Annotated in this window: 52 protein-coding genes (1 of these 52 running past the window's edge); 13 read left to right on the top strand and 39 right to left on the bottom strand. The window is 48.4% G+C overall.

Annotated features, from left to right (window positions below):
* Together T491_RS0107530 and T491_RS0107525 are read left to right on the top strand one after the other, a co-directional pair.
* Positions 1-1,289: the 3' portion of a TrkH family potassium uptake protein gene (locus tag T491_RS0107530; RefSeq protein ID WP_028903353.1), read on the top strand. It extends 169 nt beyond the left edge of the window; the window shows 1,289 of its 1,458 coding nt (coding positions 170-1,458); its start codon lies beyond the left edge, outside the window; its stop codon occupies positions 1,287-1,289.
* A 28-nt stretch (positions 1,290-1,317) separates the two neighbouring features.
* Positions 1,318-2,271 carry a type I phosphomannose isomerase catalytic subunit gene (locus tag T491_RS0107525; RefSeq protein WP_028903352.1) on the top strand — a complete coding sequence of 318 codons (954 nt, stop codon included), beginning with the start codon at positions 1,318-1,320 and terminating at the stop codon, positions 2,269-2,271.
* On the opposite strand, the gene T491_RS0107520 is transcribed toward T491_RS0107525, so the two are convergent.
* The 11 genes from T491_RS0107520 to hpt form a co-directional block, all read right to left on the bottom strand.
* Positions 2,254-3,255 carry a DUF4435 domain-containing protein gene (locus tag T491_RS0107520; RefSeq protein WP_028903351.1) on the bottom strand — a complete coding sequence of 334 codons (1,002 nt, stop codon included), beginning with the start codon at positions 3,253-3,255 and terminating at the stop codon, positions 2,254-2,256. The two genes, T491_RS0107525 and T491_RS0107520, sit on opposite strands and share 18 nt — an antisense overlap.
* A 30-nt stretch (positions 3,256-3,285) precedes the next feature.
* Positions 3,286-4,122: an AAA family ATPase gene (locus T491_RS0107515; protein WP_028903350.1), complete on the bottom strand. Its 837-nt coding sequence runs from the start codon at positions 4,120-4,122 to the stop codon at positions 3,286-3,288.
* A gap of 28 nt (positions 4,123-4,150) precedes the next feature.
* Entirely contained in the window at positions 4,151-4,765 is a 615-nt protein-coding gene (locus tag T491_RS15970; protein WP_051523029.1) for an FKBP-type peptidyl-prolyl cis-trans isomerase, read from the bottom strand.
* A gap of 3 nt (positions 4,766-4,768) precedes the next feature.
* Complete coding sequence (locus T491_RS0107505) at positions 4,769-6,310, bottom strand: glycine--tRNA ligase (protein WP_028903349.1); 1,542 nt, start codon at positions 6,308-6,310, stop codon at positions 4,769-4,771.
* A gap of 126 nt (positions 6,311-6,436) precedes the next feature.
* Positions 6,437-9,775, bottom strand: a complete 3,339-nt coding sequence (locus T491_RS0107500; protein WP_028903348.1) for a carboxypeptidase regulatory-like domain-containing protein — start codon at positions 9,773-9,775, stop codon at positions 6,437-6,439.
* 416 nt (positions 9,776-10,191) lie between these two features.
* Complete coding sequence (locus T491_RS0107495; protein ID WP_028903347.1) at positions 10,192-11,124, bottom strand: DNA/RNA non-specific endonuclease; 933 nt, start codon at positions 11,122-11,124, stop codon at positions 10,192-10,194.
* Between the two features lie 84 nt (positions 11,125-11,208).
* A complete protein-coding gene (locus tag T491_RS16995; RefSeq protein ID WP_081773294.1) occupies positions 11,209-13,047 on the bottom strand; it encodes a BACON domain-containing protein in 1,839 nt (612 codons plus the stop codon).
* 20 nt (positions 13,048-13,067) lie between these two features.
* Complete coding sequence (locus T491_RS0107485) at positions 13,068-16,388, bottom strand: carboxypeptidase regulatory-like domain-containing protein (RefSeq protein WP_028903346.1); 3,321 nt, start codon at positions 16,386-16,388, stop codon at positions 13,068-13,070.
* A 141-nt stretch (positions 16,389-16,529) separates the two neighbouring features.
* On the bottom strand, positions 16,530-17,699 hold the full coding sequence (obgE, locus tag T491_RS0107480; RefSeq protein WP_028903345.1) for a GTPase ObgE: 1,170 nt from the start codon (positions 17,697-17,699) through the stop codon (positions 16,530-16,532).
* Complete coding sequence (locus T491_RS0107475; RefSeq protein WP_028903344.1) at positions 17,700-18,272, bottom strand: adenylate kinase; 573 nt, start codon at positions 18,270-18,272, stop codon at positions 17,700-17,702.
* A 35-nt stretch (positions 18,273-18,307) separates the two neighbouring features.
* Positions 18,308-18,844: a hypoxanthine phosphoribosyltransferase gene (hpt, locus tag T491_RS0107470; protein WP_028903343.1), complete on the bottom strand. Its 537-nt coding sequence runs from the start codon at positions 18,842-18,844 to the stop codon at positions 18,308-18,310.
* 91 nt (positions 18,845-18,935) lie between these two features.
* On the opposite strand from hpt, the gene T491_RS0107465 reads away from it, so the two are divergent.
* Entirely contained in the window at positions 18,936-20,447 is a 1,512-nt protein-coding gene (locus tag T491_RS0107465; RefSeq protein ID WP_028903342.1) for a bifunctional ADP-dependent NAD(P)H-hydrate dehydratase/NAD(P)H-hydrate epimerase, read from the top strand.
* A complete protein-coding gene (locus T491_RS0107460; RefSeq protein ID WP_028903341.1) occupies positions 20,444-21,523 on the top strand; it encodes a DUF4831 family protein in 1,080 nt (359 codons plus the stop codon). The genes T491_RS0107465 and T491_RS0107460 overlap by 4 nt, the downstream gene beginning before the upstream one ends.
* Positions 21,524-21,550: 27 nt before the next feature.
* Here T491_RS0107460 and T491_RS0107455 read toward each other — a convergent pair whose 3' ends face one another.
* From T491_RS0107455 to T491_RS0107430, 6 genes are all read right to left on the bottom strand, one after another.
* The gene (locus T491_RS0107455) at positions 21,551-22,546 is read right to left on the bottom strand and encodes a M28 family peptidase (protein ID WP_155950075.1); all 996 of its coding nucleotides are present in this window, start codon (positions 22,544-22,546) and stop codon (positions 21,551-21,553) included.
* Between the two features lie 51 nt (positions 22,547-22,597).
* The gene (locus tag T491_RS0107450) at positions 22,598-24,316 is read right to left on the bottom strand and encodes a membrane dipeptidase (RefSeq protein ID WP_028903339.1); all 1,719 of its coding nucleotides are present in this window, start codon (positions 24,314-24,316) and stop codon (positions 22,598-22,600) included.
* A complete protein-coding gene (locus tag T491_RS0107445; RefSeq protein ID WP_028903338.1) occupies positions 24,313-24,792 on the bottom strand; it encodes an Lrp/AsnC family transcriptional regulator in 480 nt (159 codons plus the stop codon). Before T491_RS0107445 ends, T491_RS0107450 begins: the two co-directional genes overlap by 4 nt.
* A 113-nt stretch (positions 24,793-24,905) precedes the next feature.
* Positions 24,906-25,856, bottom strand: a complete 951-nt coding sequence (locus T491_RS15960; RefSeq protein ID WP_036915642.1) for an FKBP-type peptidyl-prolyl cis-trans isomerase — start codon at positions 25,854-25,856, stop codon at positions 24,906-24,908.
* A complete protein-coding gene (locus tag T491_RS0107435; protein WP_028903337.1) occupies positions 25,857-26,735 on the bottom strand; it encodes an FKBP-type peptidyl-prolyl cis-trans isomerase in 879 nt (292 codons plus the stop codon).
* Between the two features lie 17 nt (positions 26,736-26,752).
* Positions 26,753-27,358 carry an FKBP-type peptidyl-prolyl cis-trans isomerase gene (locus T491_RS0107430; RefSeq protein ID WP_028903336.1) on the bottom strand — a complete coding sequence of 202 codons (606 nt, stop codon included), beginning with the start codon at positions 27,356-27,358 and terminating at the stop codon, positions 26,753-26,755.
* A gap of 148 nt (positions 27,359-27,506) precedes the next feature.
* Between T491_RS0107430 and T491_RS0107425 the strand changes: the two genes are divergently transcribed.
* The gene (locus T491_RS0107425) at positions 27,507-28,193 is read left to right on the top strand and encodes a Sir2 family NAD-dependent protein deacetylase (RefSeq protein WP_028903335.1); all 687 of its coding nucleotides are present in this window, start codon (positions 27,507-27,509) and stop codon (positions 28,191-28,193) included.
* 81 nt (positions 28,194-28,274) lie between these two features.
* Here T491_RS0107425 and ispG read toward each other — a convergent pair whose 3' ends face one another.
* Genes ispG through T491_RS0107400 form a run of 5 tightly spaced genes read right to left on the bottom strand, consistent with a single transcriptional unit; the run spans position 28,275 to position 33,030 of the window.
* Positions 28,275-29,654 carry a (E)-4-hydroxy-3-methylbut-2-enyl-diphosphate synthase gene (gene ispG, locus T491_RS0107420; protein ID WP_028903334.1) on the bottom strand — a complete coding sequence of 460 codons (1,380 nt, stop codon included), beginning with the start codon at positions 29,652-29,654 and terminating at the stop codon, positions 28,275-28,277.
* 27 nt (positions 29,655-29,681) lie between these two features.
* Complete coding sequence (gene purE, locus T491_RS0107415; RefSeq protein WP_028903333.1) at positions 29,682-30,188, bottom strand: 5-(carboxyamino)imidazole ribonucleotide mutase; 507 nt, start codon at positions 30,186-30,188, stop codon at positions 29,682-29,684.
* A gap of 34 nt (positions 30,189-30,222) precedes the next feature.
* A complete protein-coding gene (locus tag T491_RS0107410; RefSeq protein ID WP_033149153.1) occupies positions 30,223-30,843 on the bottom strand; it encodes a phosphatase PAP2 family protein in 621 nt (206 codons plus the stop codon).
* Positions 30,840-32,342 carry an RNA polymerase factor sigma-54 gene (rpoN, locus tag T491_RS0107405; protein WP_155950074.1) on the bottom strand — a complete coding sequence of 501 codons (1,503 nt, stop codon included), beginning with the start codon at positions 32,340-32,342 and terminating at the stop codon, positions 30,840-30,842. The genes T491_RS0107410 and rpoN overlap by 4 nt, the downstream gene beginning before the upstream one ends.
* A gap of 37 nt (positions 32,343-32,379) precedes the next feature.
* A complete protein-coding gene (locus T491_RS0107400; RefSeq protein WP_028903330.1) occupies positions 32,380-33,030 on the bottom strand; it encodes a hypothetical protein in 651 nt (216 codons plus the stop codon).
* A gap of 68 nt (positions 33,031-33,098) precedes the next feature.
* On the opposite strand from T491_RS0107400, the gene T491_RS0107395 reads away from it, so the two are divergent.
* Positions 33,099-34,403, top strand: coding sequence for a histidine-type phosphatase (locus T491_RS0107395; RefSeq protein ID WP_028903329.1), 1,305 nt, complete (start codon positions 33,099-33,101; stop codon positions 34,401-34,403).
* On the opposite strand, the gene nrdG is transcribed toward T491_RS0107395, so the two are convergent.
* From nrdG to T491_RS0107365, 6 genes are all read right to left on the bottom strand, one after another.
* Positions 34,393-34,890 (bottom strand): anaerobic ribonucleoside-triphosphate reductase activating protein, encoded by a 498-nt coding sequence (gene nrdG, locus T491_RS0107390; RefSeq protein ID WP_028903328.1) that lies wholly within the window; start codon positions 34,888-34,890, stop codon positions 34,393-34,395. The two genes, T491_RS0107395 and nrdG, sit on opposite strands and share 11 nt — an antisense overlap.
* Positions 34,890-37,127, bottom strand: a complete 2,238-nt coding sequence (locus T491_RS0107385) for an anaerobic ribonucleoside triphosphate reductase (protein WP_028903327.1) — start codon at positions 37,125-37,127, stop codon at positions 34,890-34,892. Before T491_RS0107385 ends, nrdG begins: the two co-directional genes overlap by 1 nt.
* A gap of 18 nt (positions 37,128-37,145) precedes the next feature.
* Positions 37,146-37,568: a SufE family protein gene (locus T491_RS0107380; protein ID WP_028903326.1), complete on the bottom strand. Its 423-nt coding sequence runs from the start codon at positions 37,566-37,568 to the stop codon at positions 37,146-37,148.
* A 313-nt stretch (positions 37,569-37,881) separates the two neighbouring features.
* Entirely contained in the window at positions 37,882-39,129 is a 1,248-nt protein-coding gene (locus T491_RS0107375) for a peptidase U32 family protein (protein WP_036915639.1), read from the bottom strand.
* Positions 39,130-39,171: 42 nt separating this feature from the next.
* Entirely contained in the window at positions 39,172-39,792 is a 621-nt protein-coding gene (locus T491_RS0107370) for a deoxynucleoside kinase (protein WP_028903324.1), read from the bottom strand.
* 33 nt (positions 39,793-39,825) lie between these two features.
* Positions 39,826-40,440, bottom strand: coding sequence for a deoxynucleoside kinase (locus T491_RS0107365; RefSeq protein ID WP_028903323.1), 615 nt, complete (start codon positions 40,438-40,440; stop codon positions 39,826-39,828).
* Between the two features lie 136 nt (positions 40,441-40,576).
* On the opposite strand from T491_RS0107365, the gene T491_RS0107360 reads away from it, so the two are divergent.
* From T491_RS0107360 to T491_RS0107345, 4 genes are read left to right on the top strand one after another with little or no spacing between them, the layout of a single operon-like run.
* On the top strand, positions 40,577-41,368 hold the full coding sequence (locus T491_RS0107360) for a C1 family peptidase (RefSeq protein WP_028903322.1): 792 nt from the start codon (positions 40,577-40,579) through the stop codon (positions 41,366-41,368).
* A gap of 7 nt (positions 41,369-41,375) precedes the next feature.
* Positions 41,376-42,287, top strand: a complete 912-nt coding sequence (locus T491_RS0107355; protein ID WP_028903321.1) for an amidohydrolase — start codon at positions 41,376-41,378, stop codon at positions 42,285-42,287.
* A gap of 1 nt (position 42,288) precedes the next feature.
* A complete protein-coding gene (locus tag T491_RS0107350; RefSeq protein WP_231480206.1) occupies positions 42,289-44,154 on the top strand; it encodes a glycoside hydrolase family 97 protein in 1,866 nt (621 codons plus the stop codon).
* Between the two features lie 6 nt (positions 44,155-44,160).
* Entirely contained in the window at positions 44,161-45,984 is a 1,824-nt protein-coding gene (locus T491_RS0107345) for a CotH kinase family protein (RefSeq protein ID WP_028903319.1), read from the top strand.
* Here T491_RS0107345 and T491_RS0107340 read toward each other — a convergent pair.
* On the bottom strand, positions 45,965-46,909 hold the full coding sequence (locus tag T491_RS0107340) for a DMT family transporter (RefSeq protein WP_036915636.1): 945 nt from the start codon (positions 46,907-46,909) through the stop codon (positions 45,965-45,967). The two genes, T491_RS0107345 and T491_RS0107340, sit on opposite strands and share 20 nt — an antisense overlap.
* Positions 46,910-46,987: 78 nt before the next feature.
* Here T491_RS0107340 and T491_RS0107335 point away from each other — a divergent pair, with 78 nt between their 5' ends.
* Positions 46,988-47,779, top strand: a complete 792-nt coding sequence (locus tag T491_RS0107335) for an inositol monophosphatase family protein (protein WP_028903317.1) — start codon at positions 46,988-46,990, stop codon at positions 47,777-47,779.
* Between the two features lie 67 nt (positions 47,780-47,846).
* A complete protein-coding gene (gene cysS, locus T491_RS0107330; protein WP_028903316.1) occupies positions 47,847-49,340 on the top strand; it encodes a cysteine--tRNA ligase in 1,494 nt (497 codons plus the stop codon).
* Between the two features lie 55 nt (positions 49,341-49,395).
* Here the strand turns inward: cysS and T491_RS15955 are convergent, their stop codons facing one another.
* The 9 genes from T491_RS15955 to T491_RS0107280 form a co-directional block, all read right to left on the bottom strand.
* On the bottom strand, positions 49,396-51,291 hold the full coding sequence (locus T491_RS15955; protein WP_155950071.1) for a hypothetical protein: 1,896 nt from the start codon (positions 51,289-51,291) through the stop codon (positions 49,396-49,398).
* A 543-nt stretch (positions 51,292-51,834) separates the two neighbouring features.
* A complete protein-coding gene (locus T491_RS0107315; protein ID WP_155950070.1) occupies positions 51,835-52,389 on the bottom strand; it encodes a hypothetical protein in 555 nt (184 codons plus the stop codon).
* A gap of 241 nt (positions 52,390-52,630) precedes the next feature.
* Positions 52,631-53,347: a hypothetical protein gene (locus T491_RS0107310; protein WP_028903313.1), complete on the bottom strand. Its 717-nt coding sequence runs from the start codon at positions 53,345-53,347 to the stop codon at positions 52,631-52,633.
* 147 nt (positions 53,348-53,494) lie between these two features.
* The gene (locus tag T491_RS0107305; RefSeq protein ID WP_028903312.1) at positions 53,495-54,085 is read right to left on the bottom strand and encodes a hypothetical protein; all 591 of its coding nucleotides are present in this window, start codon (positions 54,083-54,085) and stop codon (positions 53,495-53,497) included.
* A gap of 90 nt (positions 54,086-54,175) precedes the next feature.
* Positions 54,176-54,856, bottom strand: a complete 681-nt coding sequence (locus T491_RS0107300) for a hypothetical protein (RefSeq protein ID WP_028903311.1) — start codon at positions 54,854-54,856, stop codon at positions 54,176-54,178.
* A gap of 146 nt (positions 54,857-55,002) precedes the next feature.
* A complete protein-coding gene (locus T491_RS0107295) occupies positions 55,003-55,593 on the bottom strand; it encodes a hypothetical protein (protein ID WP_028903310.1) in 591 nt (196 codons plus the stop codon).
* A gap of 335 nt (positions 55,594-55,928) precedes the next feature.
* Positions 55,929-56,144 carry a hypothetical protein gene (locus T491_RS0107290; protein ID WP_033147302.1) on the bottom strand — a complete coding sequence of 72 codons (216 nt, stop codon included), beginning with the start codon at positions 56,142-56,144 and terminating at the stop codon, positions 55,929-55,931.
* Positions 56,141-56,629: a DUF3990 domain-containing protein gene (locus tag T491_RS0107285; RefSeq protein ID WP_028903308.1), complete on the bottom strand. Its 489-nt coding sequence runs from the start codon at positions 56,627-56,629 to the stop codon at positions 56,141-56,143. The genes T491_RS0107290 and T491_RS0107285 overlap by 4 nt, the downstream gene beginning before the upstream one ends.
* On the bottom strand, positions 56,626-56,778 hold the full coding sequence (locus T491_RS0107280; RefSeq protein ID WP_231480212.1) for a DUF3791 domain-containing protein: 153 nt from the start codon (positions 56,776-56,778) through the stop codon (positions 56,626-56,628). The genes T491_RS0107285 and T491_RS0107280 overlap by 4 nt, the downstream gene beginning before the upstream one ends.
* Here T491_RS0107280 and T491_RS17890 point away from each other — a divergent pair.
* Positions 56,746-57,108: a hypothetical protein gene (locus T491_RS17890; RefSeq protein ID WP_197018825.1), complete on the top strand. Its 363-nt coding sequence runs from the start codon at positions 56,746-56,748 to the stop codon at positions 57,106-57,108. The two genes, T491_RS0107280 and T491_RS17890, sit on opposite strands and share 33 nt — an antisense overlap.
* A gap of 366 nt (positions 57,109-57,474) precedes the next feature.
* Here the strand turns inward: T491_RS17890 and T491_RS15950 are convergent.
* The coding region (locus tag T491_RS15950; protein WP_036915631.1) for an ATP-binding protein at positions 57,475-57,671 on the bottom strand (197 nt) is incomplete at its 5' end.

Here is a 57,671-nt window from a genome sequence, read left to right as displayed (position 1 = left end):
TGGGACGCGACTCCGACAACAGCCTGAACCGTAGAGATGCCTACCTGCTGGTGACTGCTGCCTGGGCGGTATTCTCGTTCTTCGGCATGCTTCCCTTCCTGACACACGGCTGCATCACGAATATCACAGATGCCTTCTTCGAATCCACTTCAGGCTTCACCACTACAGGCGCCTCGATTATCGACGACGTAGAGATACTGCCCCACGCCATCCTTTTCTGGCGATCGCTGACACAATGGATTGGCGGCTTGGGAATCGTATTCTTCACTATCGCCATCCTCCCGTCGCTGGTAGGTGGTAGCGTCAAAGTGTTTGCTGCCGAAGCTACCGGACCTATCAAGGCAAAGATGCACCCACGACTGACCACCACTGCCAAGTGGATCTGGAGTATCTATGTGATTCTCACCTTGGCATGCGGACTGGCATACTGGGCTGCCGGCATGAACTGGTTTGAGGCGCTGAACTACTCGATGACCACTACAGCCACTGGCGGATTTGCTATACACAACGAGAGCACGGAGTACTTCCACTCACCCACTATCGACTACATCTCGATCACGTTCCAGTTCCTATCGGGTATCAACTTCACCTTATTATATATCAGCATCATCAAGATGCGCGTAAAGGCCCTCTTTACCAACTCAGAGTTCAAACTCTATCTCGGTATGGTGGCAGGCGCAACCCTTTGGATCATGTATCTGCTCCTGACGCGTATGGACTACGACCTGGAGCACGCTTTCCGTAGTGCTCTGTTCCAAGTAGTATCGTTTATCACCACCACAGGTATGTTCAACGAGGATGCCGGCACCTGGCCCCATATCACATGGGTCATCTTAGGCGTGGTGATGTACTTAGGCGCCTGTGCTGGTAGTACCAGTGGCGGATTCAAGTGCATCAGAGGCGTGATGCTGCTGAAGGTGATCCGCAACAACTTCCGCCAGATACTGCACCCCAACGCTGTACTGCCCGTGAAGATCAACGGCATCAGCATTCCACAATCGAAGCTGGTGGCGCTATTCGCCTTCTTCACACTGACCATGCTCATGACACTCGTCACCGCCACCATCATGATTGTGGCAGGTATCGATAATACAAATGCTATCACCATAGCCCTCAGCTGCGTAAGCAATGTCGGCCCCACCCTCGGCACACAGATTGGTCCCGTCATGTCGTGGTCAGTCCTACCCGAGTATATCAAGTGGATTCTCTGTCCGCTGATGCTGATGGGACGTCTGGAAATCATGACGGTACTGGTGCTGTTTACACCTAGTTTCTGGAAAGAAAATTAAACTAACAACTATTATTATAACGAGAACAATGTACAAATTTGAACCACTGCTTAAGCAGACGCTCTGGGGAGGCGACAAGATTATCCCCTTTAAGAACTTAAAAGATCAACTGGAAAACGTAGGCGAAAGCTGGGAGATTTCAGGTGTTAACAACAATGAGACCATCGTAGCCGAAGGACCTGACAAAGGTAAGAGTCTGAACGAACTGGTACGCGAGCAGAAAGGCCAACTGGTGGGCGAAGACAACTACCAGCGCTTTGGCGACGAGTTCCCATTACTCATCAAGTTTATCGACGCACGTCAGGATCTGAGCATACAGGTACACCCCACCGACGAGATAGCCCATCGCCAAGGCAAGAGTCGTGGCAAGACCGAGATGTGGTATGCCTTGGAGTCAACACCGGGCGCACAACTCTACAACGGACTGAAGCAGCAGATCACACCCGATCAGTACAAGCAGATGGTAGCTAACGATACCATCACAGATGCATTAGCTCGCTACGAGGTGAGCGAGGGCGACGTGTTCTTCATCCCTGCAGGACGTATCCATGCCATTGGCGCTGGCTGTTTTGTGGCTGAGATCCAGCAGACCAGCGACGTGACCTACCGTATCTACGACTTCAAGCGCAAGGATAAGAACGGCAACTATCGTGAGTTGCACACCGAACTGGCGGCTGAGAGCATCGACTACACCGTACTGCCCAACTACCGTACCGAATACGAGCGCACCAAGAATGTGGGTGTACAAGTGGCTACATGTCCCTATTTCACCACAGCCGTGTACGACCTGACTGAGCCCATGACGCTTGACTACTCAGAGCTCGACTCGTTTGTCATCCTGATTGCAGTCAAGGGCGAGGGCACCATCAAGGCTGATGGCGAGGAGACCACTTTCCGTATGGGCGACACCATCCTGCTGCCAGCGACTACTGGCGAAGTCAAGATCGAGGGCGAAGTAAAGTTCTTAGAGACGTTCGTCTAAATACTGACGGATGTCGGATTGCAGGCGTTGGAATTGTTCGCAACTCATGTAGCCCGTATTTTTCTTAAGCATCGACTTAATGTCCTGCAGCGAGTTTTCGTAGCAGGACATTTCATTTCGCTTCTGCGTACGATGAGCCACTGCATGATAGATCTCGTTCTGGCGCTCCTGGCGCAGCTGGTTACACACCTTCGACAGCATGGGCGACACCACGGTATCAAACAGATGGTGTCCCTGTATATATAAATAGGTGGTCTGTGGCGTTACCCCCAGAGCACGGATATCGTCCTTGGTCTGCAGATATTCATCCTTGGCATCTGGGAACAGGCGCTGCAGTTCATTGACCTTGGTGCGCACCTTGTGCTTCAACTTGTTGATAGAGGTAGCAGGATTCTGCACACTGAATCCGCCTGGATCGGCTATCCGACAGAAGTCGGTGATGGAGAACCTGGGGTAGTTGCCATTGCGATACACCATGATACTCCACACAAACAGCGGGAAGATGGCCTCGGAGAACTGCAGGAAATAGTCGCGGAAATCGAAGATACGATGGTCGTTGAGCGTCACTGACACACAGACATTATGCAACGAAGGGGCATAGCACTGGTAGTTCTCGATGGCATACACGTAGGTATGGAATACATACGGACTCTCTAACACACGACGCGACTGGTGGGTGCGCCCCTGAATAAGATAATCGTAGTCGGCATCCACACAAGCTATCATATCACGCCCCAGCGGCTCGCCTTCAAGGAAGTTCATCAGGACTGACTTCTTACCACGTGTAAGGTTGATTTTCGAGGGCAGCATCACCTCGAAATAGCGCTTATCGTTCTCGAAATCAGAGAGTACCGTTCGCCAGAAGTAGATATCATCATAGCTCTCGACATAGGCCACTATCCTACGTCGTGCCTTCTTGGAGGTCAGTGCATTGGCCGCCTCGAAATACTTGCTATTCAGATTATCCCTCAGCCTATTTGGCATAATTGTCAATTATCAATCATCAATTGTCAATTAGACCGTGATATCGCTCACTTCAGTTACGGAGTCAACCCAGCCATTCATGACGATAGCAGGCGAATGGGTGGTGAGGATAATCTGTACGTTGGGATTCAACTCGATACAGAGATCCACAAGGCGTTTCTGCCACTCGAAATGCAGCGATACCTCAGGCTCGTCCATAAACAGCACATAAGGCTCGTTATCCTCCACCAACACAGTGAGCAGGATAGCTAACATCTGCTTCTCGCCACTCGACAGCTGGTAGGGCAACAGCACCTCGCCTATCTGCGTGAAGCGGAGCTCGTTCTCTGTACGGATAATTTTCTTGCCAGTATCGCGAAACAACTCGTCGACGATATCCTGGAAGCGTGTCTTTTTCTGTGATAGTTTCTGGGCAGCATCGGCATTACCAGCCTGAAGCTGTTCGATAATGCGATTGCCTATATTCACCTGATAGTCCAGGTATTTGCGCTGGAGGTTGTACAACTGGATGTCGAGCAGCGAACCACCACCCACACCCGCAAGCGCAGAGAGTGCCTGACGGAGGAAGCCCTCGCCCTCAGTAAGCGACTGCTGCAGGTTGGAGTCGAGCGAGCGGATCATGTCGTAACGGATCCACTTGGCATCCTCGGGCACCACATCCAAGCGTACTCCCTTCAACATGTGTGAGGGGAACTCGCCGCCAGCAGCCAATCCCTTCACCACCTTGTTGAGGATAGTACTCTTACCCACACCGTTAATGCCACTCAGGATGTTCACCTGACGGTTCAGCTCCCACACGATATGTTTCTTCCCGCTCCACAGCGAGTCAATCTCTATTCGTTTGATATAATCGGCATATTTAGGCATAGGCAATGGGTATTAAAAGATGATAACCTTATTCGATATCAATAACGCGCGACTTCATAGGCTGGCGTTTCTCACCTGGATGCCAGAAGTCGTAGAGGGCAATTTCGAATACCAGGTTGGTGTAACCTGGAATACTATTGTAGCTACTGGCACCATAGCCCAGCGTATAGGGGATACGAACACGCCAGCGATCGCCAATGTGCATGTGCTGCAGGGCTGTTGAGAAGCCATCCACCCACGACTGGCCATCAGCGGTATAGGCACGATCCCACGAAAAATCCTTCTGTGTATAAGTCTGGTCGAAGACCAATCCTTCCGGATAGGATGTGGTGGGGATGTAATGCCCACGATAAGCCACACGGCAGGTATCAGTATAGAGTGGCGACTCTGTACCCTCGCCTTCCTCAAGCACCTCCACATAAATATAGTCGGAGTTGGTCAAGCCCTGAGCCGTAGCATCCTTGGTATAAGTCAGAATCTTCTGATAGCTGGTGTTCTTGGCCCACTCAGTGATGACAGCCTCGTTCTTCTGCTCCCAGTTACCGAACTCATCTTCCTCAGTAGTATCTTCGCTGCACGATGATACCATCCCCACAAGTGGGAACAGTATCACGCTCAGCAATATGTATTTCCAATTCTTCATTGTTTACTGGAGTTTCTTCAGCAATGATGCGATGCTCACCTTATCCTCGATGATAGAGTTCAGATCGCTGATGTTCACACGCTCCTGCTCCATAGTGTCGCGGAAACGCAGAGTTACCTTACCATCGGTGAGGGTGTCGTGGTCTACTGTTACGCAATAAGGCGTACCGATGGCATCCTGACGACGATAACGCTTTCCGATAGAATCCTTCTCATCGTACTGGCAGTTGAAGTGGAACTTCAGCTGGTCGATAATCTCACGAGCCTTCTCGGGCAGACCGTCCTTCTTAACCAGAGGCATCACAGCACACTTAACAGGAGCCAGAGCTGCGGGCAACTTCAGTACGGTACGTGTCTCACCATTCTCGAGTTTCTCCTCCTCGAAGGCGTGGCACATAATGCTCAGGAACATACGGTCAACACCAATAGATGTCTCGATAACATACGGTGTATAGCTCTCGTTGGTCTGAGGATCGAAGTACTTGATGCTCTTGCCAGAGAACTTCTCGTGCTGCGAGAGGTCGAAGTTGGTACGAGAGTGGATACCCTCAACCTCCTTGAAGCCGAATGGCATCTTAAACTCGATATCGGTAGCAGCGTTGGCATAGTGAGCCAGCTTGTCGTGGTCGTGGAAACGGTAGTTCTCAGCACCGAAGCCCAGGGCCTGATGCCACTTCATACGGGTCTCCTTCCACTTGGGGAACCACTCGAGCTCTGTACCAGGCTGTACGAAGAACTGCATCTCCATCTGTTCGAACTCACGCATACGGAAGATGAACTGACGGGCAACAATCTCGTTACGGAAAGCCTTACCGATCTGTGCGATACCGAAAGGAATCTTCATACGACCGGTCTTCTGCACGTTCAGGTAGTTCACAAAGATACCCTGAGCGGTCTCAGGACGCAGGTAAACCTTCATTGAAGCATCGGCGCTGGCACCCATCTCAGTAGCAAACATCAGGTTGAACTGACGTACATCGGTCCAGTTCTTGGTACCGCTGATAGGATCCACGATCTCCTCGTCGAGGATAATCTGCTTGAGGGCCTCGAGATCCGGTCCCTGCATAGCCTCAGCATAGCGGGCGTGCAGGTTGTCGCGCTTCTCCTTGGTCTCCTTCACGCGCTCGCTGGTCTCCATGTACTTAGCCTCGTCGAAGCTGTCGCCGAAACGCTTGCGAGCCTTCTCCACTTCCTTCTGGATCTTCTCGTCGTACTTGGCAATCTGGTCCTCGATGAGCACGTCAGCGCGATAACGCTTCTTAGAGTCACGGTTGTCGATCAAGGGATCGTTGAAAGCATCTACGTGTCCTGATGCCTTCCATATGGTGGGGTGCATAAAGATGGCGCTATCGATACCAACGATGTTCTCATGAAGCATCGTCATAGCCTTCCACCAGTACTGCTTAATGTTATTCTTCAACTCTACACCGTTCTGTCCATAATCGTAAACGGCTCCTAAACCATCGTAAATCTCACTTGAGGGGAATACAAAGCCATACTCCTTACAGTGGCTTACGATCTTCTTAAATACATCTTCTTGTGCCATAATAAACGTTTATTTTGCTATTTTGGGTGCAAAGATACACAAATAAATCGAGAATTGTTCATGGTGGATTGATAATTAACAAAAAATCAGAGAAAATCCCCGCCATCTGGCGAGGATTAATCTCTGTTAATTAAAGAGATAGCGTATCGTGAACATAATCTGATAAGTAGACTGCAGCCCCAGGAAGTCAGTATAGGTGTGCAGATGGCGCTCGCCATTAACCGTGTTATAGGTGTATTTTCCCTTACTGTACGAGAGTAGCGCTGTTTCGCTTATCTGCTTATAGAGGCCCCACTTCTTGTTGAGGAGATTAGGCAGGTTCAGAATATCGACGCCTAACTGCAGAGTGTGCTTGGTCTTACCGAAGTCGAGACTCATATCGTGCTGGAACTTGAAGTCAATCTGATGGTGCCAAGGCATCTTGGCGCCACCACGCTCAGCATACTGACCTGTGCGATGCTTCAGATAGTCGTCCTGCTGGATATAAGCCCAGAAGTCGTCGCGCTGCATATCGGCAGTATAAACCTGATGGCCATCATATACGCTCTCAGCGAAATCCCAACTGTCGAGTTCCTTACGCGAGGCAGGCACATAGATCAGGTTGGCAGGTGCCAAGGCATCGTTGTTCACATTTGCCGAGAAGATATAGCTGTAACGGCTGAAGGCATACTCGGTCAGGAAGCCATACTGGTAGCCATCATAGATGAGCGAGAAGTGCGAGCTGGCACGCTTCGACTCCTTGAGGGTATAGCTGGCTGAGAGCAGCAAGCGGTTAGGCGCCACATAGGTGGCATAGCCCATCTCGTTGTCGTTGACCGCATTCACCGAATTGCGGTAGTTGTTATAGGCCGAAGCCACCTGGTTGCCGATACCATCGGTATAGGTCTTGGCTTTCGACAGGGTGTAACTTCCCGAGAGATCGAGACCGAAGTCGAACTTCTTGCGCAGCTGAGCTGTCAGCGACAGATAGTAGGCCTTATGACCAGCGTTCTCGAGCACGTAGGCCGAGTAGTTGGGATTATAGTACGACATACTGTGGCGCACATCGCCGTGACCTAAGTCGATGGTAGAATGCCCGTCCCAGTAGATATCGCGATTGGCCACCACCACAGGGTTGATATCACGGTTGTAGATTCCCTCGATGGTGAAGTCGATATCGCCAGGCAGTTTGGCATCGAGTGCCAACGAGGTCTTCCACGTCTTGGGCATACGCAGATTGTCGCTCAGAATCGTAGCGCTGCTGGGGATGGAGATCTTACTTTGGGCTTTAATCTGCTGCAGCATATCCTGCTGACTGGTGGTAAAAGTGGGAATATTGCCTTTGGTTTGCGAGGCGATATACGAGGTCTGTCCCATACCCGAGTTGCCCACTGCCGAGATGAGCCATACGAACGGTAGGCGACCTACGAAGATACCCGAACCGCCACGCAGTATCAGGTTTCGCTCGCCTGTGATATCCCAGTTGAATCCCACACGCGGCGAGAACGATATGCTGGCCTTGGGCACATTATCCGTACGGAAGTGCTGTCCGCCAAAGTAGTTTTTATCTGTAGGCGGCAGATCGCCCAAGTCATAGTATTCCTTATTGAAATTATTCTTCAGACTGGGATAAGATGGCAGCTCGAAGCGCACACCTAACGACATGCGGAAACGATCGGAAATACTCCAATTGTCCTGCAGATAGAGCGACCACTGGTTGGTACTCATCTTTGCCACGAAGTGAGAGTGGTCGTCGCCATTGCCGTAGGTGATACCAAACAGGCGGGTATGCTCGGGGGTAAACACGCTCTTCCAGTCGCCAGCAGCCACTTGTTCGGGAGTAGCTTCAAAGGCATAATAACCGGCACCAGCCTGGGCATAGCCGTTAGCAGCCCAGTCGTTCTCGAACTGCAAGCCACCAAACAGGTTGTGCTTACCCAACTGGATGTTCACCTCGTCGGTAATCACGGTATTTTTAGTCTGCGCCACATTGCCATAGGTAAACAGGTCGCCAGTCAGCGCCCAGTAAGGATAGTGGCCCTGACCATCGCTCATCACGATTTCAACCACAGGCACACCTACGCCATACTCGTTGCTACGCGGCTGGTCCTGATACGAATAGGTGCCACGCAGGGTGTTGTGCAACTTGCCGAACTTGCTGTTCAACTCGGCAGCTACCGAGGTGAAGCGGAACTCGGTCATATACCTGCTGGAGAGCGACGACATGCCGTAGTCGGTATTGCCACCATACGAGTTCTGGTTGCCACCATATATAATAGAGGTGCGATTGCTGCCGATGCTGCGCGAGGCCGAGGCAGGATTCGACTCCTTGCGGTTCGACTTCGTGAAGCGGACGTTCAGCTTATGATTCTCGTTGATGTTCCAGTCGATACGAGCCAGAATACGATAGGCAGGCGTCTTCAGATGATAGTCCTGCCAAGGACCTGTGGTAATGCCGTAGGTGTCCTGCAAGAACTTCGACAGACTCTCCAGCTCGCCAATCCTCGGACGACGGTTGATAGCCGAATAAGATGCAGAAGACGTAGCATCAGTACTTGCCAACACTGCCGGACCAGCCGTCACGTTATCCTCGTACTCACCGTTAATAAAGAAGAAGAGCTTATCCTTGATGATAGGACCACCGAAGCTCAAGCCGAAGGTGCTGTTATGCCCCTCCGACACTGGCAGTTCGGCATTGCGGATTTTCTTACCCTTCAGATCTGAACTGGTCAGGAACGTATAGGCCATACCCTTAAAGGTATTGGTACCGCTCTTGGTGACAGCGTTCACACCACCACCTGTAAATCCACTCTGGCGCACATCGTAAGGCGTCACCGAAACCGTCATCTGGTCGAGTGCCTCGAGCGAGATAGGCGTGCCACCGCCAGGCAGCGGACTGGGCTCCATACCAAACGAGTCGTTGAACGAAGCACCATCGATAGTCACAAACGACTGGCGATAGTTTCCACCACCGATAGCCATTCCGCTGGCCGAGCTCGATTGCGGTGTCATCTTCATGATATCAAGCATAGAGCGGCCGATGTTAGGTACAGCAGCCATCTGCTGGGCGTTCAGATTTGTCACGGCGCCACTGCGGTCAGAGCGCATCGTGTTGTTGGCCTTTGCCGTCACTACGATTTCCTGAATCAGCTCCGTTCCTTCGCTCAGCGTGGCATCTACCACAGCGTTCTGTCCCAGCATCAGCTGGATATCGGTAAACTTAGCTGTCTGGAAGCCGATATACGATATTTCCACCTCGTAAGGGCCACCCGCTTTCATGCCAGTTATCGAGTAGTGGCCCTCGATATTTGTCACAGCACGATAGATGGCTCCCGATGGCACATGCTTGGCCGAAACGGTAGCGCCGATAGCCTCCTCGCCATCAGCCATCACCACGCCAGTAATACCCGACGTAGTAACCTGAGCCACAACAGAAATCGTGAATATCAGAAGGGTCAATAGCAATGTAGATAGTCTTTTCATCATTCGAACCGGTTTTTCGTTTATACTATTGCGGCAAAGATACAAAAATATTTGATAGGATGCAAGTTTTTAGGTCAAAAGTTTAAGATTGTATTCATTTCAGCGCCAATACTTACGTTAAAGTACTGTAGTCCTGCCGTAAGAGGACTGGCGTACTTCCGTAAGAGGACTGGAGTCCTCCCGTAACAAGACTACAACACAAATGAAGTATAAATGATATTTTCGCAGAATTTTGCGAAAACTACTCAACACCTCACTTTATTTCTCGCAACCCTTTTGTAGCAAAGGCTTTCAGGCGAGTGAGGTGTTGAGTGAATAGTTAAGAAACACCTCACCCAACGCCAAGCCTTTGTACATAAGGCATTCAGGCGATTTGGGTGAGGTGTTGAGATGTTTTCAGGGAATTCTGAAAATATCGACTAAAGCCCCCAATCGGAGATAATGTCTGCTTTGCTCTTCGACTCGAGTTTCTCTTCCAGTTCGTCAGCCAGATTGCAGAAGAAGTCGATACCAGTCTTCTGCTCCAACTCGTCGATGCTAACCACATAGCCACTCAGAGGGTCGCCCGACTTATCAACATTCAGATGCTCAGCCCAGAAGCCCAACATCTTCTGACCGCTGGAAGTCTTGGCATAAAGTGCCATGAAGAAGTACTTTGGCACAACGTGGTTACCGATGGTCTTACCAAGAATCTGGTCGGTCTTGTCGATGGTACCTCCTTTACATACGAAAATAGTATCACCATCAGCCAAAGCCTTACCCCAGTTGTTCACCTGGGTCTCCATCTTCTGCCACAACTTACCGTTAAATTTAGCAACCATTGGCAGGATATTGGTCATATAGTAGGTCTGCTCATTGGCATCCTTGCTGTTCAGACGGTCCATTGAGGGGCAAATATGACCCTTTTCATAATAAGCATCAGTTGTACCAGGATAGTAGCTCTTACTCAACTCGTTGGTCAGCTGCTGCTGTTCGCTCTTGGCCACATCTGGGTCAAACGCCCAAGGATCACCACTGGGCCAGAGGCTTTTACGTGTATTACCATTGGTAGCTACATTCTTCTTGTTCAGGTCATAGCATGTCCAACGCTGAGCCTTGATACTACTATCCCACTCTACTGAATAGGTAACGCCGTAATTGGTTGTTGTATGCGTAATGACCTTAGAACCTGATTTGGTCTTTGGCATCTCCAGACGAGCCAGGAAGACATTCGACGACGCATCGTTCTTATTGGTATTTCCAACTGTTACTGAAGTACCTGGATCGGGAGGTGTTGGTGGCGTATCCGGACCATCACTGCCACCACAAGACAGCAATGCTGCTATCAAAAAGAGATAAAGAATCTTATTCATATCTATTGAAATTTTAAAAACGCCGGAATGTCGCTCTCCGCAACATCCCGGCGCCATGAGTTTTGATGAATCTATCTTTGAAGATTATTCAGTCACACCATTTAAGCTGTAAATGTAAGCCTTCTTACCAGCAGTCTCATAGGTTGTATTATTATACTTGGTAAGCTGTCCGTGGATGATTACCTGATCACCTACAGCAATCTGGGTATCGCCCTCAGCCCACTTCTTGTTACCAAGGTAGTAAACCTGATAAGCCTCGAAATCCTTAGTCAGATCGTCATTATAAACGCCATCATCAGAGATCCAGAAGCTAGCATTACCATACTGAGTTGTGAAGTACTGCTCTACGCCCTTGTTTACATGAATCTTAGAAACCTTACCAGCTACATATACATCACCTTTCCAACCGTTATCGATAGCAGCCATAGCACCAGCGATGTTGAATGGAGATGTGAGCGAACCGATACCATTAGCATCGCTCTGTACACCATTGATCTGGTAGATGTATGCTTTGTTACCAGAGGTCTCAGCAATGCCATTATAAAGTGTCAACTTTCCATGGATAATAACCTCATCACCCTCAGAGATCTGAGCATTACCATCAGCCCACTTCTTGTTGCCAAGCCACAGTACGCGATAGCACTCGAAGTCATGGCTCTGATCAGGAACCAGCTTATTCTTCTCGTTTACAGAACCTTGATACTCTCCATCATCAGAGATGCAGAAGGTTGCATTTCCGTAAGAACCGAACTGACCATTATTCTCAATCTTAGATATCTTACCCTTGATATAGAAGTCGTTGGCAGTTTCACCACTCAATGTCTTACAGTACTCGAGAGCCTGTGCTACAGTGAATGGATTTGTCAGAGTACCAATCAGACCGCCCTGACTTACAGTAGTCTTAACAGTAGATGAAGAAGAACCTGACTTAGAAGTGAACTCAATCACACCAGTACGTGCCTGCTCTGCATCGTTGGCAGCAACATGGAAGACAACGTTAGTGGTAGAGTCGGTCTTCAGAACAGACTTAATGCTCAACCAATCCATTGCATCATCAGCAATCTTGATAGATGGACCATCGCCACTAACGTTGAGGCGAACAGTGAAGTTACCCCCCTCGTAAGAGAGAGCCTGAGTATCACCTTCCTCAATCTTAACCAGCGACTTAACAATCTTAATAACAGTAACGTCAACCAGCTCTACAGTACCATTGTAAATAGTCTTAGGACCTTCGATGGTTACAACATCGCCAGGACCGAAGCCCCAACCGTTAGAACCGCTGATAGGATAAGCACCCTTGTTACCCTTCTTATCGAGAGTACCATATACATATACATTACCAGTACCATCGTCGATGTGCCAGTTACCGTACTGGTTATCTGGGTTATCCACACACACACCAGTTACACGATAAGTCTTAGCCTCAGGACCAGCAAGAACCTCTGCACAAGTAGCGGTCTCAACAGAAGCAATACCTTGAATGATATTGATGCGCTGAGTCAAATCGCCACAAGTAAGAAGCAACTGGGCTGTACGACCTTCTGCTGCATCAGCAGAAAAAGTGATTGTAGACTTTCCCTCATGACCTTTAATATGGTAAAATGCGGTTGGTTTATCTTTACTATCCAAGATAGCTTCTTTTTCGACATCACCATCAACGCTAATCCAATCAGGCAGTGGGGCTGAAATACTTTCCTTTTCACCAGCACTATTAGTGATGGAAATTGTCTGACTCTCAGTAAAAGTCCAGTCTCCTTTGGCCGTTATTTCGATAGATGTTGAGCCTCCGTTGGTTGGAAGAGCTACATATGACTGCGATACACGAAGACCATCAAGATAGGTGGCATCCTTATCGTCAGAGCAGCTTGTAAACATAGCAGCAACAACTGCTACGAGAGACGGAATGAAATATTTAAGTTTCATATTGTCTTACCTTTAATTAATTAGTTGAAATAATACTTGATACCTACAGAAGCATACCAGCACTGACCAAGACCATAGTTGGTAGCCCAAGCCGAAGTATTGCCATTAATTGCCTTAGGAGTTGAGAAGGTTGCATAACCATCAGCGTCAACGCCCTCATACTTCAGGCAGCGAGCCTCTGTACCAATCTCAGGATTCAGATACTTAGCAACACCCCATGAAGAGTTGAAGAAGTTCAGAACATTCTTCACATCGAAGGTTAGCTGCAGCATGTGCTTGGTCTGACCTACGTTGAATTTGAAGTCGTGCTTGTAACCGAAGTCGATACGGTGTACCCATGGAGAGTAAGCACTGTAAGGCTCTGCATATTCACCCTGATGCTTGCTCAGATAACCGTCGTTATGAACGAAGTCCATGAAACGCTTAGCGTCGTCGTCTGAAACGAAACGGAACTCCTTATTAGCAACCTGCTCATCGGTAGGAATATAAATAGCATCGTAGTTATAGCCATCACCATTCATATCGTTAGTCAGCATCCAGCCATAGCTGTTTCCACCATGCCAAGCCTCGTAAACGAAGTTATAGTGGTTACCGCTCTTGTCGTGAATAGTAGCAGAAGCAACTACACGATCGGGAGTTACATACTGAGAGTTGTGCAACTTGATATTGTTTGGACCCTCAGAAGTAGGAACGTATGTGAATGCAGATTCAGCATTAGAACCAGGCATACCAGTGATCTCCTTAGATACAGTGTGAGTATAAGCAGCCATCAAGCTGATCCAGTCAGCAGGCTGTGCCTTCAGCTCTACAGTAGTACTCCAACCATAACCCTTGCTGGTATTCTCAAGCATAAAGGCCTTTGTGCCAGTACGGAAGCCAGTAGGATAGATAGGACGGTTGTCAACACCGTTGAAGCGTGCGAAACCACCTACGTTAGGAATAGCCCAGTCAGAAATAGTTACACCATTGATAGTCTTGTTGAAGATACCCTCAACAGATACAGAGAATGGGAAGTCGACAGGAATCTGATAGTCGACAGCCAAAGAAGTCTTCCATACCTGTGGCATCTTAAACTTAGAGTCAACAGCTGAGATTGAAGAAGGAACAGTACCGTCCTCAGGAGAAACTGTTGTAGGATAGCCCATGCTCTGGAGCTTGTTGATCATTTCGCTGACACTGGTCATTGGACCACCCTTGAACTGATCAAGAACATCAGCAACACTTGCATACTTAGCTTTAACCTCAGCAGGCATATTAGCATACTTCACGCTTGGACCGATCTGAGCCTGATACTGTACCAGACCACCGTTGGTAGGCATGTTGGTGAAGAATACCAGAGGCAGACGTCCAGAGAAGAGACCAGTACCACCACGAACCTTCAGGCTCTTGTCACCAAATACATCGTAGGTGAAACCGAGACGTGGAGAGAAGGTGATGCTGTTCTTAGGCCACTTACCTGTATCAATGCTACGACCGCTATAGTCAAGAGCCAGGATAGCAGCATTGGTCATCAGGTCGCTATTGTTGAAGAACAGACCATCAACACGCAGACCGTAAGTGAGCTTGAACTTATCGTTAACGTTCCACTCATCCTGAGCATAGATACCAGGACGATTGAACTGTACACGAGCAGCAGGCTTTGACTCGCCATCGTAACCGTAGGTCAGACAGAACACCTCAGGTGTGCTGTTGAACAGAGCAGCTGCGTCGAGTACACCATTAGTGTACATATCGTCTGTGATGTTGTAACGATAGTAACCAGTTCCGTTACGCATGTACTGGTTGTCGGCCATCTGATGCTCGAAGCTGATACCAGCCATAATCTTGTGAGCACCCATGTAGTAAGTTACATCATCCTTGATGTTCCAGATAGTATTGTGAACAGCGTTATTGTATGTGAACAACTCATAACCCAGAGCCATGTAGTTATCGCCGTCCTTGGTAATATCGATGTGTGGGAACTCAGAAGAGTTGGTACCACGAACGTCGTCGAGCTTAGAGATAGTAGCCAGGAACTGGTTAGACAGATTGTCAGTGAGGCGGCTATTCAAGTCGATTGACCAAGAGTGAACCAAATTCTCCATAGAGTACATGGTGTTAGCGAAAGCCATAGAATACTGAGACATACGGGCACCCGACATACGTGTACCACCGTCCATAGAGGTAGCGTTAGGACCGTTCCAGATGTTGTTCTTAGTATAGTTATAGCGAACTGCCAGATGGTGTCTGTCGGTGATATTCCAGTCCATACGAGCCATCAACTTGTAATTGCTCTCATCGGCAGGGAAGCTGGTCCAAGAACCAGTATCGTAACCATACTTGCTGGCGACATACTTGGAAACGGCCTCCAAATCAGCGTTAGTTGTACGAGAGATGTAGTTGGTAGCATCAGCTACACCATCCTCAGAACCTCTCCAACGGTTAACGATTGAAGGAATCTTTGACATTTCACCGTTTACAAAGAAGAAAAGCTTGTTCTTAATGATTGGGCCACCCAGAGTGAAACCATAAGTAGTGGTCTGAGCCTTCTCACGCGCACCTGTAATCTGCTGACGCTTCACAGCATCACCACGCATATTCTCATTCTGGTGATAAACATAAGCGCTACCCTTGAAGGTGTTAGTACCCGACTTGGTAATAGCGTTCACACCACCACCGATGAAGTTGGTCTGACGAACATCGTAAGGAGAGATAACCACCTGCAACTCCTCGATAGCATCGATAGAGATTGGGGTACCACCACCAGGCAACTTGTCAGAAAGACCGAAGTTGTTGTTGAAGTTAGCACCATCGACGGTGAAGTTAGCAGTACGACCATCAGCACCAGCGAAGCTCATACCATTACCTCCATAAGGAGACAGACGTGTAACGTCGGTAATAGAACGGCTTACGGTTGGCAGATTGGTAATCTGCGAACTGTTGATGTTAGTAGCTGCACCCGTCTTTTCAGCAGCGAACTTAGAGGCCTTACCACTTACGATAACCTCTGCCAGCTCAGTAGCATCCTCAGTCAAGAACACTGAGAGATTGTAAGTTTCAGCCAGCTGGAGGGTAATACCCTTGACGGTTTTTGGCTGGAAACCAATGTAAGAGATGGTCACGTTGTAAGGACCACCAGTACGCATACCATTGATCGAGAAACGACCTGTGGTATTAGTCACTGCCGTGTAACGAGTACCTGAAGGCTCGTGTACAGCCACAACTGTAGCACCGATGACTTCCTCGCCATTCGCATTGTCGAGGGTCACCTTTCCAGCCATACTTGAAGTTGTGATTTGCGCCATCAATGTTAACGAGAATGTCAACATTAATGAAACCAGAAAGAGCAATCTTTTCTGCATAAACTAGAACTGTTTTAATTAAATAATTAGCGGACTACGTCCGATTGGTTTAAAATTTCGGTGCAAAGATAGGAAATTTTTCCGATTTATTGTTCTAAATCGGAAAATATTTTTAAAATTGGTAAAAACTCTTGAGAAATGTTAAGCCTCGTCGTCGAGGTCTTCAAACTCAAAATCCTCGAGATCTTCGATCTCATCCTCGTCAATGTACTCAATATCCTCATCTTCGCCCTCGTCGGCAAGCTCCTGAGCAAAACGGCTCATATCCTTGTCGCGATGTACCAAAGAGTCCTCCGAAGTGATGGCATTGAGCTTATTGCTTTCAGCGTTCAGCTCGTTCCACAACACATCCTTCAGCTCGTCGAGACCATAACCAGTGACGGCAGAAATAAAGACCACGGGGAGATCCTCAGGCAGGCTCTCCTTCAGCATTTCGATGAGTTCCTCATCAAGCAGGTCGCACTTGGTAACAGCCAAGACGCGATGCTTGTCGAGCATCTCAGGATTGAACTGCGAGAGTTCGTTCAGCAGAATTTCGTACTCACGCTTGATGTCGTCGGTATCACCAGGTACCATGAACAGCAGGAGCGAGTTGCGCTCAATATGGCGCAGGAATCTAAGTCCCAAGCCCTTTCCTTCCGAAGCACCCTCGATGATGCCAGGGATATCGGCCATCACAAACGACTTGTTATCGCGATAGCCAACGATACCCAATGAGGGTTCCATCGTGGTAAAAGGATAGTTTGCAATCTTGGGCTTAGCATTCGACAGCGATGAGACCAAGGTAGATTTTCCTGCGTTAGGAAAACCTACCAAGCCTACATCAGCTAAGAGCTTCAATTCGAGAATAATGGTCATCTCCTGCATGGGCTCACCTGGCTGTGCATAGCGGGGAGCCTGGTTGGTAGAGGTACGGAACTGGAAATTACCCAATCCACCACGACCACCTTTCAGGAGCAACACTTCCTGACCATCGTATGTAACATCGCAGACGTACTTACCTGTTTCGGCATTATAGACCACAGTACCACAAGGCACATCGATGTAAACATCTTTACCATCAGTTCCATGACACTTGTCGCGACCACCATTTCCGCCGTGTTCGGCAAAGATATGGCGCTCGTATTTTAAGTGGAGCAGCGTCCAGTAGTTATGGTTGCCACGCAGAATAATGCTGCCACCCTTACCACCGTCGCCACCATCAGGACCACCGTTGGGATTATACTTTACATGACGCAAGTGCATACTGCCTTTACCACCCTTACCGGAGCGGCAGTAGATCTTTACGTAGTCTACGAAATTTGATTCCATTTAGATATTGTCAATAACCTGGCAAATGTCTGCAAAAATGCGGTCGAGCTCGCCCAGACCGTCGATATGAAAGTGAACACCCTCCTGCTTATACCACTCGATGAGAGGCATAGTCTGAGAATGGTAAACTACGAGACGCTTCTTGATGGTCTCCTCATTGTCGTCGGCACGACCGCTCTGCTGTCCGCGCAGGATGAGGCGCTTCATCAGTTCGTCCTCAGGCACATCAAGCTCGATCATAGCAGCCACCTTGTCGCCACGCTCGTCGAGCATTTTCTTCAGAGCCTCGGCCTGTGGAATGGTACGGGGGAAGCCATCGAAGATAACACCCTTGCTGTCGCGTCCGAAACTATCATAAACAGAAGCAAGAATGCTGACCATCAACTCGTCAGGAATCAGCTGTCCCTTCTCGATATAGCCGGCAGCGGTCTTACCCAGCTCGGTACCGTTCTTGATTTCACCACGAAGTACGTCACCAGTTGAGATGTGATTCAGTCCGTACTTCTCAATCATCTTATCACTCTGTGTTCCCTTGCCTGAGCCGGGAGCACCAAAAATAACGATATTCTTCATTATCCTGATATTTAGTTTTGTTTAAGTTGCTACGTTTATTCTACAATGGTATATATATCCTTCAAACCTCTGGCCTGCTGATCGTAGTCGAGACCATAGCCGAGAATGAAATCATCAGGAATGCTGAATGCCACATACTCCGGATGGATATCCTCCTTCAACTTGCTGGGTTTCAAGAACAAAGTGCAGATATGAATGGATTCAGGGTTACGGGTACCCAGCGACTCAATCATCTGCTTCATGGTGAGTCCGCTCTCCACAATATCCTCCACGATAATCACCGTACGATTAGTCAAGTCCTCGTTGATACCAAACACTTCCTTGATCTTACCTGTAGAGGTAGTTCCCTGATAGGAAGCTAATTTTACAAACGATATCTCGCAAGGGATAGTCATCTCACGAATCAAGTCGGCAGCAAAGATAAACGCGCCGTTCAGTACGCCTAACAACAGAGGATTCTTACCTTCCATATCCTTACTGATCTGCTGGGCAAGAGCCTTTACACGCTCCTTGATCTCTGCCTCTGGAATAGAGATTTTAAACGATTTATCCTTAACTTGAATGACACTCATACGCTGAAAGAATTAAAAATTTGTGCAAAATTACAAAAAATCTGCCAAACTCTATCATTCATTAGCAATTTTTTCGTATTTTTGCACCATTATGAAGATATTTACGAGCGCACAAGTCCATGAATTGGACAAATACACCATAGAAAATGAGCCCATTAAGTCTATCGACCTGATGGAGCGCGCTGCAAAAGCCATAACTCAAGCCATCACCGATAGCTGGAGTGTGAACACGCCTGTGATTATCTTTGCAGGACCAGGCAATAACGGTGGCGACGCGCTGGCCGTAGCCAGAATGCTCATCGACAAGGATTACGATGTCCAAGTCTATTTATTCAACATATCCAATCACCTCTCTGAAGACTGTGATATCAATAAGCGTCGTCTGATCGAAAAACGGTCGAAGGCGCTGATAGAGGTGATTCAGGAGTTTGAGCCACCACAGCTGGAAGAAGGCATGCTGGTGGTTGATGGTCTGTTCGGCACAGGCCTCAACAAGCCTTTGGCAGGCGGATTCGGTTCACTTGTAAAATACATCAATGCCTCGCCAGCTCAGGTAGTGAGCATCGACGTGCCTTCAGGACTGATGACGGAGGATAACACCTACAACGTCAGGACCAACATCATCCATGCCAACCTGACGCTGACGCTTCAGATGCCCAAACTCTCGTTCCTGTTCCCAGAGAACCAGATCTTCATTGGTAAACTGAAGGTGCTCGACATCCGACTGAGCAAACAAGGCATGAAAAAGATTGATGCCAACTATACGCTACTCGAAGAGAGCGACATACGCGCGCGACTGCTAAAACGTGATCCATTCGCCCATAAAGGCAAGATGGGAAATGCCTTGATCATAGCTGGCAGCTATGGCATGGCAGGCGCCTCAGTACTGGCCACCAAGGCCTGTCTGCGCGTAGGTGTAGGCAAGGTCACCACCCACACCCCTAAGCGCAACAGTGCCATCCTGCAAGTCAGTGTACCTGAGGCCATTATCCAGTTCGACAGAGAGGAGACGACTTTCTCTGAGGCTGTTGACACAGAGGGATTCAACGCCGTGGGCATTGGTCCAGGCTTAGGCACCAGCGAACAGACAGCTATCGCTATCATCGCACAGCTACGCCGCACCCAGTGCCCTATCGTTGCCGATGCCGACGCCATCAACATCCTGGCCACCCATCGTGCTTGGCTGCAGCAGCTGCCCAAGGGCATCATCTTGACACCCCACCCCAAGGAGTTCGACCGCATGGAAGGTCATTCGAACGACAGTTATGAACGACTGATGAAAGCGCGCGAACTGGCAGAGCGCATACAGGGCTACGTGGTACTGAAGGGGCACCACACCTCACTCTGTCTGCCCGACGGACATATTATCATCAATTCTACAGGCAATGCCGGCATGGCAACAGCAGGCAGCGGCGATGTGCTGACAGGTATCATCACCGGATTGCTGGCCCGTGGATATAATCAGGAAAACGCTTGTATCGTAGGTATGTACCTGCACGGACTGGCTGGCGATATTGCCGCTCGCGAATTAGGCGAGGAGAGCGTCATTGCCAGCGACCTGATACAGAACTTACCCTACGCCTTTAAAAGACTTAATGAATGAATAAATTATCAGTAATGATTATGGCCTTGCTGCTGACTACAGGCAGTATGAAGGCCCAGACAGTTATCAGTTCATACAAACCAGGAGTTACCAGCGAGGGAGCAGTGTATTACCTGCCCAAGACCGCTATCCGCATCACCTTCCAGATAGAGAAGACCACCTACACCCCTGGTGAGTTTTGTAAATATTCCGAGAAATATCTGCGTATCAAGGACGTATCGCCTACGCCATCTACCAAGTACCGACTGATGGCCGTCAGTCAGGAACCGTTTGCCGTGGCCGATACCTCGAAGTGCTTTGCCGTGAAGTTCGACGCCAGGACATCGGCCTGCAACGTCAGGCTGTCCGACGACGGTATCCTGCTGGCTATCAACAGAGACATCAAACAGCAGAAAACGCCTCAGGCCACAGCCCCCATCAAGGCTACGCCCATCACCAAATCGCCCAAGTCATACCTGAGCGAGGAGATCCTTTCAGCAGGTAGCACCGCCAAGATGGCCGAACTGACAGCTCAGGAGATTTATGAAATCAGAGAAAGCAGAGGTATGCTGGCTAAGGGACAGGCCGACTTCATGCCTAAAGATGGTGAGCAGCTGCGATTGATGCTGCAGGAGCTGGATACACAGGACCAAGCCCTGACCAGTCTGTTTACTGGTGTCACCACTTGCGACACCACCAGTCACACCATCACCTACATAGTTGACAAGCCCATCAAGCGTGACGTACTATTCCGCATCTCGCCTGAATTCGGACTGGTTGACAACGACGACCTCTCTGGTACACCTTATTATATTAATATAGAGAATCTGAAGACAGTTGCCGAGCCAGCACCTGCTGACCCCAAGAAGGCCGTCAAGCCTCAGCAGGCAGGCATCTATGTGAACATTCCCGGCAGACTGCGCGCCACTATCTTCGACGCCAAGAACCAGATTCTGGCCAGCGAGTTCCCTGCCGCACAGTTTGGCAATGTAGAGTTGCTGAGCGGCGCCTTGTTCAACAAGAAATATACCACACGCCTCTTACTCCACCCCCTGACAGGAGCGGTAGAGAACTTAGAGGCAGAACAGCCCAAATAAAACAGATGTAAAAAGCTGATTCAGGTACTACTTCTCTGAGAAGAGTACCTGAATCAATGTCTGCCCTACTGCTTGTAGGGTATTTTTATCGATATGCGCCATATCATCATTGATGGTATGCCAGGTAGGTCCAAAGGTGCTCTGCGCACAATTGGGATAGTGTGGGATGATATCGATGGTAGGGATCTTAGCCTTCGTGTTGACAGGCAGATGATCATCAGTAACACCCCCGCCTATCTGACCAGGGAAGAAGCTACCATAGCCAACAACCTGTGCAGCGCGCCAAACCTTATCCACAATATGACTGGCATACTGTACCGACATGGCCTCCTTATAGAACTGTGCACCCTGACCGCCTACCATATCAAGCAGAATGCCGAAACGGGCCTTATAGCCTTTCTGATGCAGGTTGGCTGCCCAGTACTGAGACCCAAGAGCCCATGAGTCGCCCTCGTAATCATTCTCCTCCCACTGAGGCACGCCCCAGTCTTCAGTATCAAAGCAGATAAAGTCTACACCCAGCTTCAAGGTGTCCTGCGACAGCAATCGAGCCACTTCGAGCATCACTGCCACACCCGAAGCACCATCGTTGGCAGCCATCACAGGCGTTTTCCAGTTGGCTTCATCAGGATCATTATCAGCCCAGGGGCGACTGTCCCAGTGGGCACAAAGCAGAATACGGTCTTTCTGTTCCGGACGATAGCTGGCAATGATATTGGTGCTCTTGAGCGGGGTTCCATCATAGCCCTTCAGCACCGTCTTCTGAGGCGTAACAGTCATCCCAAAGCCCTTGAACTTCGAGATAATCCACGCTTCGCAATCATCGTGTGCCTGACTGTTCATGATACGAGGACCAAAATCGCACTGAGCCTGACAGTACTGATACGCACTATCTGCACAGAAAGCAGGACCAATAGGCTGCATTGACACAGACTCATCAGTGGTCTGTTTCTTCAGATTACCACAACTCACTAAAAGTAAAAAGGTAAAAAGGTAAAAAGGTACAATCCTTACCAACCTCATTACTTTTGCTATTTTATTATCTCTCATTTCAAATTTTACTTTTTTTCCCTTTTACCTTTTCACGTTTCTCTGTACCTCCTCCATCACACGCAGGAAGTTTCCACCCCAGATCTTCTGGATGTCCTGTTCGCTGAAACGGCGCGCCAGCAATCTGCGGGTAAAGTTAATCAGCTCCGACGAATCAGCCAGACCACGAACGCCGCCATCGCCATCAAAGTCGGTACCCAGCCCCACATGGTCGATGCCCATCACGTCGATGGCATGCTCTAAGTGAGCCATCACATCGTTGATGGTTGCCTCGCCGTCCTTCTTCAGGAAACCATGATAGATGGTAGTCTGCGCCACACCGCCCTTAGCAGCAAGGGCACGCATCTGGTCGTCAGTCAGGTTACGTGGATGATCACAAAGCGCACGGGCAGAAGAGTGGCTGCACACAATAGGCTTGCTACTGATTTCCAAAGCCTGATAGAAGCTCTCCTCGCCAGCATGACTCATATCGACCATCACGCCCAGACGGTTCATCTCTTTGATGACCTGCTCACCAAAGGCACTCACACCATGGTGGGTATGATTGGTTTTAGAAGCCGAATCGCAGATATCATTATCGCCATTATGACAAAGCGTCATATACACAATGCCTCGATCCACAAAGTGCTGCAGATTCTCCAGTTTTCCATCGATGGCGATACCGTTCTCTATGCCCAGCATGATACTCTTCAAACCTAAGTGTTTGTTCATCCACAGGTCGTGAGGCGTGCTGGCTATACGGATATAATCACTGTTCTGACTGACAATCACCTCAATCTGATCGAAGATATCGTCGGCAAAAGCCGTAGGATTAACCGTTGGCTGTGGCAGATAAGCCACCATGATGGTAGCATCCTGACGACCTTCTGTCATCTTATGCAGATCGACAAGAATCTTGGAATCACGATGATCGAAATGAATTCCTTGAGGGAAAAACATCGGGGTATCGCAATGGGTGTCGAGTGTCAGCACACGATCATGCGTTCTGTGGGCTTCATGAAAGCACTTGGCCTCGCCCACCAGCCACTGGAACAAGGGCAGACCATCAGCCATACACTCCGGATGCCACTGCACACCGAGTATCGACTTGAACTCACTGCTCTCCATCGCCTCAACAATTCCATCAGCCGACTTGGCTACAACCTTGAACTTGTCGCCGGCTTCCGACACTGCCTGGTGATGGAACGAGTTGACCATCAGGTTCTCATGGCCATATATGCTGTAAAGAACCGAATCTTGTTCAATCTTCACACGATGGGTTGCCTCTGAACGGTCGGCATCCTGCGAATGTTTCACTGTAGCCACATCGCTGATATCCTGACGCACCTTTCCGCCTAAAGCCGTAGCTAACGTCTGGATACCACGACAGATGCCTAACATCGGGATCTGACGGTTATAAGCCAAACGGGCTATCAACAGTTCAGGAAGGTCGCGCTCCTGATTGATACCATGAAGCTTAGGTGAGGGGTCCTCACCAGCCCATAAAGGATTAATATCGCCGCCTCCACTCAGAATCAGGGCGTCGATATGCTCCAGGGTGTTCACAATCACATGTTTATCAGCTACAGGTGGTATCACTACAGGCACACCACCCGCCTCGACTACCGACTGGTAATAGCCGCGACCTAACTTACAGGTCAGGTCTTCGTAATTACCAGTGATACCGATTATTGGACGCTTCTCAGCCTCTGGGAAGTGAGCATACACATCACTCAGATGCGACTGAAGGTCAAATCTGTTCATAGTTTCTTATCGTCTTCGTCGAGTACGATAGGTATCTCACGCTTCAGGCTCTGCTCCAGAGAGATCAGGGTTTCTGTGGCTACAACACCAGGAATGCCCTGCAGTTTGCCGTTCAACAGTTCCATCAGCTGCTCGTTGTCCTTGGCATAGAGCTTTACCATCATCGTATACGGACCAGTAGTAAAGTGGCATTCCACTACCTCTGGAATATGTTGCAGGCGCTCTACCACCTCTTTATACATCGATCCCTTTTCAAGGGTGATACCTACATAAGTACAGGTAGAATAGCCCAGACTTTTAGGATTAACATCGAATCCACTACCAGTAATCACATCAGCATCAATCAGGTGCTGAACACGCTGGTGAATGGCGGCTCTTGAAACATTACACTCTGCTGCTACATCCTTGAAAGGAATACGCGCATTCTTGGATAGGATACTCAATATCTTCTTATCCAAAAAATCAATTTTTTCCATGATTTTCCCCTTTTGGTTACATTTTGTCAGCAAAAGTAAGCATTTTAATCGAACAATGCAACTTTTTTGGAGAAAAAATTAAAAAAAGCGTGTCACTTTCGTGACACACTTACTTATTTCTTTGTTTTTTTCTGACTTTTGGTGTTTTTGCCGGTTGTCGATGTCTTACCATCGATTCCAACAAGCTCGATATCAAAAATCAATGCGCTGTAAGGCTTGATCTGACCTGCCTCACGATTGCCGTAAGCCAGCTCGGCAGGGATGTAGAGCTGCCATTTTGAGCCAACAGGCATCATTGTCAGTGCCTCGGTCCAGCCCTTGATGACATCAGTGGGACGGAACTCAGCAGGCTTGTCGCCATGATTCTTTGAGGCATCGAACACAGTGCCATCAATCAGTCGGCCCTCATAGTTCACCATCACCTTATCACTCAAGGTAGGCACAGCGCCCTTACCCTGTTTCAGCACCTTGTACTGCAGACCGCTGGGCAGGGTAATCACCCCATCCTTCTTGGCATTATCAGCCAGGAACTTCTTACCAGCGTCGCGGTTGGCGCCATAGAGTTTCTCTTCCTTCACAGCCTTGGCCACCTTGGTCTTCACCATGTAGTAGCTTTCAGCATCAAGCACCTTGCATACAGAAGTATCCTTCAGCAGTGCATCTGTGAATCCACGATAGAACTTTGCGGTCTCGATAGAATCAGAAGAGCCCTCGAAGTCATGCTTAACACTGGGGAGTACGCGCTCATTTACCTGATTAGCAATCTGAATACCCATTAGATAAGCCTTCTGACGTGCATCGCCCTCGGCCTTGGCAGCCTCCTGGAATCCACGTACGAAGTCGGCCATATAAGCGGTATCCACCTTCTGCTGGAGCAAGAAAGGAATAACACTGCTACCAACACTCATACCAGCTGTATAACTGATAGAGTCAGAAACAGACTTCAAGCTGAAAACCTCGACAGCAGGCTTCTGCTGCTTGACTACCTTCTTTTTCTTGGCAGCATCTATAGATAAAGATGCACCCGCCACAAGGGCGAGTGCAATAATCATAGTCTTTTTCATTTACTTCTTAGGATTAACCTCGAGCAGTTCGATCTTGAAGATCAGAGTTGAGAATGGGTCGATGTTACGCTGAGCACGCTCACCGTAAGCCAGATCCTGAGGAATGTAAACCTCCCATACAGAACCAGCAGGCATGTGAGTCAGAGCCTCAGTCCAACCCTTGATTACCTGGTTAGCACGGAATGTAGTAGGCTCACCACGCTTGTAAGAGCTATCAAAGATTGTATCATTGATCAGACGACCCTCGTAGTGTACCTTTACCAGTGAAGTATCAGCAGGGATAGCACCTGTACCCTCCTTGATAACCTTATACTGTACACCGCCGGGCAGAGTCTTCACACCGTCCTTCTTGGCATTAGCAGCGAGGAACTTCTCACCAGCCTCCTTGTTAGGACCGTAGGTCTTCAACATCTCCTTAGCCTTGATTTCCTGGATCAGGCGCTGAGCAACCTCCTGAGCAACCTCGGGAGTCATCAGACCCTTCTTACCAGTTGTACCACTGATGAATCCAGCCAGGAAGTTCTTCAGAGAGATTGTCTTGGTAGAATCCTCACCGAATACCTCGTGGTTGATACCCTTGATCATACGGTTAGAAATCTGCTGACCAATCTGAATACCTGCATAGTATGCAGCCTTCTTCTTGTTGTCACCGGCATTGGCACCCTCGTTCAGACCTTTGATGAACTCAGCCATGTAAGCAGTATCTACATCGAGACTACCAACGAGATACTCTTTCAGACCCTGAGTCTGAGCCATACCAATAGCGTAGCTCATGGTGTCAACGTCTGTCTTCAGACTAGCTTTAGGAGTTGAATTGCCACATGCGGTGAAACCAGCAGCAGCGATAGCCAGAACGGCTACAATTGATAACTTTTTCATTGTTTTCTGTTATTATTTTAAACTACTTGTATTAACTCTACATCGAAAATCAGAGCTGCGAATGGAGGAATAGAAGCACCAGCACCACCTTCACCATAAGCCAAGCGGTAAGGGATGAAGAAACGGTACTTAGCGCCCTCCTGCATGAGCTGAACACCCTCGGTCCAACCAGCGATTACCTGCTGGAGTGGGAATATAGCGGGCTCGCCACGCTGATATGAGCTATCGAATACGGTACCATCGATCAGTGTGCCCTCGTAGTGGCACTGTACGGTATCCTTTGCAGATGGCTTCTTACCGTTACCCTCCTTCAGCACCTGATACTGCAGGCCGCTGGGCAGGGTGATGACTCCATCCTTCTTACTATTCTCAGCGAGGAACTTCTCGCCAGCCTCCTTATGTGCCTTTCCTTTCTCGGCACGCTCAGCCTGGAGCTTCTGCTCCTGCTTCTGGAAATATTCCTGTACAATAGTCTGAGCCTCACGGTGTGAAACCTTCAACTCATTGCCCTTCAGCACATCGTTGATGGCCTGTGCAAAATCCTCGGCACTGATGTTCTCAGCACCCATCTGAGACAACTGCTGACCAATGCCCAGACCTAAAGCATAACTTAACTTATCCATTTCTATTTATTAATAATGTGTAACCTTCTAAAAAATCGGCTGCAAAGTTACACTTTTTTTCTTATTCCGATGCATTATAATTGCTAAAATTTCTTTTTTATATCAGAAAAGTTGTATTTTTGCAACATCAAACTTAAAAATCATTCTTATGAAAAAGATCGTTGTGCTTACAGGTGCTGGCATGTCGGTAGAAAGCGGACTGAAGACTTTCCGTGATGCCGACGGTTTATGGGAAAATTATCCCGTTCAGAAAGTAGCTACTCACGAGGGGTGGCTGGACGACCCTACACTCGTCACCAATTTTTACAATATGCTCCGTAAAAAGTGCTGGGGCGTCAAGCCCAACGAAGGACATAAACTGGTGGCTGAACTCGAGAAGAACTACAACGTGACAGTGGTGACACAGAATGTTGATAACCTGCATGAAATGGCAGGTTCCACCAAAGTCATCCACCTGCACGGCGAACTGATGAAGGTCTGCTCCAGCCGCGATGTTGACGATCCACGCTACCAGATCCAGCTCACCCCTGAGAACTGCGAGATAGAACCAGGCACTAAGGCTGGCGACGGTTCGCTGCTGCGCCCGTTCATCGTCTTCTTCGGCGAGGCAGTGCCTAACATCACCGTGGCTGCCGAAGAGGTACAGGAAGCCGACATTCTGATTATCATCGGCACTTCGTTAGTGGTCTATCCTGCCGCAGGCCTGCTGCATTATGCCCGTCCTGGCGTACCCATCTACCTGATCGACCCTAACCCCGTGAACGCAGGCGGTCGCGTCACACAAATCCAAAAAGGCGCCTCCGAAGGCATGAAAGAGTTAGTAAAAATTCTCTAACTGGTTTGCAAATGAAAAGTACCTGGAAAACAATTGCTCTCCAGGTACTTTTCAAAATAACCCGTTTTTACGGATTTTTCTTTATCCTCTATCCTTGCGGATAAGCTCTAAGAGCTTCTCTACAGCCTCCTCCTCAGGGATATTCTTCTCAACACATTCCTTGGCCTTGTAGAGCGAGATTTTTCCGCGCCCAGCACCTACGTAACCGTAGTCGGCATCGGCCATCTCACCAGGACCGTTCACGATACAGCCCATGATACCAATCTTCAGACCTACCAGATCCTTGGTAGCAGCCTTGATCTTGGCAATGGTCTCCTGCAGGTTATAGAGCGTACGTCCGCAACCTGGGCACGAGATATACTCGGTCTTGGTAAACTTGATACGGGCAGCCTGCAGGATAGCGTCGGCCAGCTCGACTAACTTTGAACTTTGATCTTTGAACGTTGAACTGTTGATGACCAGCTGGTGGGCTTTTTTATCTATCAGCAGGGCACCTACAGCCATCGCTGCTTTCAGCTGGAGCGTCTCCCAATCGGGGGCATCCACATCGAGTGTGATGGTATCATTCTTGATGCTTGCCTCAGCTTTTTCGCGCAGGGCGGTACACTCTGGTATCATATCCACCAGCTTACGAGCCACAGGAATCTCACACTCAGGCTCCTCACTCAGCGATACACGGATGGTGTCGCCGATACCCTCAGTCAACAGGGCGCCGATACCTACAGCACTCTTGATACGTCCGTCTTCGCCCTCACCGGCCTCAGTCACACCCAGATGCAGAGGGTAGTGCATATCCTCCTGATCCATGGTCTTTACCAGCAGACGCATGGTGGTTACCATCACAACGGTATTCGAAGCCTTGATCGAGATAACCACATCATTGAAGTTCTCACGCTTAAAAATACGCAGGAACTCCATGCAGCTCTCCACGATACCCTCGGGCGTATCGCCGTAACGACTCATGATACGGTCAGAGAGCGAACCGTGGTTCACACCGATACGAACGGCAGTATGATGCTCCTTACAGATATTCAGGAATGGCACCAGCTGCTTCTCTATCTTCTGCAACTCAGCAGCATACTCCTCATCAGTATATTCCAGGTGTTTGAACGTACGTCCCGGATCCACATAGTTACCTGGATTGATACGCACCTTCTCACAATACAGGGCTGCCACATCGGCCGTATGGGCGGTGAAATGCACGTCGGCCACCAGTGGTGTCTGATAGCCATCGGCCTTGAGCTGAGCCGAGATGTTCTTCATGTTCTCTGCCTCGCGGGTTCCCTGAGTGGTGAAACGCACCAGTTCGCCACCAGCGTCGATGATGCGCTTGGCCTGCGCCACACACCCCTCGGTATTATTGGTATCTACCGTACCCATCGACTGGATGCGGATAGGGTTCTGACCACCAATGCCAATACCGCCTACACGAGCTTCGGATGATTGTCTTCTTTTATACATTGAACTTTGAACTTTGAGGTTTGAACTTTAGTTGGTTTTGAACTGATACTTGATCTCTGCGAGTTCCTCGTTGGCTTTCTCAATCTTGATACGCAGATTACCTTTATACACAGCCAGACGCTGAGCCAGATCCTGATCAGCCAACGCCATCATCTCAACAGCCAGGATAGCAGCGTTCTGTGCACCATTCACACCAACCGTAGCCACGGGGATTCCCGGGGGCATCTGGATGATGGACAGCATCGCATCAAGACCATCCAACATACCCTTAATGGGTACGCCAATGACGGGCAGAGTGGTAGAAGCAGCGATGACGCCAGGCAGGGCAGCAGCCATACCGGCACCAGCAATAATCACCTTGATGCCACGATCCTTAGCGGTACGGGCAAATTCCTCCACAGCATCGGGAGTACGGTGAGCCGAAAGGGCATTTACTTCAAAAGGCACCTGCATCTCATCGAGAAACTTACAGGCTTTTTCCATAATGGGCAGATCGCTTGTACTGCCCATGATAATACTAACTAATGGCTTCATATCATTTACAATTTTATTATTTTCAATTTACCATTTACAAATACAGCAGACCGAGTACAGAACATACAAGGCCCACCAGGAATCCTGCTACCACCTGCGACAACGAGTGCTGACGCAGAATCATACGGCTGGTGCCCAACATACCTGCCAGTATCAGCACCAGACATAGCCACCAGATGGGGTTGAACCCAAACAATTCGCCAAACACGAACAGAGCGCCAGCCACACCGCCGATAGCAGAGGTATGGGTAGAAATCTTCCACCACACATTGACAAGGGCACACACAATCTGAATGGCCAGAGCTGCCGACACGATGGTTCCCATGAAATGGGGAATATGCATCATATCCATGATATACACACAGAAGAAATAGCACAGAATAGAGATTACATAGGGCACCATACGACGCTCCTTATGTCCCAGTTCAATCAGGTTCCAACCATTATACTTACGGTAGAGATGAATCAGTACCGTAGGCAACAGGATTGTGAAGAAATACACCAACGCGAGCACCTGCAACTTGTAGGCCAAGGGCATCAGACTGAGATAACTCAGAAAGAAGAGTGCCATCAGTCCCACAATCGGCAGATAGAATGGTGTGAACACCATGCTCACCACGCGTGCCGTCAATATGATATTCTTTTCTCTGCTCATTTCCTAAGTCTTGCTATGGGAATTCCTAACTGTTCACGATACTTGGCCACCGTACGACGGGCAATAGGGAATCCCTTGGCAGCCAACTGGTCCTTCAACTGATCGTCGCTCAGCGGTTTACGCTTATCCTCAGCATCCACCAGATCGCGGAGCGCGGCCTTGATCTGTCGGGTACTCAGCTCCTCACCACTCTCTGTCACGTAGCCGTCACTGAAGAAATGACGCAACGGGAAGGTGCCCCAACGGGTCTGAGCATATTTCGAATTGCTCACACGCGAGATGGTCGAGATATCGAGTCCGGCTTTCTCAGCCACATCCTTCAGGATCATCGGTCTGAGCGAAGCCTCATCACCATCCAGGAAGAACTGACGCTGCAACTGGATGATGGCACGCATGGTAACCGTCAGCGTATGGCGACGCACCTTGACAGCCTCGATAAATCCCTGAGCAGCATCCACCTTCTTCTTGATGTACAACAGCGCCTCCTTGGTCTGCTTGCTCAGATGGTCTTTGTTCTGCTGATACTCCTTCATGGAGTCGACAAACGACTGCGACACCCTCAGTTCGGGCACCTCACCATTATTCAACGTAAAGGTGATGGTACCATCGTCCTGGGTATCTACGATGAAATCGGGGGTTATCTGCTGCATACTCCTGCCAACAGTCTCACCTAACGAGGCACCTGGACGCGGATTCAGCTTACGCAGTTCATGAAACAAAGCCTCGGCCTGCATGTCGGATAGCTTCAGGTCATCTTGTATCTTATCCCAGTGCTTGCGTGTAAAGGCTTCGAAATAATCGTTCACCACACGTTCCATCAGATCGCGCACCCTCGACGGGTCGCGACGCTCTATCTGCAACAGCAGACACTCCTGCAACGACCGTGCGCCAATACCTGCCGGATCAAAAGCCTGCAGCATCAGCAGTACATGCTCTATCTCTTGCTCTGTTACATCAATATTATGGTATATCGCCAGCTCGTCACTCACAATCGAAAGATCTTTGCGCAATAGTCCGTCATCATCGAGCGACCCTATCAGGTATTCCATGATATCACGCTCTTTCGGTGTCAGATCCATCTCGCCCACCTGTTCCTTCAACTGGTCATAGAAGGATACGGTCTCACCATAGACCATCTCCTCACGCTCTTCGCTATACGAGCTGCCGCTCTGATAGACAGGCAGATCCTCGTCGTCACGCCCGATACCACTCAGGGCTTCGTCCAACGCCGACTGACGCTCTTCACGCTCGTTGACGGTCTCGAAATCCTCAGTGCCCTCGGCATCATTATCGAAATCATTTTCTTCAGTGGCTATGGTATCATCGTCATAAGGCGACTCGCTCTCCAGAGCTGGATTGTCGTTCATCTCTGTATTGATACGGTCAACCAACTGCGTCACTGGTAGTTCTATCAGCGACGATTGCAACAACTGCTGCTGAGAAAACGTCTGTCCCAGTTTCTGTTGCTGTAGTTGTTCCTGTATCTGTGCGTTCTTAATACTCAAAGTTCAAAATTCAAAGTTCAAAGTTCAATGTTCAATGCTTAAAGTACTCTTTCAGCTGTTCGGCAAACGAGGCCAGATCCTCCGGATTGGCATTGCCATAGCGGCGCCATATCTGCTGACAAGCCTGCACCAGATCGTCCCTCACCACATCCTTGCGGTTCAGGTAAGGATCACAATGCTGGAAGGTTGCCATCGCCTCGACCACATCTTGAGGCTTCACCTTCATATCTTTGGCCAGTTCCTGCACCTCGGGCGTCTCTACCACCATCGTGATAGGTGTCAGACGGAAATAAAGGTCCAGGATTAACGTCAACATGACAGGTGTCAACGGGGTTGTATCGGCAACAGGTCTGAAATCCTTCTCGAAACTCTCGTTGGTCTCCACACCATTATAGAACTCCAACGCATTGTTGAACCCCCACATCTCGCGCAATAAGTTCACTGCGCGTTTCAGCTTGCGGGGATTCTGCCCGTACACCTCCCAGAAGTGTTCGATACGGGGTGTTTCCAGATTGGCTATCTGACACATTTTGTTGAAGAGCACATTGGGCGCAATATGCAATTCCATGCTCAAATCAACCATTGCCTTACTATACATCGGCTTGATACCAATGGGGTTTTGTAAGTACAACTGCATCAGCAGCAGCCAGTATTCATCCTGCCATTTTGAGTTTTTTGCCATATTATGTGCTATTTTTTTGCAAAAATAATGTTTTTTTTGTATATTTGCACCGAAAAGGAGAGAAAATTATGAGAAAAGTGGTATTATTTGCCCTTTGGGCACTATCTGTAACCTCCGTCTGCGCTCAAAACGTTCGCGAAGAACTGAAACGAGACTTTCTCAAGGCGGGCAGTAATTACTATGCTTATCAGGGACCGACACGAGAACTCACGCCGTCACCCTCAGGTAAAAAGCCATTCTACATCAGTAGTTATTCGCGTCATGGATCGCGTTATCTCATTAAGGCCGAAGAGTACGATTATCCCTATCAGGTTCTACTTAAGGCTGACAGCCTTGGAAAACTGACCGAGTTAGGTCAGAAGGCATTACGGCTATTAGGCTACTTGCGCGAAGATGCCCAAGACCGTTATGGCGACCTGACACCGCTTGGCGCCGTACAACATCAGCAGATTGCCCAGCGCATGTACGACCGTTTCCCAGAAGTATTCCAAGGGCGCTCTGTGATTGAAGCCAAGAGCACAGTCGTTATCCGCTGTATCCTCTCCATGCAGCACGAGCTACTACAACTGGCAAAAAACAACCCGAAGCTCATCTTTAATGCCGATGCCTCACAGCACGACATGTACTACATGAACATGCAGGACTCGGCGCTCTACAAGAAACGCTATTCCAAGAAAACCCAACAGGCATACAAGAATTTCTGTGCGAAATACGAAATTCACAAGCCCGCCATGAGCAAACTGTTTAATGACAAGGATTATTTCAATCGGGAGGTGGACGCTTTTGAGTTAAACCGCTCCATCTTCAAGATTGCATCGAGTGTACAAGGCACCGAGATGCGCGACTTGTTCAGTCTGTTCGATATCTATTCGCCCGACGAGCTCTACAACAACTGGCTCCAGGCTAATGCATTCTGGTACCTCAGCTTTGGCTGCAATCCCTTCAATGGCGGCAAACAGCCTTACACCCAGCGCCGGCTTCTGGAGCGTATCATCCTGGATGCCGACAGCTGCATTAACCAGCCGCACCCTGGCGCCACATTGCGATTTGGACACGAAACGATTATCCTGCCGCTCACCTGTCTGTTAGGACTGAATGGCTATGGTCGTGAGATACGCGATCTGGACCGCCTGGATATCGATGGTTGGATCAACTTCGAGGTATTCCCCATGGCTGCCAACATCCAGTTTATATTCTACCGGAAGGACGAAAAAGATCATGACATTATCTTCAAGGTACTGCTTAACGAAAACGAGGCCACACTGCCTATACCTACTGATATAGCGCCCTATTATCATTATCGCGATTTCCGCGAATACTACATGAAGAAAATTAATGATTATGAGGCAAAATTAGCCAAGCCTAAACGTTGATATCCGGCTCCCACAATACCACGTGCCCCTCGTAAAGCGATGCGGGCACGTTGATGATGCGCTGGTTCGAGCTGCCACGAAACAGCAGGTCGGGATCTTTCAGGCGCTCTACAAACGGACCGTCCACCAACACATCTATCTCGTATAGCAGTTCGCGCTGTGCGCGTGTTATCAGTGTCTCGTAGGTAAATCCCGTATAGCACCATATATCCTTGTTGGTACGGCTGTGTATGGCGCGGGCCAGTTCGGCAAATCCGTCGCACTGATACATAGGGTCGCCACCCGAGAATGTCACGTTGGCATATGGGTCGGCCTCGATGATTTGCATCAGTTGCTCAGTGCTCATCTCGCGCCCGCCACCAAAATCCCACGACTGGGGATTATGGCAGCTGGGACACTGATGCCTGCATCCAGCACAATAGATGGACGTCCGGAACCCCGGTCCATCCACCATTGTATCTTCTATGACGTCTAATACCCTGATCATCAGAACAGTTTCTGCTCCTGGGCGGCGTGATCGATGTGGGTTACACGATCGTTCAACTCAGCCAGTTTACCTGAGTTCCAGCGGTCGGTAGTACCAACCAGATAGCCTGTAATGCGCTGTAGCTTGTCGATGTTAGCGCTGCCGCACTTGGGGCACTTCTCCAGATGATCGTCGGCATTCTCATAGCCACAGTCCATACAACGGTTACGGTTGTGGTTAACACTGCCGTAACCCATATCCAACTGATCCATCATATCGACTACACTCATAATCACCTGTGGATTATGCGTAGCGTCACCATCAATCTCTACATAGAAGATATGTCCGCCACGGGTCAGGTTGTGATAAGGTGCCTCAATCTCAGCCTTATGACGGGCAGAGCACTTATAGTACACGGGCACATGGTTCGAGTTGGTATAGTAATCACGATCGGTCACACCTGGCACGATACCGAACTCCTTACGGTCCTTCTTGGTAAACTTACCGCTCAGACCCTCGGCAGGCGTAGCCAGCACACTATAGTTATGATGATAGCGCTCGCAGAACTCATTCACGCGGTCACGCATATAGGTTACAATCTTCACGCCCAAGGCCTGTGCCTCTTCACTCTCACCATGGTGCTTGCCAATCAGAGCCACCAAACACTCAGCCAGTCCGATAAAGCCGATACCCAGAGTACCCTGATTGATGACGCTCTCGATGGTATCCATCGGCTTCAGCTTGTCGGCGCCAATCCACAGGCACTGCATCAGCAGAGGGAACTGCTTGGCAAAGGCTGTCTTCTGGAACTGGAAACGGTCGTCCAGCTGCTTGGCAGTAATCTCCAGCATCTGGTCGAGCTTGGCAAAGAACATATCGATACGCTTCTGCTGATCCTGTTCCTCACGGCACTCCAACGCCAGCTTCACAATATTGATGGTCGAGAAACTCAGGTTACCACGGCCGATACTGGTCTTGGGACCAAAGCGGTTCTCAAACACACGGGTACGGCATCCCATGGTTGCCACCTCGTGTACAAAACGCTTGGGATCATCAGCCTTCCAGTCAGCATCCTGATTGAAGCTGGCATCCAGATTCAGGAAGTTAGGGAAGAAACGACGGGCAGTCACCTTACATGCCAGCTGATACAGGTCGAAGTTACGATCCTCAGGCAGGTAGTTCACACCGCGTTTCTTTTTCCATATCTGGATAGGGAAGATAGCAGTCTCGCCATTGCCCACACCTTCATAAGTAGAAAGCAGGATCTCACGCATCACGCAACGACCCTCGGCACTGGTGTCGGTTCCGTAGTTGATACTCGAGAACACCACCTGGTTACCACCACGCGAGTGGATGGTGTTCATATTGTGGATAAAGGCCTCCATAGCCTGATGCACACGACCAACGGTCTTGTTGATAGCATGCTGACGGGCACGATCACGCCCCTCCAGACCATCGAGTGGTGCCTTCAGGTAGTCCATCAAAGGTTCATCGTATAAGTCCTTGAAACTCTCGCCATACAGGTCTTCGAGGGCTTTCAGCTCCTCAATATAACTCATACGCACGTAGGGTGCCAAATAGAAGTCGAAGGCAGGGATAGCCTGTCCGCCGTGCATCTCGTTCTGAGCACACTCCATCGATATACATGCCAGCACACTGGCTGTCTCAATACGCTTGGCTGCGCGTGAGGCACCATGTCCGGCGGTAAAACCGTTCTGCAGGATATTATCCAGAGGATGCTGCACGCAGGTAAGACTCTTGGTGGGATAGTAATCCTTATCGTGAATGTGCAGATAGTTATGCTCTACGGCGTTGCGACTCTCCTCACTCAGCAGATAGTCATCTACGAAGGGTTTGGTTGTCTCGCTGGCAAATTTCATCATCATGCCCGCAGGGGTATCGGCATTCATGTTGGCGTTTTCACGCGTCACGTCGTTGTTCTTGATATTCACAATATCAAGGAATACCTCACGGGTCTTGGCCTTACGGGCAATAGAACGCTGGTTGCGATAGGCGATGTACTTCTGAGCCACGTCCTTACGACTCGACTTCATGAGCTCCATCTCCACCAGGTCCTGAATCTCCTCCACCGTCATCTGACTCTCACCTCTCTGGGCAATACGGTCGGTAATCTGGTAGAGCAGACGCTCGTCCTCGCCTTTATCAGTGTGCAACATGGCCTTACGGATAGCGGCCATTACTTTCTGTTCGTTAAATCCTACTATGCGCCCATCGCGCTTCTTTACTGTCTGTATCATATGGTTATTTAGTTATTATTATTTAAGTGTCTCATTAAATGCCAACGCATACATCTTGATCTGTTTCACCATGGCCAGCAGACCATTGCTGCGGGTAGGCGACAGATGCTCCTTCAGACCTATTTGTTCAATAAAGTACAGATCTGCATCCAGAATCTCCTGAGGCGTATGGTCGCTCAGCACACGAATCAGCAAGGCCACAATACCCTTCACAATCAGGGCATCGCTCTCTGCACTGAAGTGGATACTACCATCCACCAGATCGGCCTGCAACCACACACGGCTCTGACAGCCGTCAATCAGATTCTGCTCTGTCTTGTACTTCTCATCCAAAGGCTCCTGTTCGTTACCTAAATCGATGAGTAACTGATACTTATCCATCCAGTCGTCGAAACCACTGAACTCCTCGATAATCTCGTCCTGAATTTCGTTAATTGTCATAGCTCTAATTTTTGCCTGCAAAGTTACTAAATTTCCCCTATCCTACCAAACATCCACCATATTAAAATCAGTTAATTTTCAGCCTTAAGAAAATATAAATCTACAAATTGACTGAACATTTTTAGGGGTTCGTTGAAAGTATTTTGAAGGCTCGGAAATTCAGCCTATCTTTGCATCGGAAATCAGAAATGATTAGTTAGATAACGAGTTAGTTTTTTCATACATTTATAGGTTTTTGTTAGTATAATGATTAGTAATTGGTTAGTAAGTTAATTAGGGGGGGGCGCAGTGATGCGCCCCCCTAATGGTATGATCATGCTTTCGGTTCTACCGGTTCCAATCTGAAGAGCTTATCGCTCGGACGGATCTTATCGGTGACGGCTATCGACACGCGGGTGCCTTTCTCTGCCACTTCTACGGGACCATTGTCGCCGTGAATCTCGTTGGCTGTCACATACATCACGCCGGTGGTAGGACCTGTAATCAGCATCTTATCGCCCACCTTGAAGGTGTTGGCCTCAACGGTAAACTCGGCCACGCCCAACTTCGAGAAGTATTTCACGCCCTTACCTATATATACCTTACGCTCGGTAGCGTTCGATCCGTAGTGTTTGTTCCACTCGCCCATGAGCTGGCCCTGATAATAACCGTCCCAGAAACCGCGGTTGAACACGGTTGCCAGACGAGCATCCCACTCTTCCTTCTTCTCCTCGGTGAATGTTCCATCGAGCACAGCCTGTATGGCCTCCTTGTAGGTGGTAACCACAGTATAGACATATTCGGGACCACGGGCACGACCCTCAATCTTGAACACACGCACACCACTCTTCATCATACGGTCGATAAAGCGCACGGTCTTCAAGTCCTTCGGACTCATGATATACTTATTGTCGATATCCAGCTGATAGCCGGTCTCATTGTCGGTAGCTGTGTATGAACGACGGCACACCTGTATGCACTCACCACGATTCGCCGAACGGTTAGCAGCATGCAGACTCATGTAGCACTTACCGCTGATAGCCATGCAGAGGGCACCATGACAGAACATCTCGATACGGATCTGATTGCCGCTTGGGCCGCAGATATGCTGTTCCTCTACCTGACGGAAGATCTCAGCCACCTGATCCATGTTCAGCTCACGCGCCAGCACCACCACGTCGGCAAACTGGGCATAGAACTTCAAGGCCTCTATATTAGATATGTTAAGCTGGGTTGACAGATGAACCTCCTGTCCCACCTGATTACAATAGGTCATCACAGCCACATCGCTGGCAATGACAGCCGAGATGCCAGCCTCTTTGGCTGCATCGATAATCTCGTGCATCAAGGGGATATCCTCACCATAGATAATCGTGTTCACGGTGAGATAGCTCTTAATGCCATGTTCATCGCAGGTCTGAGCAATCTCGCGCAGATCGTCGATGGTAAAAGTTGTCGCCGAATGGGCGCGCATATTCAACTTCTCTATACCAAAGTAAATGCTGTCAGCCCCAGCCTGGATAGCTGCGGCAAGCGACTCGCGTGAGCCCACAGGGGCCATTATTTCGTAATCTTGTATCATCTTGATATTTTTTTGCAACGGACTACAGGACTTCAGGACTTTTTACTCCAAGGGGAACAGGCCGTATAGCTTCTGGTCTATCAGATCACATACCTGCTGGAAGTCCTCGGGGTTGTCGCCAAACTTACAGTTATCGCCATCAACGATAATCAGCGGGCCCTTATAAGTAGCAATCCAGTCCTCATAACGCTTCTCCAAGCCCTGCAGATAGTCCAGTCGCATGGTCTGCTCATACTCACGACCACGTTTCTGAATCTGAGCCACCAAGGTTGGGATACTTGAACGGATGTAGATCATGAGGTCGGGCAACTTCACGAGCGACATCATCAGATCGAACAGATCGGTATAGTTTGCAAAATCGCGATCGCTCATCAAGCCCTGTCCATGTAGATTAGGTGCAAAGATACGGGCATCCTCGAAGATGGTGCGATCCTGGATGATGGTATCCTTCGACTGGGCAATCTCAACCACCTCCTTGAAGCGCTTGTTCAGAAAGTAAATCTGCAGATTGAACGACCAACGAGGCATATCGGCATAGAAATCAGCCAGATACGGGTTATTATCCACGGGTTCGAAACGGGGAATCCAATTGTAACGATGTGCCAACAACTTAGTCAGCGTGGTCTTGCCACTACCAATGTTTCCTGCTACGGCAATATGCATAATTTATTTAAATTGAGAATTGACAATTGAGAATTAAAACAATCCGAAGAGTGTTGCATCGATTTTGTCGATGATGCCAGAGAGGTCCTTAGGAATATTAAGGAAGTCGAGATGATCTTTCTCGATAGTAATCACACGACCAGGGTATTTGTTCTTGATAAAATCGTCGTAACGGCGATTCAGGTTCTGCAGATACTCCAGTTGTATGCTCTGTTCGTAGTCACGGCCACGCTTTTGGATATTGCTTACCAGATGGGGCACCGAAGCACGCAGATAGATCATCAGGTCGGGAACCTTGACTACCGTCATCATCTGCTCAAACAGCTCCATATAAGTCTCGTAGTCGCGCTCGCTCAGGTTGCCCATATCGCGGTTATTCTCCATGAACACATACACACCCTCGTAGATGGTACGGTCCTGAATGATGGTATGATCGGCCTGGGCGATATCAATGAGATCATGGAAACGTTCCTTCAGGAAGTACACTTCCATATTGAACGACCAACGTTGGATATCACGGTAGTAATCTTCAAGATAGGGGTTATGGTCCACGGCCTCATACCTCGCCTCCCAGCCGTAATGACGGGCCAGAAGTCGGGTGAGCGTTGACTTTCCACTACCTATATTTCCTGCTACTGCGATATGCATACTCGTTGAATTGGGCTGCAAAGTTACGCAAAATATAAAACACAGAGACACAGAGATACCGAGTTTTTTGTTTTTTTAATATAATTCTCTGCACCTCTGTATCTCAGTCTTTTAAAAAAGTATTACCTTTGCGCCCATGAAACTTAAAACCGTGATCTTATATTGTATGGGGTTGGCAATGCTGGTGACCAGTTGTGCCCAGCAAACAAGTACCTACACACCAACGGGCAAACACTTCACCGTCGAGGTCATGAACCGCATGACCCCCGTGAAGGACCAGGGCGACAGCGAGACGTGCTGGATATACGCCATGCTGGCTGCCATCGAGACCGAGCACCTGAGCTGGGGCGATTCGGTCAACCTATCACCTTATTATATAGAGAAGCTGATTGAACAGGAGACAGCCTGCCCCGCCACCAAGCGTGGCGAGCCCACCACACTCATCACGATGATAGAGAAATACGGCATTTGTGGCTACGATGCCATGCGCAAAGTTGACACGCCTGCTCCCCAATGGGTATTCATGCTGGGCGCCCAATACACACCTCAGGAGTTTGCCCGTAGCGTGTGCAAGCCAGGCGAATACATAGCCCTGATGAGCAATGACAAGCTGCCCTACGATGAGGAGGCAGAACTGGACGTGCCCGACAACTGGACCCACGAACGCTACCTGAATATTCCCATGGACTCATTGTTAGCAAAGACCGTACGGGCAGTCAGGCACCACCACGGCGTGTGCTGGGAAGACCAGAACCACGCCATGGCCATTGTCGGCATTGCCCATGATGAAGCCGGCGAGCAGTATTTCGTGATGAAGAACTCATGGGGCGACAAGGGACAGTACAAAGGTCTGGAATACTACCCTATGGCACGGTTCAAGGATGAGACCGTAGCCGTGGAAATGACCCAGGAAGCCTACGAAGAATAAACAAGATATGGAGAAACTAATTATTGATGCACATAGCCATCTTTGGCTGAATCAGGACACAGTGGTCAACGGCACCCGTATCTGCCAGTTGGAACCCAACCGCAGTCGCTCGCTGTTCTTTGGTGAGGAACGACAGATGCTGCCCCCCTTCATGACCGACGGACAGAACACCGCCGAGCGTTTCCTCTCGAACATGGACTACGCCCAGGTGGCTGCTGCTGTAGTAACCCAGGAGTTCATCGACGGTATCCAGAACAGCTATCTGATACAAGTAGAGAACCGCTACCCCAACCGTTTCTTCACGTTTGGCATGCTGGATTATCGCTATCCGGGATACATGGAGATGGCACCGGCAGTGGTCGATTCCTTCAAGGGCATCAAAGTGCCTGCCGCCCGTTTGCCCCAACAGTTCCTGACCGACGAGATGATGCAGCTGATGCAGCTGCTGGAAGAGAAAGGCAGGATTCTCGGCATCGAGCTGATGGATGGCGATGCCCAGGTGGGGCAGATGGAGGAGATTATACAAGAGTGCCCCAACCTGAAAATAGCCATCGGCCATTTCGGCATGGTGACCCGCGAGGGCTGGATGAGTCAGATACGCCTGGCTCGTCACAAAAACGTCTTTGTAGAGAGTGGTGGCATCACCTGGCTCTTCAACGAAGAGTTCTATCCATTTCCCTCAGCCGTTCGTGCCATCAAGGAGGCTGCCGACGAGGTAGGCATGGAGAAACTGATGTGGGGCTCCGACTATCCACGCACCATCACCGCCATCACCTACAAGATGTCGTACGACTTCGTCCTGAAGTCGACCGAGCTGACCGACCGCGAAAAACAGCTCTTCTTAGGCGAGAATGCCAAGCAGTTCTTTGGTTTCGGCGAACTGCCACAATTACCGTATATCAAAAACATGAGTGAATAATATGATGAAGAAATTCATTTTATCAGTATGCGCCATGTGTCTGGCTGTTGTCAGCACCTGGGCTCAACAACCCGTATCACCCAACGGCAAACTGACCGTTGCAAACAGTGCCGCAGGCATCACTGTGAATTACCAGCAGAAACAAGTGCTCAACATCCCTGTGTTAGGTTATGAGGGCATCAAGAATAGCAGACTGAAATGGAAACCCACCCATAAGATTGCCGCCAACTACGAGATGCTGGCAGGTAAGAAATCCATCTGCACCAACGAGGCCAACGAATATGTGGCCAAGCTGAACGGCAGACTGCAACTGGTACTGCGCCTCTACAACGACGGCGCTGCCTTCCGCTACGAGCTGAGTGGCCTGAACGGCAAACTGCCCAAGGAGCAGACGGCCTACATGATTCCCGAAGGCACCAAGCGCTGGATGCTGCAGTGGACCGACAGCTACGAGGGCTTCTACCCCATGAGCACCACAGGCAAGATCAAGCCTATCGGTCGTATGGCTGGTGTGGTCAAATCGCCCGAGGGCTACAACCTGCGCTGGGGATTCCCCACACTGGTAGAACCTCAGGACGGCGTGTTCATGTTGCTTACCGAAGCTAATATCGAGCGTAACCAGGCTGCGGCATGTCTCTACACCGATGGCGACCTGCTGCGCGTCACCCCTGATGTGAACGAGATCAGCTTCAAGGGAAAGTGGCACTCACCCTGGCGTGTGGCCATCATAGGTTCGATGCAGGACCTCATCCAGAGCACCCTCGTCACCGATGTCAGCGAGCCATGTAAACTGCCAGACACCAACTGGATCAAGCCGGGTGTAGTATCATGGATATACTGGGCATACAACCATGGCTCAAACGACTATAACATCATCAGGAAATACGTCGACATGGCTGTCACACTCAAGTTACCTTACGTACTGATTGATGCCGAGTGGGATGAGATGCAAGATGGTAAGACCATCGAGGATGCCGTAGCTTACGCTAACCAGAAAGGCATCAAGCCCATGATCTGGTACAACTCATCAGTAGGCTGGATTGACGGCGCACCAACACCCAAGTTCCGCCTGAACAAGCCCGAAGACCGCGAAAAGGAGTTTGCCTGGTGCGAGAAGATCGGCGTGGCAGGCGTGAAGATCGACTTCTTCTCAGGCGACTGCCAGCGCGACATGACCTACTGCATCGACCTGCTGGAGTGCGCCGCCAAGCACCACCTGCTGGTCAACTTCCATGGCGCTACCGTACCTCGTGGCTGGCAGCGCACCTACCCCAACCTGCTTTCTACCGAGGGTGTATATGGTGCTGAGTGGTACAACAACGTGCCCACCTTTACCAAGGCAGCCGCCAGTCACAACACCACCCTGCCATTCACCCGTAACATCATCGGCCCGATGGACTACACCCCTTGTACCTTCAGCGATTCGCAGCACCCGCATATCACCAGCGATGCCCACGAGTTGGCGCTGACCGTACTCTACGAGAGTGCCCTGCAGCATCTCGCCGACAAGCCCGAGAGCTACCTCGCACAGCCACAGGCCGTACAGGATTTCTTCGGTCAGCTGCCCACCACCTGGGATGAGACACGCTATGTGAGCGGCTATCCTGGCGAAAGCGTGGTACTGGCCCGTCGCAGTGGCAACACCTGGTATGTAGCCGGTATCAACGGTACCGACAGCCAGAAGACACTCGATGTAGATCTGAGTTTCATCACAGGCAGCAACCACTGTGTGAAGACCTTTGCCGATGCTGATCCATCACAATGGCAACTGACTGGCAACAAGGACTGGTTGATCACTACAGGCAATCAGCTCCCGCGCCATATCACCACACAACCCCGTGGTGGCTTTGTGCTCGTCATCAAATAAACAACTATGACTAATAAATTTATTTTTGCTCTTTTCTTACTAACAAGTTATCAAAGTACAGCTCATGCTGATGGGAAGCTATCAGGCACCGTTATCGGCACGCTGGAAGCAGTCAATTATCAGACTGGTCAGAAGTCAACCACTGTCAACACCCGCGAGAACGCATTCGATGGCGATCTGAGCACGTTTTTTGCCTCGTGGGACAGAAGCTACACATGGACCGGACTGGACTTAGGTTCACCTCACGTCATCACCCGTGTGGGCTGGTCGCCCCGTAATGACGGACTGGGTGAAGGCAGAGTAGTATTAGGTGTATTCGAAGGCGCCAACCGCGAGGACTTTATGGATGCCCTCCCCATCTACCTGATCAGCGAAAAAGGTACCATCGGCACCATGTCGTATGCCGATGTGAACTGCTCACGTGGTTTCCGTTACGTACGCTACATCGGACCGTCGGATGCACGCTGTAACATTGCCGAGCTGGAGTTCTACGGCACCCCCGGCGAGGGCGACGATTCGCATCTTTATCAGGTAACCAACCTGCCCACAGTCAGTATCCACACGCTGAACGGCGAGATTCCTTACGACAAGGAGCACCAGATTACCTCGCAGCTCACCATCATCTCCGAAGACGGTACCCATCTGCTGTCAGAGCCTGGTACCACCAAGGAGCGTGGTAATGCCTCACGCCAGTTCCCCAAAAAGCCTTATCGCATCAAGTTCGACAAGAAACAGAACGTGCTCGACGCGCCAGCCAAAGCCAAGAAGTGGACACTGATCAACAACTATGGCGACAAGACGCTGATGCGTAATCTGCTGGCCTTCGAGCTGAGCCGCCGGATGGGACTGAGCTACACGCCCTATGGAACGGCAGTAGATGTCTTGTTGAATGGCGAATATAAGGGTTGCTATCAGCTGTGCGATCAGATTGAAGTCAACAAGAATCGTGTCAACATCACCGACGACAGCTATCTGATTGAGGTAGATGCCTATGCCTACGACGAGCCCGTGTATTTTGTATCCAATCAGAACAATCCCGTCACCATCAAGTCGCCCGACGAGGAGACCATCACCGCCGAGCAGGTCACCGACATCAAGAATTTCTTCAACAAGATGGAGAACCAGTGGAAAGAGTATCTTGACCTGAACAGCTTCCTGCGCCACTTCCTGGTGGGCGAGCTATCAGGCAATACCGACACCTATTGGAGTGTATATATGTATAAGCCCGCCGATGAGGAGATGCTATACACCGGTCCGGTATGGGATTTCGATCTGGCATTCAACAACGACAACCGCACCTACCCCATCACCAGCAACCGTTCCGACTATATCTACAGGAGCGGTGGCAGCTGCGCAGGCAACATGAAGCAGTTTGTGGATAAGATTGTGGTTAACGACACCTATTCCAAGCAACAGCTAACCGCCCTCTGGGGCGAAGCCCGCCAGAGGGGACTGACCGAGGAGAGCATGGTGGCCTATATCGACTCATTAGAACAGGCGCTGGACCAGTCGCAAAAGCTCAACTTCCTCCGTTGGCCCATCATGAATGAGTATGTACACCAGAACCCGCATATATGGGGTAGCTATACAGCCGAGGTAGAGAATGTGCGCCAGTATATGCAGCAGCGTATCGGCTGGATGGACCGCAAGCTGAACTACACCCATCAGTCCAGCGGCATCACCGATGTACCTCTCGATACAACCAAGAGCTATCAGGTTTACACGCTGGCAGGTCAACCTTGCGGCAACAGTCTCGATGCTCTGTCGCCCGGCATCTACATCGTGCGCCAAGGCCAGACCACCAAGAAGGTCATCGTTTCCCCTTATTGATGATGTAGATACCTGCCGTTGTCAGCGTTGCGGCAACAGCATATTTCCATTGGAACTCCTCAGCCAGGCAGAGACATGAGGTGACAGCACCTACAACCGGGATGAGCGAGTTCCATATTGCTATCTTACCCACCGGGTTGCAGGTCAGCAGTTTGTTGTAGAGTGTAAAGCCGATGGTAGAGATAGCGATAAGCATCAGCAGATAAAAAAGGCCGAGCAGGGTGACGTGGGGCAACGTGCCGCCTAACAGCAAACCGGGAATGATGAGCAGAGCACCGCCAACACCCAGACTGTAGCCCGTACCCACGAACACATCCACGCGCTTGTTTACGCCACGTGTCAGCAGGCCGGCAAAGGCACCGCATAGCGCGTTGAGAATAATCATGCCATCGCCGAGAATGGTAAAGGAACCACTCTCCGCACCACCTACATTGAGCGAGAGGATACCTCCAAAGCCGATGGTACAACCGATGATCTTACGCATGGTCAGTTTATCGCTCTTGAAGAACACACACGCCAGGATGACCAGTGTAAACACACTCAGGGAGTTCAGAATGGCTGCCCTACTGCCCTGGCTATGCGACAAGCCGATATAGAAAGCGGCATAATGCAGCGTGGTATTCAACAAGGTGAATGCCAGCAGGAACAGGCTGTTGCCCACGATATGCGCTTTCGCCTCATCCTTGAAGCTGAATGAGCGGTGCGTGAAGTATGCAATAGAGAGGATGATGATGCCCGAGATACAGAATCGGATACCGGCAAACAGCATCTTACTGCCCGTCATATCCGTTGTTATCTCGAACTCGTTGAACCCGAGTTTGATAAACGGATAAGCCCATCCCCACAGGAAGGCAGCCGTAAAAGCCATGAGTGCCGCCCATAGAGGACGCTGAAAAACACTTTGTTGCGAAATACTTTTTTCCATATTCGGGTGCAAAGTTACTCATTTTATTTGGAATACTCAAAAATACTTCTTACCTTTGCAGCATTAAGTGAAAGAAAAATGGAGTTAGAGAGATTAACAAAGTCGGTCTGCGAAGTGGCCAGACAGGCAGGCGCCTATATCAGAGAGGAGCGGAAGAAGTTCTCGTTAGAGCGTGTGGAACGTAAGCACGCTCACGATTATGTATCGTATGTGGACAAAGGCTCGGAGCAGCGTATTGTGAGTGCCCTGCGCGAGTTACTGCCCGAGGCAGGATTCATCACCGAGGAGGGAACAGCCAAGGATAAGCCCGCAGCCCTCACCTGGGTGGTCGACCCACTCGACGGCACTACCAACTTTATCCACCAGTATGCGCCTTATGCCGTTAGCATAGCCTTGTTGCAGGGCCACGAGGTGTTGATAGGCGTGGTTTACGAGGTGTGCCACGATGAGTGCTACTATGCATGGCAGGGCGGTGGTGCCTACTTAGACGGCAACAGGTTGCAGGTCAGCAACCAGCAGATTCAGGATGCCCTGCTCTGCCTGCAGCTGCCATACAACAGCGATGCCTACAGACCCGTCATCAAACGTCTCATCGATCAGTTCTATGGCCATGTAGGCAGCATCCGCATGTGCGGCTCGGCAGCCATGGCGTTATGCTATGTGGCAGCCGGACGTTTTGACGGTTATGCCGAACAGTATATCGGGCAATGGGACTTCATGGCAGGTGCCCTGATGGTGAAAGAGGCTGGCGGCACTGTCACCGACTATAACGGTCAGGCAGACTTCACACAAGGCAACAGCGTGGTAGCCACCAACGGACTCATTCAGCAGGACTTGCTCCACAGCATCCAATCCATCGGCAACGAATAAAAAATGCACGAAATGTGCATTATTTTCTATTTTTTTATTACCTTTGCAGCCAAAAATTACAGAGAATATGGAATCAAAGCTTGTCATTTATAATACGCTGACGCGACAGAAGGAGCGTTTCGAGCCGCTTCACGCCCCGAATGTGGGCATGTACGTGTGTGGACCAACGGTGTATGGCGATCCCCATCTAGGGCACGCCCGTCCCGCGATTACCTTCGATCTGGTGTTCCGCTATCTGAAACACCTGGGCTATAAGGTACGCTATGTACGCAACATCACCGATGTGGGCCATCTGGAGCACGATGCCGACGAGGGCGAGGACAAGATTGCCAAGAAGGCGCGCCTGGAGCAGTTGGAACCTATGGAGATTGCCCAGTACTACACCAACCGCTACCATCTGTATATGGATGCGCTGAACGTGCTGCGCCCCTCTATCGAACCCCACGCCACAGGTCATATCATCGAGCAGCAGCAGTTAGTGCAGCAGATTCTGGACAACGGCTTTGCCTACGAGAGCAACGGCTCTATCTACTTCGATATCGAGGCTTACAACAAGAAGTTCAAGTACGGCATCCTGAGCGGACGCTCATTAGAGAATATCAAGGATGCTTCGCGCGACAACCTCGACGGCGTAGGCGAGAAGCACAACCAGGCCGACTTCGCCCTGTGGAAGAAAGCACAGCCCGAGCACATCATGCGCTGGCCATCGCCCTGGAGCGACGGTTTCCCCGGCTGGCACTGCGAGTGTACCGCTATGGGCCGCAAGTATCTGGGCGAGGAGTTTGATATCCACGGCGGCGGCATGGACCTGATCTTCCCCCACCACGAGTGTGAGATTGCCCAGGCTCAGGCATCAATGGGTCATCCTGCCGTGAAATACTGGATGCACAACAACATGCTGACCATCAACGGTCAGAAGATGGGTAAGTCGTATAACAACTTCATCACCCTCGAGCAGTTCTTCACCGGCAAGCATGAATTGCTGGAGAAGCCCTACTCGCCCATGACCATCCGTTTCTTCGTGCTGAGTGCCCACTACCGTGGCACCGTCGACTTCTCGAACGAGGCCCTGCAGGCTGCCGAGAAGGGGTATGAGAAACTGATGAACGCCATTGCCGATCTGGAGCGCGTACAGGTTGCCGACAAGTGCGATGCCGAGACCGAGAAAATAGTAAAGGCCCTGCGCCAGAAGTGCTACGACGCCATGAACGACGATCTGGCCACACCGCTTGTGCTGAGCTATCTCTTCGAGGCTTGTACCGTGGTTAACAAGCTGATCGACCACAAGGCCACCATCTGTGCCGACTGCCTGAAGGAGCTCTCAGAGACCATGCGCCTCTTCGCCTTCGACATCCTTGGACTGAAGGAAGAGAAGAGCGGTACTAACGATGAGCGCGAGGCTGCTTTTGGTAAGGTAATGGACATGGTGCTTGAGTTGCGTGCCAAAGCCAAGGCCGACAAGGACTGGGCTACCAGCGACAAGATCCGCGACGAACTGGCAGCCGCCGGTTTCGAGGTGAAGGATACCAAGGACGGTGTCACCTGGAAGCTGAACAAGTAAATAAGAAAGCACAAGATACGAAAATCTCCCACTCAACTGAGCGGGAGATTTTTATTTAATAGCCTAATCCCACATAGCTGTGGGCGGGAATCCTGACATCGAACACCGATGCGCCATCGGGATAGCCGAAGAAACGGTTGCGCCCCCACATCGGTAGCATCTTGGGCAACTGGGCTGGTGAGAGCTTCTCGCCCGTCAGCAGATTACGCATAGCTGCTACCTTGGCACATACCACCACACGGATGCTGACCGCCTCGTCGTTAAAGTTCTCGACCACCATGGTCTTATTGTCATAAGGGAACAACGACACCTTCGACGGGCCCTCGATATAAGCGCCCACGTCCTTGCTCATGGCCCGACGGATGATGTTCAGCGCACCTGCGGGGAAATCATAGAGGTTACCGTAGTCATCAGGTATGGTCAGCACGAAGAGCGTACCTTTGGAGTAGGTATCGCGCAGGAGGATGGGATAGCCCGACACGCCCCCGTTCAGCGGACGACCGGCGCTCACCACCTCCCAGGCATCGTTGGTAAAGTACTTCACCTGAGGAATGATAAACTCACGCTCAGACTTGCCCGAATAGCCAAAGTCGTTGACAATGGCCTTCAGGTCGCCACAATAGAGCTCGCAGATATCGGCTATCTTTGAACGGATGGCCTTGAGCAGACCGGTAGTGATAATCACATCGCCCCCCTTCTTCAACTGCGCTTTGATTTTCTCCACTACCTGTGGATCCTTGGCAGCCTGCTCGGTGAGCAGTATCTGCTGACGGTCGGCGAGGAACTGCGGGTGCATATCCATCGGCAAGCCTATCATACCTAAGTAGTTCTGCAGGAAGTCTTCACCCGAAGAATGATAAGGCTTGTACGAGGCAAGACCGATGGGACGCCCCAGCTGCCCTATCAGCTTGTCCGTCTGATGCAGGGTCACATCGGCATAGCGTGCCAATGTGGTGGGCGTAACAGTCTTGCCGTTACGTGTATAGGGAGCCACCATCGCGTCGTAGTTGAAACTGCTGGCAGCCTCCTGCCACTTGGCGCGCTGCTGGGGCGTAATCTTCACCTCGCAGAGCTGCATGTAGTTCCACAGGATAATCTCCGGTGTCTTCGACAGCATGGTGAGATGCAGCTGCTCGGCATAACGGTCCATGCTCATGTGGATACCACCGGCATCCACCCAGCCACCGCCATTCTTGCCCGGGGCGATATTATCGAAGTAGCGCACCACATTATAGCTGAGATAGTTCTGCAGATGCTGTGCCGACCCTGGATCGCGCGTCTCGGTGCCAGTCCAGATGCCGTCAAAATACACGGGTTCTTCCTCGAGATTGAACCCCAGACCATGGAAATGGTCGTACCAGTTAGGGTATTTGACGATGACCTTCACCTTGGGATTCACCGCCTTGGCAGGATTAACCACCAGTTCACGTCCGGCATCAGCCATCAGTCGCAGGCGGTATTCTGTCCAGCTCTTCGCCCCCTTGGCAGCAATCTCGTCATCATTCTTCAGGTCGATAAAGAAGAAATCGTCGAGTATAAAGTCATCAAACAGTTTAGCCGTGTACTCAGCCACCTCCTTCACCACCTGGCGCTCGTCGGGACGGGCATAGCTGTAGGTCTCGAAATCGGTAGGTTCCGAACGGGTATAGGTGATACCGCCTCCCACCTCGAGTCCTTTCGACAGGAAGAACCTCTTCACCTTCAGCATGGTCTTCTCGGGCACTGTGAAGGCATCACGGTGCGTTTCAAGATAGATCTTGTCGAGGTCCACCTGTGAGTTAACCACTTCCCATGTTGATTTCAGGAACTTCTCATCGTCCATCCTCGCCACATCCTGCGCTCGGATATAAGTCGACACTTTAAAGTTCTGGAACTTGGGTTTGCCTGCCACCATGGGCAACGTCAGCCACACGGCTACAGCCGCGAATAGCATTTTGCTAAGATACTTCATACTACTTCTTAGTCTTAGGTTGATACTTTAATGTTATGAAAGAGTTGATGCTGCAAATATACGTTTTTTATCCTTACGTTAGCATTTTTATTAACAATTCTTTCAAAAAAAATAAAGTGACTGAAAAACCGCGAGTTAATTCAAACGATGAAACGAGCTGGCTCATTTCATCAATCGAGTTAACTCAGCAGAAAAAACGTCCGGATTTACGAAGTCGGAGATAATAATCATTTTTATGGATGATTTGTTGTTTCTCACCTTCTCCGCCCGCGTCAGTTCATTTATTTATTATTCTTTTGTTCTTCGATCTCAAATATCCCATGACAACTATATATATTATATTAATTGTGATGTATATAAGAAACAGAGAAATAACCAGTATTGTTTGCTTAATATAATCAGTCGCTGGATTTGTATGAAGATTTATAACCTCTTTTTCTGACTCATATTTATAACTAACCATAGTATCTATTAGTAAATAAAACATTATTATCCACAATAGAATACTGAATACTACATACCCCCTTTTAATAATAATCATTCCTATTTCGGATATATGGTTCCATCTAATAGCCGGTATTCCATCAAGCCTTCATTCTTGCTCCATTTAATATATTCAAAGTCATCAGCGCAAGGCTCCCTATTACCTAATGTAGAGTTTTTGTTATCTATAACGATAGTATCTTTTATTGAGGTACCATCTCCATTCAAATTTCTAGAATCTTTTTCTATGGAAAAACAATACCTTCCCCCTATGTGGAAACTGGCATATAATCCTTTATGTGAGTTCTTGGTGATAGAAACCCAAACTCTATGTCTGGTTGAATTGTGAACAAAAAAGCCTTCATAATATGCTACTGCATTATAATCTCCCAACACCTCTTGGCCTTCATTCTCTATAAATGGCGCTTTCTTATCGAAAACTTTCCTTTTTGTCATACATAAAAGATCACATCCATTCGTAGTCTCTAATCTCACAGTATCACCTAAAGAATACACATTTATCCACATCAAATCATCTTCTTCAAAGTGATACACGTTCTTGTAAATACAAGAAGACACTACAAAAACCAATAATATTGATAATAACTTTTTCATTATATCTTTAGATGAGTTTAAACTAATTAATATCCCCCAAACTTTCTCACAAATGTCCCAATACCATGATTTGGCATATAACTATTTGTATACACAGGATGGACCCTACCTTGTGAAGCGTGATTGGTGTTTTGTTGGATGCCAAGGGACAGTCCCTAGGCATGAGCATTATGTAATAAATGCCTGTTCCACTTTTCTTTCTTAATTGTCTCGTCATTTTTACGGATGATTTGGTTGTAAATTATTGGTGTCCGATATATGTTTTTATAGTTAGATTAATATGTAACCCCAAAACATACTCTGGAAGATCATCATTCACGTATTGTTTGAATAGTTCTTTAACTTTTTTCTTACTATATAACAATGTTGGCTCAATGAATTGTATATCACAAATCTCCATCTTATATTTTGCCAAAATTCTGTTTATCTGAGTATACAGAGGCGACTGTATGAGTTCTTGTTTAAAGAGCTCGTTCTCTTTCTGAATCTTATCATTGAGTTTCGTATGAGAACGCCTTATGTGTCCTAATTCTTTTTCCAATTTAGAGGAGACAGAAATTGAGAGTTCCATTGGAAGTTCCAAGCTAATATCTGTAAGTTTGCTCAATCCATGTCTGGTTGCGATATATGATAAAATATGGTTCAAATTTGAGCTATATACATCTTGACTTTGGTCTATCCTGGGAAGGAAAACAAGTATTACATGTTCACCGCCTACAGCTTTGGGCCCATAGTCTATCCATTTACAGCTAAAGAGTGGTTCTCGATTTGAGGACAATGAATTCTGATAAGTTGCACGATCAAAAAACTCATAATGAGTATTAGTAAAGTGCTGATCGTTGAACTGACGACTCATCACGTGAACATAATAGTTATTTATGCTATCCAGGCTTTGATATTGGGCTTTACAATTTCCCCAAATACTCGCCAGTAAATATAACAAAAGATATCTATTCATAAAATTTAATTGTTTCAACAGAATCCCGATATGCCATAATCTGTTTTTGCTCCTTACGATGCTGACAATAGAGTGGTAACCCAACAAGAAGTGCTACTGTCATAACGGCTATAAATAACACATATTTCTTCACAAAATCTCTTTACTTTATTTATACACCTCCTCGCCATTCAGCATGATGGGGATTGCATCTCTTATCATTCCTTGTTTATTAGTCTTGTCTATCAGACTATCACCAAAGAATGTTAGATAGCAATTTTTAGGCTCATACAGTCTAATCACATGTTTTTCCTTCTTGTTTAACATTTCATATTCCTTTGGGAACAGCAACTTGGCATATTCCTGGACTGCAGAATCCGTGATCCTGCAGAATCTTCTTTCTATAGGAAAGATGGGATGTGCATTATCATGCGAGAATATCACATAATGACCATTCACCTTACACAGGTCAAATGGTGCATGATATTTTATATCGCTTATATCATACACAGGGAATACGACATACCGATAAATACTATCGTTGATATCTTTAGAGGCAATTCCCACATAGATAGAATCCCCTTGTTCGATATATTTCTTATTATCTTTATAAAGGAAATCCTGATAATCGGTTATCGCCTCAATCAAATCCTTATTCCTGATTTCAACAGTACACTCCAATTCGCTATTCTCCTTGTTCCCATTTTGGGCGCAGCTTGAGAATAAAAAAAGCACAAATAAACACACAAACTTATACATATAAATATAGAATTTTTATCATTAATATTTCCTGCTGGATTTGGAAAAAATATTGTAATACCAGTCAACCAGGAAAGATGGCGTCCCCAGTCACCTACGCCCCCCATCAATCATGACATGAATACTCTTGGGGAAACCTATATTGTTTTTCATATATAAATAATCATCTAAAGACAAAGCCATCTTTTGAAGATAATCCTTTATTTCTGGTATATCACATTTGCTGCCGAATATCTCATAATCCGCCCAAGAATTTTCGTAATCGCACCATCTTCCCCAACTACAGCTATCACCAAAGATGCGATAATTGTTGTATGGCATATTAAACAAAACAGTAGAAATGAAACCTCCAGACTGTAATTGCTCCCAACTTGTAGTAACTGGTATCTTCAGTTGAAACGCCGTATCTTCCACCGAATCCTCAACGATATAGAGAAAACGATCGCCACACGCTTGGCAAATCTTTTGGATAAGATGATAGGTATCTTCCATAAACAGCGGAGAGGAAATCAGAAGTGTTGTTTCATAAGCAGGTTGGAAAAGCATATTAACAGGAGATGTGCATATCTTAAATTCTGCAACTCCAACGGGCTTGAATACTTTCTGCATTTTGGGAGCACACTCCTGAAGATACTCATCAGTACTTAGAGCAAAGTCTGACAAGAACTTCGATGCATGACTGAAGCCATCACTGCTTTTCGTAACAGAAGAACCAAACATTTCTTCGTAATATACATCAGAATACTTCTTTAGACAATTTATAATTTCCATTGTTTAACCCTTCCAATCTTTCTTACCTTACGATTTATTCCAAACTACCAGACTCATCTATACCGACTTCCCGACAGACACAGTCTTTCAAATCATCGCATGTCACATACCACGAACGGACGCCATTCTGGCATACAATTCACAATTTATAGACACACCTCCTCGCCATTAAGTTTTACAATGACTTTATCTCTTGGACTGCCACATTTGTAGGTTTTATCAATCAAGCTGTCGCCAAGGAACGTTAGATAGCAATCTGTGGGGTGGCAAATATCCAGGATTTTCCCTTTAGGATTATCTTTATATTCGTTGGGAAAAAGAATCTTTGAATACTTGATATATGCATCATCAGAAAGAACACTAAATCTTCTTTCCTGGCGGATAATCATTGACAGAAGAGCATGCGAGTATAATACGTGGTGTCCATTTACTTTGCAAAGGTCAAAGGGAGCAAGCACAGGAAGAATCAACATACCACGAACAGGACTTAGGTAATATCGATATATGCTGTCATTAATATCTCTTGACCAAATGCCTACATAGACAGAATCTCCTGATTCAATATCTTTTTTGTATTCGCTATACATCATATTCTGGTATTCTGTAATCGCTCCTACCAGATCCTTATTTCTGATTTCAACAGTACACTCCAATTCGCTATTCTCCTTGTTGTCATCTGATGTGCAACAGGAAAAAAGGCCAAGTAGCATTATCAGTTTAATGGCTTTTTTATTCATATATCGAAATGATTTAATTAATTTGGTGGCAAAGGTAGAGAAATATCATTAAAACGCCAAAAATGAAATAGCTTTTTTTCGTCAGAATATCCAGAAACCAAGCCTTACAAAGCGTCAAAAAACTCTATACGACAGCAAGTTACAGAAATAATTCGTCAAAATTCGTCAAAAGCATATTAGCGCCTGAACAAGGCTTTTCTAAACCAGTTGGAGGGCAGCGTACTCTCAAGTGGCGTCGCTGCAATTTGCTTTTTTTTGAAAAGTACCTAAGGAATAGATGATTTGTTGATTCTCACCTTCTCCAGTCCATGATCTCTCTGAACACAACCTATAAATTACATTTTATTCATAAGTTCATACAAATAGGCAGGGCTTTGCACATACAATTCACCTTCTTCATCTTGCAACATTTCAATTAAAGGAGAATTATATACACGTTCCATCGCTTGTTCTATAGAGCAGCCTGTATCTTCTATCACATACTTAACCAATTCGCTCAAAGCATAATTAGTCAGGTAAGTAGCCATTTGATTATGTGTTGGCTGATTCATACGCTTTCAACTTTTATTTTCCTGAGAAAAGCTAAGGCCTGTTCCGTCCCCAAATAGTACTGCAGGTCAAGATACTTGTCCTGAAGCAACTTAGCAGCCTCTTCCGGAGAATAAATACCCTCATGATAGTTTGTAATTTGCAGAACCACACCATCATCAGCAATTGGCCCAATAACAACATCGAAATCATGTATTGTCTTAGTATTCTTTCTATTGCGGTTAGCATCCACAAACAAGAACCATTCTGTAGTAGCTTTCTCCGGAAAGACCTTGACTTTCAAGTTTGACTTCATAGCTGTATCATCAAACTCATAAGTAATCAGAGTTGGTGTACCACCAAAAAGACGAGCTTTTTTTTGCGCCATACGGATTGCTGTATTTCTATCGGGCGTAAGATAGAACCCTTTGCCAAAGTCCTTATACTGCAAGCCCTTAGCAAGATCTATCACCTCAATATCTACATTTGTACCATGATAAAGTATCATGACAACGTTCCTCCATTCTTTTGACAGATGATAAGCAAGTCATCAATAGTCTCATCCATAGACTGCAGATGTTCCACATCATAAAATTCAATTAGGAATGAAAGCCCTTTATGCTTATGAAGATATTGGAAAGCAGCTTGCCTAGTCATAGCAAACCGTTTTCCAAAAGCATGAATGCATGCCGTCAAGAAGGGTATCTCATACTTGCTCATATCTTTATGATTGTTTATATTGCTGCAAAGATAAAGATAATTTCCGAAAGTTCCAAACTTTTAAGAAAAAATATAATTAATCAAAAAGTCGGAGTTGAGGAGCAAGGTGTCGGTTCTTGTGATCATTTTCATCTCTATAACTTTTGTATTACACCAAACGAAATACCTGTTCCTCTCTTCATGCTTAATTGTCTCGTCATATTTATGGTTTATTTTAATTCACCAGACCAAAGGGACATTCTGCCCCCTTGTTTACTTGGTCTTTAAAAACTGGGATTCGTATTTTTTATCCATTTTGACAGAAACATTTAGTTCCTTGCACATCCGATTAAAGTCAGACTCAGCCATTGGACCAAATACTTTGGCATCCTGCTTGCGAATAATCCAATAGCAATCTTGTATGCTAAGCATTTTGTCCAAGAGCGTCTTCAGACTATCTGTCGCGTCTTGAGAATGTATAGTGGAATCTGAATATTCCTTATATGTGTCGATATAATACTCACGATAATATGTACTATCTGGTTTTTGATATGCTATTATAAAATTATTGTAAATGATAACGCAAAAGTATACCAACAAATAATTCAATAGTATACCAGTCCAAAAGAGCGCTGCAAATATACAAAGAGTTGGTTATACATTACTTTTTTCTATTAATTTTTTTGTTTCTTTAATACGATATGACGTACCTGTCATGTTGACGAGATACGATTTGTGACACAGTCTGTCTACTAGAGCGGAGCACAAGACTTTATCCTTGAGCACCTCTTCCCACCTCGTAAAAGGCAGGTTCGTGGTGATGATGGTAGCTCTCTTTCCTGTCCGCAGAG

It is taken from the genome of Prevotella sp. P6B4, assembly GCF_000619985.1.
In the GTDB taxonomy this organism is placed as follows: domain Bacteria; phylum Bacteroidota; class Bacteroidia; order Bacteroidales; family Bacteroidaceae; genus Prevotella.
This window is presented reverse-complemented; position numbering and strand designations above follow the sequence as displayed.

Bases quoted from the DNA above. Each gene is read 5' to 3' on its own strand.
- T491_RS0107525 (WP_028903352.1), top strand. From the start codon at position 1,318: ATGTACAAATTTGAACCACTGCTTAAGCAGACGCTCTGGGGAGGCGAC.
- T491_RS0107520 (WP_028903351.1), bottom strand. From the start codon at position 3,255: ATGCCAAATAGGCTGAGGGATAATCTGAATAGCAAGTATTTCGAGGCG.
- T491_RS0107515 (WP_028903350.1), bottom strand. From the start codon at position 4,122: ATGCCTAAATATGCCGATTATATCAAACGAATAGAGATTGACTCGCTG.
- T491_RS15970 (WP_051523029.1), bottom strand. From the start codon at position 4,765: ATGAAGAATTGGAAATACATATTGCTGAGCGTGATACTGTTCCCACTT.
- T491_RS0107505 (WP_028903349.1), bottom strand. From the start codon at position 6,310: ATGGCACAAGAAGATGTATTTAAGAAGATCGTAAGCCACTGTAAGGAG.
- T491_RS0107500 (WP_028903348.1), bottom strand. From the start codon at position 9,775: ATGATGAAAAGACTATCTACATTGCTATTGACCCTTCTGATATTCACG.
- T491_RS0107495 (WP_028903347.1), bottom strand. From the start codon at position 11,124: ATGAATAAGATTCTTTATCTCTTTTTGATAGCAGCATTGCTGTCTTGT.
- T491_RS16995 (WP_081773294.1), bottom strand. From the start codon at position 13,047: ATGAAACTTAAATATTTCATTCCGTCTCTCGTAGCAGTTGTTGCTGCT.
- T491_RS0107485 (WP_028903346.1), bottom strand. From the start codon at position 16,388: ATGCAGAAAAGATTGCTCTTTCTGGTTTCATTAATGTTGACATTCTCG.
- obgE (WP_028903345.1), bottom strand. From the start codon at position 17,699: ATGGAATCAAATTTCGTAGACTACGTAAAGATCTACTGCCGCTCCGGT.
- T491_RS0107475 (WP_028903344.1), bottom strand. From the start codon at position 18,272: ATGAAGAATATCGTTATTTTTGGTGCTCCCGGCTCAGGCAAGGGAACA.
- hpt (WP_028903343.1), bottom strand. From the start codon at position 18,844: ATGAGTGTCATTCAAGTTAAGGATAAATCGTTTAAAATCTCTATTCCA.
- T491_RS0107465 (WP_028903342.1), top strand. From the start codon at position 18,936: ATGAAGATATTTACGAGCGCACAAGTCCATGAATTGGACAAATACACC.
- T491_RS0107460 (WP_028903341.1), top strand. From the start codon at position 20,444: ATGAATAAATTATCAGTAATGATTATGGCCTTGCTGCTGACTACAGGC.
- T491_RS0107455 (WP_155950075.1), bottom strand. From the start codon at position 22,546: ATGAGGTTGGTAAGGATTGTACCTTTTTACCTTTTTACCTTTTTACTT.
- T491_RS0107450 (WP_028903339.1), bottom strand. From the start codon at position 24,316: ATGAACAGATTTGACCTTCAGTCGCATCTGAGTGATGTGTATGCTCAC.
- T491_RS0107445 (WP_028903338.1), bottom strand. From the start codon at position 24,792: ATGGAAAAAATTGATTTTTTGGATAAGAAGATATTGAGTATCCTATCC.
- T491_RS15960 (WP_036915642.1), bottom strand. From the start codon at position 25,856: ATGAAAAAGACTATGATTATTGCACTCGCCCTTGTGGCGGGTGCATCT.
- T491_RS0107435 (WP_028903337.1), bottom strand. From the start codon at position 26,735: ATGAAAAAGTTATCAATTGTAGCCGTTCTGGCTATCGCTGCTGCTGGT.
- T491_RS0107430 (WP_028903336.1), bottom strand. From the start codon at position 27,358: ATGGATAAGTTAAGTTATGCTTTAGGTCTGGGCATTGGTCAGCAGTTG.
- T491_RS0107425 (WP_028903335.1), top strand. From the start codon at position 27,507: ATGAAAAAGATCGTTGTGCTTACAGGTGCTGGCATGTCGGTAGAAAGC.
- ispG (WP_028903334.1), bottom strand. From the start codon at position 29,654: ATGTATAAAAGAAGACAATCATCCGAAGCTCGTGTAGGCGGTATTGGC.
- purE (WP_028903333.1), bottom strand. From the start codon at position 30,188: ATGAAGCCATTAGTTAGTATTATCATGGGCAGTACAAGCGATCTGCCC.
- T491_RS0107410 (WP_033149153.1), bottom strand. From the start codon at position 30,843: ATGAGCAGAGAAAAGAATATCATATTGACGGCACGCGTGGTGAGCATG.
- T491_RS0107400 (WP_028903330.1), bottom strand. From the start codon at position 33,030: ATGGCAAAAAACTCAAAATGGCAGGATGAATACTGGCTGCTGCTGATG.
- T491_RS0107395 (WP_028903329.1), top strand. From the start codon at position 33,099: ATGAGAAAAGTGGTATTATTTGCCCTTTGGGCACTATCTGTAACCTCC.
- nrdG (WP_028903328.1), bottom strand. From the start codon at position 34,890: ATGATCAGGGTATTAGACGTCATAGAAGATACAATGGTGGATGGACCG.
- T491_RS0107385 (WP_028903327.1), bottom strand. From the start codon at position 37,127: ATGATACAGACAGTAAAGAAGCGCGATGGGCGCATAGTAGGATTTAAC.
- T491_RS0107380 (WP_028903326.1), bottom strand. From the start codon at position 37,568: ATGACAATTAACGAAATTCAGGACGAGATTATCGAGGAGTTCAGTGGT.
- T491_RS0107375 (WP_036915639.1), bottom strand. From the start codon at position 39,129: ATGATACAAGATTACGAAATAATGGCCCCTGTGGGCTCACGCGAGTCG.
- T491_RS0107370 (WP_028903324.1), bottom strand. From the start codon at position 39,792: ATGCATATTGCCGTAGCAGGAAACATTGGTAGTGGCAAGACCACGCTG.
- T491_RS0107365 (WP_028903323.1), bottom strand. From the start codon at position 40,440: ATGCATATCGCAGTAGCAGGAAATATAGGTAGTGGAAAGTCAACGCTC.
- T491_RS0107360 (WP_028903322.1), top strand. From the start codon at position 40,577: ATGAAACTTAAAACCGTGATCTTATATTGTATGGGGTTGGCAATGCTG.
- T491_RS0107355 (WP_028903321.1), top strand. From the start codon at position 41,376: ATGGAGAAACTAATTATTGATGCACATAGCCATCTTTGGCTGAATCAG.
- T491_RS0107350 (WP_231480206.1), top strand. From the start codon at position 42,289: ATGATGAAGAAATTCATTTTATCAGTATGCGCCATGTGTCTGGCTGTT.
- T491_RS0107345 (WP_028903319.1), top strand. From the start codon at position 44,161: ATGACTAATAAATTTATTTTTGCTCTTTTCTTACTAACAAGTTATCAA.
- T491_RS0107340 (WP_036915636.1), bottom strand. From the start codon at position 46,909: ATGGAAAAAAGTATTTCGCAACAAAGTGTTTTTCAGCGTCCTCTATGG.
- T491_RS0107335 (WP_028903317.1), top strand. From the start codon at position 46,988: ATGGAGTTAGAGAGATTAACAAAGTCGGTCTGCGAAGTGGCCAGACAG.
- cysS (WP_028903316.1), top strand. From the start codon at position 47,847: ATGGAATCAAAGCTTGTCATTTATAATACGCTGACGCGACAGAAGGAG.
- T491_RS15955 (WP_155950071.1), bottom strand. From the start codon at position 51,291: ATGAAGTATCTTAGCAAAATGCTATTCGCGGCTGTAGCCGTGTGGCTG.
- T491_RS0107315 (WP_155950070.1), bottom strand. From the start codon at position 52,389: ATGAAAAAGTTATTATCAATATTATTGGTTTTTGTAGTGTCTTCTTGT.
- T491_RS0107310 (WP_028903313.1), bottom strand. From the start codon at position 53,347: ATGAATAGATATCTTTTGTTATATTTACTGGCGAGTATTTGGGGAAAT.
- T491_RS0107305 (WP_028903312.1), bottom strand. From the start codon at position 54,085: ATGTATAAGTTTGTGTGTTTATTTGTGCTTTTTTTATTCTCAAGCTGC.
- T491_RS0107300 (WP_028903311.1), bottom strand. From the start codon at position 54,856: ATGGAAATTATAAATTGTCTAAAGAAGTATTCTGATGTATATTACGAA.
- T491_RS0107295 (WP_028903310.1), bottom strand. From the start codon at position 55,593: ATGAATAAAAAAGCCATTAAACTGATAATGCTACTTGGCCTTTTTTCC.
- T491_RS0107290 (WP_033147302.1), bottom strand. From the start codon at position 56,144: ATGAATCAGCCAACACATAATCAAATGGCTACTTACCTGACTAATTAT.
- T491_RS0107285 (WP_028903308.1), bottom strand. From the start codon at position 56,629: ATGATACTTTATCATGGTACAAATGTAGATATTGAGGTGATAGATCTT.
- T491_RS17890 (WP_197018825.1), top strand. From the start codon at position 56,746: ATGAAGATATTGGAAAGCAGCTTGCCTAGTCATAGCAAACCGTTTTCC.
- T491_RS0107280 (WP_231480212.1), bottom strand. From the start codon at position 56,778: ATGACTAGGCAAGCTGCTTTCCAATATCTTCATAAGCATAAAGGGCTT.